We start from the raw sequence: 57320 nt of genomic DNA, 5'->3' as shown, positions 1-57320 counted from the left end.
CCCGAGTCGGTGACCGTCACGCTCGCCGACGGCCGGAACCTCGCGACACGGTACGTGGTGGGGTGCGACGGCGGTCACAGCTCGGTACGCAAGCTGCTCGGCATCCCGTTCGAGGGGAAGACGGCCGAGGAGCAGATGATGGTCTGCGGGGACGTGGAGGCGGACGGTCCCGACCGCGGCTACTGGCACCAGTGGTTCGACGAGGACGGTGCCGTGCTGCTGTGCCCGATCCCGGGTACGCGGTCGGGCTGGTGGTTCCAGGCCGGGCCGGAGCGGGACCGGGCGGGAGCCCCCGTACCGCCCTCGCTGGAGAGCTTCCGCCGGCTCTTCGCCCGGCACACCGGGCTGCCGGGCACCCAGCTGACGCGGGCCGACCTGCTGTCCACGTACCGGGTCAACGAGCGCATGGCGGACCGCTACCGGGTAGGCCGCGTCCTGCTGGCCGGGGACGCCGCGCATGTGCACTCCGTCGCGGGCGGACTGGGCATGAACACCGGGATCCAGGACGCGTTCAACCTGGGCTGGAAGCTCGCCCGGGTCGTCACCGGCCAGTCGGATCCGGGCCTGCTGGACACGTACGAGGAGGAGCGGCTGCCCGTGGCCTCCTGGACGCTGGACATCACCTCCGAGCGGCTGCGTGCCACCCTCGAAGCGATCAAGCAGCCGGGCGGCGGCCTGGACGCGGCGGGCACTGCCGAGACCACGGGCCTGACACGTGGCTACCGCTGGAGCTCGCTCTCCCCCACGGGCTCCACCCCCCGGCTGCGAGCGGGCGACCGCGCCCCGGACGCCCCCTGCCGCGACGCCGTAACGGGCACACCGACCCGCCTCTTCGAAGCGTTCGCCGGACCGCACTTCACCCTGCTGGGCTTCGGCCCGGGCACGGCGGACGCGCTCCGGGCGACGGAAGCGGCGTACGGCGACGCGGTGCGGGTGTACGGGGTGGGCGCGGGCGGCCCCGCCGACCTGGCCGACGAGGCGGGCCACGCCCGTACGGCGTACGGCATCGAGCCGGGCACCGACACCCTCGTCCTGATACGCCCGGACAACCACGTGGCACTGATCTCACCGGCGGCGGACAGCCAGACCATTGGCACCTACATGGACCGCCTGAGCGGTACGGCATTCAGGCGGCTCTGAGCGCGTCGCGCCGGGCAATCCCGCAACTGTCGCGCACTCATATTTTCCTGACATGCTATGAGCCGATTCACGCGCGCGTGCGGGAACTCCCGCGTGCTCCTGCGCACCGCCACCGCCGCCCTGTCCACGCTGTCGTTCCTGGTCTTCGGCGCCTCGCCCACGGGCCACGCGGACACCGGCGCGGACCGGGCCCGCCCGTCCGGCCCCAACTCCCTGCGACCCGTCCACGTCGTCGAGGCGTACCCGCAGCAGCGCTTCCCCTGCCCGTGGTCCACGGCCTCCTGACCGAGCCGGAGTTCCCGGCGTGACCGCCTGGGGCGAGCGATCCGACGGGTCGCTCGCCCTCTCCCCGCCTACCGTTCCGCCTTTGCCACGCATTCCACCCAGAGGAGCTTCCCACCCTGCCCCGGCAGCCCGCCACGCATGGGGTACGCCCCCCAGCACTCCGCGTAGAGAGTCACGAGATACAGCCCCCGCCCCCGCTCCGCCGGCTCCGCCGGGGCTTCGGCGTTCCATCGGAACGGGGCGGGGATGTGCGGGTTGGTGTCCCAGACGCTCAGCCCACCCGGCTGCGCCCGGCATCGCGCAGCCGCAGGGAGTACACCCCCGAGGAGTGCAGGTAGGCGTTGGTGACCAGTTCGCTCGCCAACAGCTCGGCGATCTCGGTGAGTTCGCGCATACCGTGCACGCGCAGGATGGTGCGAAGAGCCGTACGGGCCAGGCCTGGTGCGCGGGGATCCTGCGGGAGTTGAAGGGTGTACGTCCAGGGCAGCGATACCGTGGCACTGACCATGGAAGTCTCCGATCACGGAGGGAAGTTGGAAGATGCACTTCGGGTTGCCCGGTGACGAGACCGCTCCGTCGAGCGGGGTACTTCCGGGCGGGTGGCCTGAGCAAGAGATTAGGCTGCCGCAAGGATTACTTTCATCAGTTGACCGGAATCCTGGCATCAATCCACTCGTGTGAGTGACGGTCCAACTGGGCCGATTTCAGGGGAGACTTCGAGATGGCAGGCAGAGCCGCCCCCACCGCGCGCCGCATCCGACTCGGCGCCGAACTGCGCAGACTACGGGAACGTGCTGGAATGACCACCACTCAGGCAGCGGGCCTCCTGGGCACGAGTCCGGGCCAGCTGAGCAACATGGAGGTGGCACGTTTCGGCGTGAGCCCAGACCGGGTACGGCTGGCGGCCCGCGCGTACTCCTGCACCGATCAGGCACTGATCGATGCTCTGGCCGCCATGACAGGTGACCGCAATCGGGGCTGGTGGGCGGAGTACCGGGAAATCCTGCCGCCCGGACTGCTGGACCTGGCAGAGATCGAGCACCATGGCACCGGTCTGCACGCGGCACACAGCATCCATATCCCCGGCCTGCTCCAGACCATTGACCACGCCCGGGAGATCTACCGGCAGGCCGTTCCCGAGATGTCCCCACCGGAGATCGAGCACCGCGTCTCCTACCGCGTCAAGCGGCAGGAAGTGCTCTACCGGACGGACCCGGTTCCGTACGAGGCCGTCATCCACGAGGCCGCTCTGCGGATGAGGTTCGGCGGTCCGGACGTCGCCCGAGGCCAGCTCCGGCACTTGCTCAAGATGAGCGAACATGCCCACGCGACCATCCGCGTGATCCCCTTCGAGGTCACGCACTACCCGGGATCGGGGCAGTCGGTGTACTACGTGCGCGGCCCGGTGCCCGCCCTCGATACCGCGCAGCTCGACCAGTCGCACGGGCCCGTGTTCATCGACGCCGAGGCCCAGTTGGCGCAGTACCGTCTGCTACTCGCACGACTCGGCAATGCGGCACTGGGTATCGAAAAATCCCGAGAACTCATCCACGAGATCGCCAAGAGCCTGTGAAGGGAACCGAGATGTCCGCCTACGCCTGGCAGAAGTCGTCCTACTGCGCGCAGGGCGAAGCCTGCGTGCACGTAGCCGCCGCACGGACCGGAGCAATAGCGCTCACCGAATCCGGCGACCCCAACGGCGCGATACTTCACACCCGCACCGCCGCCCTGGTCGCGCTCCTCCACGCCGTCAAGAAGGACACTCTCCATGGCTGACATCCCCAGCGACCTCACCTGGGTCCGCGCCGCCCCCGAGGGTGAGGAGGGTCCCGGCCCCTGGATCGAGATCGCCTTCGGACCGGACGAACTCGTCTACCTCCGCGAGACCGGCGACCCCACCAACATCGTCACCACCACCCGCACCAAATGGGACGCCTTCACGCTGGGCGTCCAGGCCGGCGAGTTCGACCACTTCATCGAGAGCGCCGAGGGCACCCCACCCGCTCAGCACTGATCACCATCACGCCGGCCCGCAGAGCCAACCCCCGCGCAAAAACGTGACACACCACGGGTCGACTGTCACGTTCGCACAGGGGGTACCCCTTGCGCCCGGCGGAGCGGCCGCAGGGCAACCGAGACTTCCGGCCACCGAGCGCAACCCGCTTCCCCGCCGCCGTCGACCGCACGCCAGGGGCACCCGTCTCCGCGGGCAGCCCGGCGTCCGGACCGAGCGGCCGACAACCCAGCCCCCGCGCGAAAACGTGACACACCACGGGTCGACCGTCACGTTCGTACGCGGTGGGTGTGCCCCCGAGGGCCGGCCGAACGGGCACAGGACCTCATCAGGACCTCAAGACCTCAAGACCTCAGAGGGTTCCGGTCAGCCGACGGATCGGTCACGGCGTGCCGGGCCCGGTGGGCCCGTACCTTGTGGAGGTTTCCGCAGTGCTCCATCGCGCACCAACGGCGCCTGCCCGGCCGCGAGGTGTCGACGAAGAGCAACTTGCAGTTGTCGGAGCCGCATTCGCGGATGCGGTCGGCGTACGGGCCGGTGAACAGCTCCACCGCGTCGCGGGCGACGGTCGACAGAAGGGCGTTGCCGGTGGCGTCCGGGGCCCATGCGAGGCGGCCGGAGTCGGCGTCGACACGAGGGACGAGCGGGGGCTCGGCCGCCGTGGCGTTCACCGTGGTGAGGTCGGCCGCGGCGAGGGGGCGGCCGTGCGCGCGGGCGGCGGTCAGGTTCCAGAGGGCGGCGCGCAACTGGTGCGCCCGGCGCAGTTCCTCCGCGCTCACCGAAAGGGACAGGCCGTCCGGCAGCCGGCTCTCGCCTGCCCATCGCACCAGGTCGGCGGGGGTGTGCAGCACCTCGTACGCCGCATACCGCGCATACCCGCCGGTGGGCAGCAACTCCAGGCACAGGGCGCCGGGATCGAAGCGGTAGGGGCGGCCCTCCCGCGTACGAAGAGTCAGGCCCGGCGTGCCCATTGCGGACTCGGTCATGTAACCACTATAAACGGTTACCATGGTTCTGAACTGGAAAGCCGTCATCGACTCGACCGACCCGCACGCCCAGGCCGCCTTCTGGGCCGAGGCCCTCGGCTACCTGGTCGAGGACAACAGTCCCCTGATCGACCGACTGCTCGGCCTCGGTGCGGTCCCGGAGGCGGCAACCGTCATGGTCGACGGCCGCCGGGCCTGGCGCGACCTCGGGGCGGCCCGGCACCCGGACGATCCGTACGAGAAGGAGAGCGGAACGGGCCTCGGCCGACGGCTCCTGTTCCAGCGCGTGCCAGAGGCCAAGACCGTGAAGAACCGCCTCCACCTGGACGTGCACGCGGGACCGGGGCGACGCGACGTAGAGGTGACCCGGCTGGAAAGGCTGGGCGCGAAGGTGCTCCGCAGGGTCGAGGAACCAGGAGGCACATGGACTCTTCTCGTCGACCCCGAGGGCAACGAATTCTGCGTGCATTGACTTCCGCTCCCCGGGCTAGAGCCCGGGGATTCCTACCACGGTCGTCTGACCGTCTCGGTGGGTTCCTGCTTCACGGCGCTGCGCCGGGACGAGTCCCGGTCTTATCTGCGCTCCACAGGCTGACACCGCCAGTCCGGCGGCCCTGGCGATGTTGACCGCCGCGTTGATGTCCCGGTCCAGGACGGCCCCGCATGCCCCGCATTCCCACACGCGGACGTGGAGGGGCTTGGGACCGTCCTTGACGCCGCATACGCAGCAGACCTGGGAGGTCGGCTCGAACCGGCCGATGCGCACGAAGGTGCGCCCGTACCGGGCGGCCTTGTACTCCAGCATTGCCAGGAACGCCGACCATCCGGCGTCGTGGACGGACTTGGCCAGGCGCGTACGGGCGAGTCCCTTCACCGCCAGGTCCTCCACGGCAACCGCTTGGTTCTCACGGATGATCCGAGTGGAGAGCTGGTGGTGGAACTCGCGCCGCGCGTCGGCCACCTGCGCGTGAGCGCGGGCGACCCTGAGCCGGGCCTTCGCCCTGTTGTTGCTGCCCTTCACCTTGCGGGCCAGGCGCTGCTGTTCCCGCTTCAGCTTCTTCTCCGCCCGGCGCAGGAAGCGCGGGGATTCGATCTTCGTACCGTCCGAGAGGATCGCAAAGTGCGACAGGCCCAGGTCGATACCGACCTCGGACGCGGCCTCGGGCAGTGTCTCGCCGGGTTCGGTCCCGACCACGAACGACGCGAAGTACCTGCCTGCCGCGTCCTTGACCACGGTCACCGTGGACGGCATCGACGGCAGCGTGCGCGGCCACTTGACCCGTACGTCACCGATCTTCGGGAGGGACAGGTCACCGCCGGTCGTGATCTCCACCGGGCGTTGGCGGTGAACCGCACCGATTGCCGGTTGTCCTTCCTGGACTTGAACCGGGGCGCTCCCATCTTGGGACGTTTGCCCTTGAGGCCGTCGAAGAAGTTCCGGTACGCGGTGTCCAGGTCCCGCAAGGACTGCTGGAGTACCACGGCCGACACATCGCGGAGCCAGGCGCGCCCCTCGGTCTTCTTCGCCTCGGTGATCAGCAGCTTGGACAGGCTCCCGGTCTTCGGAAACGGGTCGCCTGCGGCACGAGCGGTCTCGCGAGCCCGCAGGGCGTCGTTGTAGACCACCCGCGCACACCCGAACGCCTGGGCCAGCGCGGTGCGCTGAGGACCGTTCGGGTACAGGCGGAAGCTGTACCTCAACTGCATATCAATCAGCGTACTGCAGTTGGTTTATGGCTGAATATCAGAACATTCGTACTGGTCGATACCGTGCTTTCGTCCTTCACGCCCACTTGGTTTTCGTGACGAAATACCGGCACAAGGTCTTCACCGACGCCCACCTCAAGCGGATGGAGGAGATCATGCGCGCCGTGTGCGCAGACTTCGAATGCGAGCTGGTCGAGTTCAACGGCGAGAACAACCACATCCACCCCCTCGTGAACTTCCCGCCCAAGATCGCCCCGTCCAAGCTGGTCAACTCCCTCAAGGGTGTCAGCTCTCGCAGGCTCCGCCAGGAATACCCGGAACTGGTCCGGCACTACTGGCGGGCGCAACGGCTATGGTCCGGCTCGTGCTTCGCCGGGTCGGTGGGCGGCGCTCCACTGTCGAGCGTCCGTCAGTACACCGAGCAGCAGAACCGTCCGCCCTAGCCTGCGGGTCGGAGCACTTCTCAGAATCGCTTCACCACCGGGCTGAAGCCCGGTGCACTGCGATAAATCCCGGTAGCCGCGGGCACGGCTGCCCTGCCGACCGGCCCGAGCCCGGAGATCAGCACGCCGGCGCGGCGGGTGGCTCAGGGCGCAGGAGCGGGGGCAGGGCGCGCGGTTGACGGACACCGGGTCCGGGCCGGAACCCTGCCGCACCCTCCGGTGCGATCGGCAGGGCTTCCGCCCCGGACCCGGGCCGTCCGGTTCACCCCTCCACCATGTCCTGCGGATACCAGCGCAGCTCCACGGTGTTGCCGTCCGGGTCCCGGACGTACACCGACTGCGCCTCGCCCCGGGCGCCGGAGCGGCTGACCGGGCCCTCCAGCACCGTGAAGGTGCCCGAGTCGATGACCTGTTGCCAGTCCAGCGGTTCGACGACCAGGCAGATGTGGTCGACGTTCGACGCGGAACGCGGCCGGCCCAGCAGATCGATGATCATGCTCGGGCTGACCCGTACCGACGGGAACGGGAACTCACCGGCTCGCCACTCGTCCACCTTGATCGGCTCCAGGCCGAGTGGGCCGCAGTAGAACTCCAGTGAGCGCTCAACATCCTGCACATTGAGCACCAGGTGATCGAAGTCCTTGACTCGTACTCGCACAGCACAACCTTTCAGCCATTCACATTCGGTTCGGTTCGGAACGGTTCAAGGAACCGCAGGAACCGCAGGAACCGCAGGAGCCGGAGGAGCAGGAGGCCAGGGGACCTCGGCCAGCAGGGGCAGGATCTGCTCCTCCTCATAATCCAGATGCGCGTTCAGCTCCATGGACATCCTGTCCAGCTCCGCGCGGTGCGGACGGCACGCCAACGCGGACGTGTGCTCGCCCGGGCCGACCGTAGGCTTGATCCATGCCCATCCCACCCGCATATGCCCTCGTCGCCACGGACCTGGACGGCACCCTGTTGCGCCGTGACGACAGCGTGAGTCCCCGCAGTCGTGCCGCGCTCGCCCTGGCCGCGCGGGCCGGGGCGAGGCATCTCGTGGTCACCGGGCGGCCGGTGCCCGGCATACGGGGGCTGCTCGCCACGCTGGGCTACCGGGGTCCGGCGGTCTGCGGACAGGGGACACAGCTGTACGACGCCGGGTCCGGGCGCATGGTGCGTGCGGTCACCCTGGACCGGGAGGCCGCCGACACCGCGCTCGGCAAGATCGAGGCCCAGGTGGGGCCGGTCCACGCGGCCGTCGACCAGGACGGGGCCGACGGCCGGACACTGATCGAGCCGGGATATCTGATGGCCCATCCCACACTCCCCGCCCAACGGACCCGCCATCGCCACGAGTTGTGGTCCGCGCCCGTCATCAAGGTGCTCATCCGGCACCCGGAGCTCACCGACGACGCGCTGGCCGAGGCCGCCCGTACGGCGGTCGGCGACCTCGCCTCCGTCACGCTCTCCGGCCCCGGCACCGTCGAACTGCAGCCGTACGGCGTCGACAAGGGAAGCGGGCTCGCGCTGGCCGCTGAATTCCTGGGCGTGGCCGCGGACACCACGATCGCCTTCGGGGACATGCCCAACGACCTGCCGATGTTCCGCGCGGCCGGGTACGGCGTCGCGATGGCCAACGGTCATCCGGACCTGCGGGCCGCGGCGGACGAGGTGACGTCGTCGAACGAGGACGACGGGGTCGCTGAGGTGCTGGAGCGGGTGTTCGGCTGAGCGGGCGTTCTCTCGCTGCGGCGCAGTGAACTCGGCGATGTGATCATTCGGTGAGCATAGGTGTATTTGGGCCAATCCTTGTTGACAGTCCGTCGCCAGGAGTCGAACAATACTGAGGCGGAACGGAACGTGCCGTGTCGCATCGTTCCTGCTGTTCGCACCGTTCGTGCCGTTCGTGCCGCGACGAGCCGATCGGGGGACGGCTCGCCCGGCCGACGGCACGAGGGCGGTGCGCCGTACGTCAGGCGGTGATGTCCTTCGCCGTGAACCGGGCCCACGCCGCCGAGCCGAACACCGCCGCGTACAAGCCCTGAAGCCCCAGGTTCTTGACCACGTCGTCCCAGTACACGGGGTCGCGCAGCAGGTCCGCGTACGACATCCAGTAGTGCGGGAAGAGATACGGGTGGATGCCGCTCAACTGCGGGATCGTGTCCACGATCTGCACGGTGATCAGCAGTCCGACGGTGGCGGCCATGGCCGCGATCCCGCTGCTGGTGAGGGTCGAGACGAACAGGCCGACCGCCGCGAATCCGATCAGCGAGGCGGCGACCACCACTGCGATCAGCCCGGCCCGCAGCAGCCCTTCGCCGAAGCCGATCCGGGTGCCCGAGATGGTGGTGACCTCGCCGACGGGGAACAGCAGCGCGCCGACGGCCAGCGCCGAGGCCGCCACGACCAGGGTCGCGACCAGGCAGAAGGTGAGGACGGAGGCGTACTTCGTCAGCAGCAGCCGGGTCCGGCCCGCCGGGGCGACCAGCAGATAGCGCAGGGTGCCGGCGTTGGCCTCGCCCGCGACGGAGTCGCCCGCCACGACCCCGACGGCCATCGGGAGGAAGACCGGGAGCGTCACGGCGAGGGCCGCGAAGACCAGGAAGAGGCCGTTGTTGGTGACCTGGGAGAGGAACGCGGGGCCGCCCCCGCCACCGGCCGGTCCGGGCGACGAGCCGTGGTTCGTCTCGATCCGCACCGCGATCCCGATCAGTACGGGAACGGCGGCCAGCACCCCGAGCAGCGCGAGCGTGCGCCAGCGGCGGAGCGTGGTGGTCAGTTCGGAGCCGAGGATTCCGAAGGTCCACAGCGCGCTGCGCACCCTGCCCGGCCCGCCCGGCCCGGCTGCTCCGCCCGACCCGGCTGCCTTGCCCGATCCGCCCGATCCGCCCGATCCGGCGCGTGCGGCTTCAGCCTGCGACATCGAAACCCTCTCCCGTGAGTGCGACGAAGGCGTCCTCCAACGAGGCCCGTTCGACGCCGAAGAACCGCAGGCGCACGCCCGCGTGCACCAGCGCCGCGCTGAGGTCCGCGAGTTCGACGTCGCCCACCGGGGCCTCGGCGCTCACCCGGTCGCCGTCGACCGTGATGCCGGTGACACCCAGTTCCTTGAGGATGCGGGCGGCGTCACCCGGGTCGGGGGTGCTGACAGCCAGTCGGCCGCGGGCACCTGCCGCCAGATCCGCTACCGGCCCCTGGGTGATCAGCCGCCCCCTGGCCATCACCGCGGCATGGGTGCAGACCTGCTCGATCTCGTCGAGAAGGTGGGAGGAGAGGAAGACCGTGGTGCCCTCCGCCGCCAGTTCCCGGACCAGGGTGCGGATCTCGCGCATGCCCTGCGGGTCCAGGCCGTTGGTCGGCTCGTCGAGGACGAGCAGGCGGCGCGGCTGGAGCAGGGCGGCGGCGAGACCGAGGCGCTGCTTCATGCCGAGCGAGTACGCCTTGGCCTTCTTGCCGGCGGCCGCGGCCAGCCCGACCCGGTCCAGAGCCTGTCCGACGCGGGCCCGGCGGGTGCGCGGATCGGCGGTCGGGTCGGCGGAGTCGTAGCGCAGCAGATTGTCCCGGCCGCTCAGGAAGCCGTACAGCGCGGGCCCCTCGATCAGCGCCCCGACCTGCGGGAGCACGGAGCGGGCCGCGCCCGGCATGGGGTGGCCGAGGACCCGCGCGGTACCGGACGTCGGATCGATCAGGCCCATCAGCATCCGGATCGTCGTGGTCTTCCCGGAGCCGTTGGGGCCGAGGAATCCGAAGACGCTGCCCGCGGGCACGCCGAGGTCGAGACCGTCGACGGCGAGCTGGCCGCCGCGGTACCGCTTGGTGAGGCCCCGTGTCTCGATCACGGTCGCCGTCCCCGGCTCGATCACGGTCCCGGGCTCTGTCATGCGTACTCCCCCTCATCGGTCTCATCGGTCGGGGATTGCGGACCGCCCCGCCGTACGGAGCGTACGGCGGGGCGGGTGGACGCTGTCGGGACGCGCGGCGCGCCCCGGCTCAGGAGGCGCCGTTGGCCGCCTTGACCAGTGCGTCCGGGGTGACCGCGCCGACGTACACCTTGCCGTCGTCCGTCACCAGCGCGTTGACCAGGCGGGTCTTGAAGACCGTGCCCGAGCCGAACGAACCGGAGACCTTGTCGCCCAGCGAGTCCAGGAACTGCTGCGCCTCGGCCGGTACGTCACCCGACGCCTTCGAGGGGAGTCCGGTGCCGCCCGGGGTCCGGATCTCGGCGATCGCGTTCCAGCCCTCGCCGATGACCTTCGTGTCCTTGGCGCCCGAGCCCTTTGCGCCCGAGCCCCCGGCGCCCAGTCCTTCGGCACCCGGGAACATGCCCAGGCCCTCGGCCCCGTCGGTCTTCCGCTGCGCCTTCGCGTCGTCGGCCTCGGTCACCTTGGCGCCCTTGGGCGGGGTGAACGTGAACGACGAGGCGGCGGGCTTCGCGAAGTCGACCTTGGTGAATCCGGCGTCGACGACGGCCTTGCCACCGCTGCTCGGAAGCAGCGTGAACTTCAGCGGCACACCGTTTCGCGCGTCGACCGCGACCGTGACCGAACCGATCGTGGAGCCGCTCTGCCTGGGCTTGATGAGCAGCTTGTACGCGTCTCGTCCGGCGACCTGCGCCGTACCGTCGACCGTCACCGAGGTGGTGGGGCCCGCGGACTTCAGGACCTGCTCGGCGAGCGCCTTCGGCGTGGTCGGCATGGACTCGGGGGCCGGGGTCGCGTGACCGGGCTTCTCGCCGGACTTCTGCCCGGCCCGGTGCTCGGTCCCCGCCCGGTTCTCGGTGGCGTGATAGGCCTCGTTGGACTTGCTGTCGTACGCCCAGACCTGATCGCCGTTGTGGATCAGGCTGTACTCCGCCGCGCTGTCCAGGATCGACACCCGCTGCTTGTCGGGGCCGTCGGCGGCCACCCGCAGGGTGTGCGTGCCGGACGCCAGCTCCGTCATCCGCGACTGCGGGTCGGCGCTCGAATCGCCCTTGCCGCCGCTGCCACCGCCCTGGGCGAAGGAGCCGGCCAGACCGCCGAGCGACGGAATGCCCAGGTCCGTACTGATCTTCACCGTGCCCGAGAGCTGCTGGATGTCCGAAGCGGCGATCTTCTCGATGAGCTGCTGCGCGGTGATCTTCGGCAGATCGGGGTCACCGGTACTCGCGAGCGCCGGGACGAGCCCGATCGTCGCGGCCGCCACTCCCGCCACCGCGACCGGGACGATGTAGCGCGCCGCCCTGCGGCGGCCGGCGGCGGTGCCCCTGGTCCCGCCGTTGCTCTCAACGCTGTCGTTCGGTGCCATATGTGCCCTACCTCCGTGGTCGGCGGCTTCCGTCCGGATGCACTCGTCCACTCCGTGCCGCCATTCTCACCGTTTTGCTCAGGAGTGGTTGTTCTCCATCTGACCAAAACCGCGGCGCGGAATCGTCAGCCCCGGGGAGCAACTCCGCCTACCTCTTCGGTATGACACCGCACGAGCGCATCTCCCACGTCCCGTAGGGGACGTACCCGACTCCAGGGCCCGCCACAACAGCCGGGGCCGGTCCGGGAAACCGCGTCGTACGCCTGCCGATCGGGTCACGGCGGGGCGGGAGAGGTGAATTTCGCGCCAACTCTTGACGATTTTCAGTCACGCGTCCACACTTTCAGGCATCTCCAGTCATTTTTCCACGAATCCAGTCAGCGAGGTTGCCGGGATGCTGCCAGCCGAACGTCACCGTCGAATCTCCACCGTCGTGGAGCGCAGCGGCACGATCAGCACCGAGAGTCTGGCCGAGCAGCTCGGCGTCTCGGCCGAGACCGTGCGCCGGGACCTGGCACAGATGGAGAAGCAGGGGCATCTCATGCGGGTGCGCGGCGGTGCGGCAGCGCTGTCCGTCGTCCGCGGTCTGAGTGGCGAAGAAGCATCCTTCACGGAACGGTCCGCCTCGCAGCAGCAGGCCAAGACGGCGATCGGGCGAGCCGCCGCGGATCTGGTCCGTTCCGGCATGACCGTCGTGATCGACGTCGGCACGACGGCCTTGCAGGTCGCCTGTGCCCTGGCGCCGGATTTCCGGGGGACGGTGGCGACCCCGTCCCTGCTCGTCGCAGCCGAGCTGTCCACCCGCCCCCATGTCGAGGTACTGGTCCCCGGCGGACGGATCCGGGGCGGCGACCTGGTCTGCTCCGGCCCTCTGACGGTGGACTTCTTCAACGGCCTCTACGCCGACATGGCGTTTCTCGGCTCCGGCGGCGTCGACAGCGCAGCCGGGATGACCGACTTCTACTTCGAGGAGAACGCGACCAAGCGCGCGATCCTCGCTCACAGCGCACTCAGCTACGTGCTGGCCGACGGGAGCAAACTCGGCCGGGTGGCTCCGCACCGCGTCTGCGGATTCGACGACTGCACCGGCCTGATCACCGACCAGGCCCCCGAACCGTCCCTGGCTTCGGCCATCGAGCAGTCGGGCGCAGTGGTGATCTCGGCCTGACGCTACCGAACGCTGCGGCGATCTCTTCCTGGCGATGTCTCCGCGTGAGACCCGCACCGTGCAACGAACGGCAGTTTCTGTAACGAGCAGCAGTTTCTGAAAGGACAGCACCGCCATGGTCACGACCAACACCGGCGTCGTACAGGGTGACGACCCGACCTCCACGCCGGGCTCCGGCTACAAGCAGGAAATGCGACGGGAGTTGAGCCGGTACGCCTCTTTCGCCATGGCCTTCGGCTTCGTCTCGATCGCCACGGGCATCTTCACGACGTACGGTTCCGTACTGAACAGCTCGGGCCCGCGCGGCATCTTCGCCTGGCCGATCAGCGTCATCGGCCAGCTGTCGGTCGCCCTCGTCTTCGGTGCTCTCGCCGCCCGTATCCCCATCAACGGATACGCCTACCAGTGGGTGTCCCGACTGGTGAACCCGGTCTGGGGCTGGGTCATGGGCTGGATCTCGTTCTCCTTCCTCGGAGTCGTGGTGGTCGCGGTGGACTACACCGTCGCAGCGACGATCCTGCCGGAGCTTCTCCGGTACCAGGGGACGACCCAGAACGCCTGGGCGATCACCGCCGTGGTCATCCTGCTCCAGGCGATTCTCGTGGCCGCCTCGACGCAACTGACGCACAAGGTCAACAAGGTCGCCGTGACCGTGCAGCTCATCGGCATGATCTCGTTGACCGTGCTGCTCTTCGTCGTCGGAGCGTTCACGGGCAAGCTCGACTTCTCCACGCTGTTCAGCGCCGCACCGGCCACGGCCGACGGCTACTACAGCCTGGGCACCGCCACCGAGGCCGGGCCGTTCGCCCTCGCGTTCCTCCTGGGCGCCTTCACCATCGTCGGGTTCGAGTCCGCGGCCAACCTTGCCGAGGAGACCAAGGACCCGGCACGGGTGATCCCCAAGGCCATGGCCCAGGCCGTGCTCTCCCTCGGCGTCCTCGGATTCCTCTTTCTCGTAGCGATCACCGCCCTCATCGACGACCCCGCGAAACTCGCCCAGTCCGCCACCCCCGTGGCCACCGTGATCACCGCCGTACTCGGATCGACGGTCGGCAAGGCGCTCCTGGTCCTCGTCGTGGTCTCGATCTTCTCCTGCGGTCTGGTCATCACCATGAGCGGGACCCGGCTGGTGTGGGCGATGTCCCGCGACGAGCGCTTCCCCGGCTGGCAGGCGCTGCGCAAGGTCAACCCCTCCCGTGGCACCCCGCTCAATGCCACGCTGTTCATCTTCGTCATCGCGCAGCTGATCCTCGCCAGCTTCTCCGTCTCGACCGACGCTCTGTTCTCGCTCTTCTCCGCCGCCACCCTGCTGCCCGCCATCATCTACGCCGGCACGGTGCTCATGTACATCGTCAAGCGGAAGTCGCTGCCGCCCACGCAGGGCTTCTCCCTCGGACGTTGGGAGATACCGGTCATCGTGGTCGCCTCCGTGTGGCTGGGATACGAACTCCTCATCTTCCGTGACCAGTCGTTCCGCGACCCCTGGCTCTACGTCCTCGTCCTCTTCGCCCTCGGGGCCGCCTACCTCGCCTATCTGCTGGTCCGGCGCGGCGTGTCCGGCATGTCGATGCCCGACATGATCAACATCGACGAAACCCTCGACGTCACTGGCCCCGCCACCCCGGGAACGGTGCACACGACCGTCAAGGAAAGCAAGCGATGAGCACCATTCTGGCCATCGACCAGGGCACCTCCGGCACGAAGGCAATCGTGGTCGACGAGCGGGGCGAGACCATCGCCATCGCCGAGGAGGAACTGCGGCCGGCCTACCTCAGCGGCGGTGGCGTCGAGCAGGACCCGCAAGAACTGCTCGACTCGGTCCTCACCGCCGGACGGCGTGCCATCGCCGCCGCAGGCAGGCCCGTCGACGCGGTCGCCCTCGCCAACCAGGGCGAAACCGTACTGGCCTGGGACCCGCACACCGGCACCCCGCTGTCCCGGGCGATCGTCTGGCAGGACCGCAGGGCGGAGTCGGTCTGCACCGCTCTGGCCGAGCATGCCCCGTGGGTGGCTCAGCGCAGCGGGCTCGTACTCGACTCCTACTTCTCGGCGCCGAAGATGGCCTGGCTGCGACGACACGTCACCACCGAAGGAGTGGTGACGACCACTGACACCTGGCTGGTGCACCAACTGACCGGCGAGTTCGTCACCGATGCCTCGACCGCGAGCCGATCGCTGCTGATGGACCTCGACAAGGTCTCCTGGGACCCGGAGCTGGTGGATCTGTTCGGTCTCGGCTCCGAGAAGCTGCCGCGAATCGTGGGGTGCGACGAGGTCATCGGCACGACCAGTGCATTCGGACGCGAGGTCCCCGTCGCCGGCCTGGTCGTCGACCAGCAGGCAGCCCTGCTCGCCGAGGGCTGCCTGGAGCGGGGAACCGCGAAGTGTACCTACGGCACAGGCGCGTTCCTGCTGGCCAACACCGGTGACACCGCCCTGCGTTCACGGGCCGGGCTCACGTCCTCGGTGGCCTGGCGGACCGCGGAGCAGACGCCGTACTGCGTGGACGGCCAGGTGTACACCGCGGCGTCGGCCGTCCGCTGGATCCGTGACCTGGGATTCATCGGGTCCGCGAGCGAACTGGATGCCGTAGCGGCGAAGGAGTCCGACGGCACTCTGTGCGTACCGGCCCTGGCGGGCCTCGCGGCACCGTGGTGGCGTCCCGACGCAACAGCCACGTTCACCGGAATGACCCTGTCCACCGGCAAGGAGCACCTGGTCCTCGCCGTGCTGCAGGGCATCGCCGCCCAGGTCGCCGCCCTGTGCGGCCTGGTCGAGTCCGACCTCGGTGCGCCGCTCAGCCGGCTGCGCGCGGACGGCGGGCTGACCCGCAGCCGTACCCTGATGCAGGCCCAGGCCGATCTGGCTCAGGTACCGGTCGACATCTACCCGTCCTCGCACGCCACCCCGCTCGGCGCGGCCGCGCTGGCCAAGCTGGCCCTCACCCCGGGCCTGAGCCTGGAGGAAGCCGTCGGTGACTGGAAACCGGTCACCGTCTACGAACCGGTCTGGTCGACCGACCGGGCCGCGCACTACCGCAGTACATGGGCGGCGGCCGCCGAGGCCACCGCCCGCAAGGGAGAACTCGGATGACCGACACCACACCGCACGAGCCGGACCATGTCTACGACGTCGTCGTCATCGGCGCGGGCATCGTCGGCTCGGCGATCGCCCGCGAGCTGTCCGGCCACCAGCTGTCGGTCGCGCTCGTCGAGGCACGCGACGACGTCGGCGACGGAACCAGCAAGGCGAACACCGCGATCCTGCACACCGGATTCGACGCCAAGCCGGGCACCCTGGAGTCCAGGCTCGTCAAGCGCGGATATCACCTGCTGTCGGAGTACGCCCGCTCGACCGGAATCCCGGTCGAACACACGGGCGCGATCCTCGTCGCGTGGAATGCCGAGGAGCTGGCCGCCCTGCCCGGCCTCAAGGAGAAGGCCGAACAGAACGGTTACGACCGGTGCCAAATCGTCGGCGCGGACGAGGTCTACGAGCTGATCCCGGCCCTCGGCGACGGCGCGCTCGGCGGGCTCACGGTCCCCGACGAGTCGATCATCTGCACCTGGACCACGAACCTGGCCCTGGCCACCGACGCGAGGCAGCGCGGCGCCGAGGTGCTGCTCAACCACGCCGTGACCGCCGTGTCGGTGGGCACCGAGGTCACCACGCTGACCACCGCGAGCGGCTCAGTGCAGGCCCGTTGGGTGGTCAACGCGGCGGGCCTCGGCGCCGACCGCATCGACCGGCTCTTCGGCCATGAGCGGTTCACCGTCACCCCGCGCCGCGGTGAGCTGTTCGTCTTCGACAAGCTCGCCCGCCCGCTGGTCGACAAGATCGTCCTGCCGGTGCCCACGTCCCGGGGCAAGGGGGTGCTCATCTCTCCCACCATCTACGGCAACGTCATGCTGGGGCCCACCTCGGAGGACCTCACCGACCGCACCGCGACCGGGACGTCCGAGGACGGATTCGCCTTCCTGCTGGACAAGGGCGAGCGACTCATGCCCCGGCTGCTCACCGAGGAGGTGACCGCTTCCTACGCGGGGCTGCGGGCCGCCATCGACCACGGGGACTACCTCATCGAGCCCTCCCCGTCGCAGCGGTACCTCCTCGTCGGCGGAATCCGCTCGACCGGGCTGACCTCCGGCATGGCCATCGCCGAGCACGTCCACGAGGTGCTCGAAAAGGCCGGACTCGTACTCACCGCACGCACCGAACTGCCCGGCCCTCCGCGGATGGCCAACATCGGCGAGGCGACCGTACGTCCCTACCAGGACGCCGACCGAATCGCCGCCGATCCCGAGTACGGCAAGGTCGTCTGCTTCTGCGAGCGCGTCACCGCCGGAGAGATCCGCGACGCCTTCCAATCGCCCCTGCCGGCCCGCAACCTGGAGGGCCTGCGCCGCCGGACCCGGGCCATGAACGGCCGCTGCCAGGGCTTCTTCTGCGGCTCGGCTGTCAACCGACTCCTGAACGAAAACGGTTGCGGCGGCACTGCCACCGCGCCGGCGCGGCCCGAGGTGAACTCCTGATGACCAGCACCACACTCACACCGGACGTCCTGATCATCGGGGGCGGTCCGGCCGGGCTCACGGCTGCCGCCGCCCTCGCACCCCGCGTCCGCGGCGAGGTCCTGGTGCTCGACCGGGAGAGGGACGCCGGAGGCATCCCCCGCCACAGCGACCACACGGGATACGGCCTGCGGGACCTGCGCCGGGTCATGACCGGCCCGAAGTACGCCCGCCACCTCGTCGAGCAGGCCATTTCGGCCGGGGCCACCATCCGCACCGAGACCATGGTCACCCACTGGGCGGGCGACCGGGCCGTGGAGGTCACCGGTCCGCAGGGGCGGCTGCGCGTGGAGGCCAAGGCCGTCGTACTCGCCACCGGCGCACGCGAACGGCCCCGCGCGGCCCGGCGCATCCCGGGCGACCGGCCGCAGGGCGTCTACACCACCGGGCAGTTGCAGAACGCCGTTCACCTCCACCACAGCCCGGTCGGCAGCCGGGCCGTCATCGTCGGAGGGGAACTCGTCAGCTGGTCCGCCGCCGTCACCCTCCGCGAAGCCGGCTGTGCCACTGAGCTGATGGTCAGCCAGTACCCCAGGACGGAGTCGTACGCCGCTTTCAACGTCGCCGGCCGCGCGCTGCTGCGCGTGCCCGTCGCCAATCGCAGCCGGGTCACCCGCATCATCGGCAAGGGCCGGGTCGAGGCCGTCGAGATCGAGAATCTCGACACCCTCGCCCGGCGCACCGTCGCCTGCGACACCGTGGTCTTCACCGGGGACTGGATCCCCGACCACGAACTCGTCCGCAGCGCAGGACTCGACCTCGACCCGGGAACCCTCGGCCCGCTGACCGACACCGCCCTGCGGACCAGCCGCCCCGGCGTCTTCGCCGCGGGCAACCTCCTGCACCCGGTCGACACCGCCGACGTCGCAGCCCTCGACGGCCTGCACGTCGCGGACCAGGTCGAGGCATGGCTGACTGGGACCGGCGAGCCTGCCCCGGGCCTGCGCATCCTCGCCGAGGCGCCGCTGCGCTGGGTGGCACCGGGGCTGCTGCGCCCGGGTGACCCGGCTCCCCCGCGTGGGCGCCTGCTGCTGTGGACGGACCGGTCCATCCGGTTCCCGCACGTCGTCGTCCGTCAGAACGGGCGGGTCGTCTCGGAACGGACCCTGCCGTGGCCCGCCGCACCCGGCCGTGTCTTCCGCGTGCCGTGGTCCGTGATGAAGGGCCTCAGCCCCCAGGGCGGCCCGGTCACCATCGGCCTGCGCTGACGAGCGGCCCGCACCCGGAGTACGAACGTGTCCCGGGTGCGGGCCGGTCGCAGTGCCGCCCCGGCATCTGCGGGTGATCGGCGGCCAGGGCCGCATACGTCCTTCACGCGCCCGGAACGGTGACCCTCGCAGTCTCCGGTGCGTGTGCCATGCCTCGGTCGACGGCAGGAAGTCCCGCCGGGCCGAGGCACGGCCATGCCCGGGATACGGCGCCAGGGGCGCCCGCTTTCCGCACGGTCACATCGGCGGCGCCTGCCAGGCGCCGGCGCCGAGCCGGGTGAAGCGCCACTTCCCGGACCCAGCAGGGGCCAGAAGCACATCCGGACCGCGCCCCGGGCCGGTCGGGCCGCTGTCGCCCCCCGCCCGGTGAGCAGGCGTTCGGCGTCGGCGCTCGCCCGATCACCGCGAGGTCGCCCGACAGCCTCTCAGCCCGCGCGGTGCACCACCGCGTCGCACAGCTCCTCCAGCGCGGACTTCGCGTAGCCCTCGGGCAGCGGCGCCAGCGTCGTGCGCGCCTCCTGCGCGTACCGGATGGTGTCCCGTCGGGCGTGCTCCAGCGCCGGGTGGGCGCGCAGCCTGCGCAGCACCTCGGCGTGCCGGGCGTCGTCGCTCAGGTCGCCGTCGAGCAGCTCGACGAGCTCCAGGTCGTCCGGCTTGCCGTCGGCCGCCGCCTGGGCCCGCAGGTGGAGCACGGGGAGCGTCGAGATGCCTTCGCGCAGGTCGGTGCCGGGGGTCTTGCCGGACTCGTGGGAGTCGGAGGCGATGTCGAGTACGTCGTCGGCGAGCTGGAAGGCGACGCCGAGCCGCTCCCCGTACTGGGTGAGGATGTCGACGGCCGACTCGTCCGCACCGGCCATCATCGCGCCGAACCGGCAGGCCACGGCGATCAGCGAGCCGGTCTTGCCGCGCATCACGTCGAGGTAGTGCTCGACCGGGTCGCGCCCGTCGACGGGGCCCGCGGTCTCCAGGATCTGGCCGGTGACCAGCCGCTCGAACGCCTCCGCCTGGATGCGTACGGCCTCCGGACCGAGGTCGGCCAGTATGTGCGAGGCGCGGGCGAACAGGAAGTCGCCGGTCAGGACGGCCACCGAGTTGCCCCAGCGGGTGTTGGCGCTGTCGACGCCGCGGCGTACATCCGCCTCGTCCATCACGTCGTCGTGGTAGAGCGTCGCGAGATGTGTCAGCTCGACGACGACGGCCGCGGGCACGACACCCGGTGCGTCGGGGTCGCCGAACTGGGCGGCCAGCATGGCCAGCAGCGGCCTGAACCGCTTACCCCCGGCGTGCACGAGATGCTGCGCGGCCTCTGTGATGAAGGACACGCCGCTCTTGGTGGCTTCGAGCAGACCCGACTCGACAGCAGCCAAACCGGCCTGGACATCGGCCTCAAGAGCGTGGTCCCGCACGCCCAGTCCGAACGGCCCGACGACGGTCACAAGGGGATCTCCTGTCTGCTGACGATCACACGGGGTGTCGATGTGTCGCTGTCATCACTCAAGTCAGCGTATCCGGTCCCCTTTGGATCACCGTGGGCGCCTTCCCGCCACCGCCGGTATGTTCGGGATCAGCTCATACGATCAGGAGTTCTCCCTTTGTCCCACACGGCTACCGACACCGAACCGACCCAGCCGCAGCCCGGCGACGACCATGCCTTTTTCGGCCAGCCACGGGGCCTGATGACCCTCTCCGGCCTGGAGGTCTGGGAACGGTTCTCGTTCCTCGGCATGCAAGCGATCCTGGTCCTCTACTTCGCCGATACCGTCGCCCGCGGCGGCATGGGCATGGAGGCGGGCACCGCGGCGTCCGTCTCCGCCGCCTACGGCACCCTCGTCTACCTGGTCTCCGTGGCCGGCGGCTGGCTGGCCGACCGGATCCTCGGCTCGTACCGCGCCGTCCTGTACGGCGGCATCCTCATCGCCTGCGGGCATTACGCCATGGCGGTGCCCACCGACGCCATGACGTGGACCGGCCTCGGTCTGATCAGCGCCGGAACCGGTCTGCTCAAGCCCAATGTGGCGACCATGGTCGGCAAGCTGTACCGCACCGACGACCAGCGCCGCGACGCCGGCTTCGCGCTGTATTACATGGGCATCAACATCGGGGCGTTCCTCGGCCCGCTGGTCACCGGCTGGCTCGGGGACCACGCGAGCTGGCACTGGGGCTTCTCGGCCGCCGCCTTCGGCATGACGATCGGTCTGATCCAGTACGTACTGGGCCGGCGTCACCTGGCCGGCCGAAAGCACAGCGCCGAATTCGCGCTGGAACCGGCACCGATGCGCCGCGCCGTAGGGCTGATCGTGATCGGCGCCGTCGTGGTCGCCGCCGGCGCCACCGCACTGGCTCTGGCCGGCTGGCTCACCATGAGCCGGTTCGTCGACGTGCTCACCCTCGTCTCGGTGATCGCACCGGTCGTCTACTTCGTGGTGATGTTCCGCAGCCCGCGGGTCACCGCCGAGGAGCGTGGCAGGCTGCGCCCGTACGTGGTGCTGTTCCTGGCCTCGGTCGTCTTCAACTTCATCCTCTTCCAGGCGTACTCGACGATGATGCTGCTCGCGTCGACCAACGCCCGTACCGAGATCTTCGGCTTCCACTTCCCGGCGAGCTGGTACGCCTCCGCGCTCGGCGCCTTCGAGGTCGCGCTCGCCCCGGTGGTCGCCGCCGTCTGGGCCCGGATGGGCCCGCGTCAGCCGCACGCCTCCAACAAGATCGCGATCGGGGTGATCCTCGGCGGGCTGTCGTTCCTGCTGATGGTGCTGCCGACGTCCGGGCACTCCGGCGACACCTACAAGATGGCCGCCTGGTGGATCGTCGGCTCGTACCTGCTGCTGGGTCTCGGCGACATCCTGCTGGAGACCTCCGGCATGTCCGCGACCACCAAGCTCGCGCCCAAGGCGTTCGCCAGCCAGACGATGGCGCTCTGGTTCCTCTCGCTGGCCCTCGCCAACGGCATCCAGGCCCAAGTCGTGAAGCTGTACGGCGAGGTCTCCAACCCCGCCTACTTCGGTGTCAATGGCGCGATCGCGGTGGTGGCCGGTGTGGCCGTCATCGCCGCCGCACCCTGGCTCAAGCGCACCATGCACCCCGTCCACTGAGGTACCACCATGCACATCCGCAGCACGTTTCCGTACGACACCACCCATGAGGACGTCCGCATCCCGCTGCCGGACGGCACCCGGCTGTACGCCCGGATCTGGCGTCCGGTCACCGACGAACCCGTCCCCGCGCTCCTGGAATACCTGCCCTACCGGCTGAGCGACTGGACGGCGCCGCGCGACTGGCAGCGCCACCCCTGGTACGCGGGACACGGCTACGCCTCCGTCCGGGTGGACGTACGCGGGCACGGCAACAGCGAGGGCCTGCCGGGTGACGAGTACGACGCGACCGAACTGGCCGACGGGGTCGCCGTCATCCACTGGCTGGCCCAGCAGGAGTGGTGCTCCGGCCGCGTCGGCATGTTCGGCATCTCCTGGGGCGGCTTCAACTCGCTCCAGATCGCGGCGCTCGCCCCCGAGCCGCTGAAGGCGATCGTCACCGTCTGCTCGACGGACGACCGTTACGACAACGACGTCCACTACATGGGCGGCTCGGTCCTCGCCGTCGACATGCACGCCTGGGCGGCCACCATGCTGGCCTTCGTCTCCCGCCCGCCGGACCCGGCGCAGGTCGGTGAGGGCTGGAAGGACATGTGGCTGAAGCGGCTGGAGGCCGTCGAACCGTATCTCCACAGCTGGCTGGCGCACCAGACCCGCGACGACTACTGGAAGCACGGCAGCGTCTGCGAGGACTACTCCGCGATCCGGGCCAACGTCCTCGCGGTGGGCGGCTGGCACGACCCGTACCGCGACACCGTCCTGCGGCTCGTCGAGCACCTCGATCCGGACAAGGTCCGCGGGCTGATCGGGCCCTGGTCGCACCAGTACCCCGACCGCGGTCTGCCGCCGGGCCCGGCGATCGGCTTCCTCCAGGAGACGCTGCGCTGGTGGGACCAGCACCTGAAGGACAAGGACACCGGCGTCATGGCCGAGCCGCTGCTGCGGTCCTGGATCAGCGAGTCGCACCGGCCCGCCACGGCGTACGAGACGCTGCCCGGCCGCTGGGTCGGCGACACCAGCTGGCCGTCGGAGAACATCTCGCCGGTCGCATACGCCCTCCAGGGCGGTCCGCAGATCGTCGACTCGCCGCAGCAGACGGGGCTGGACGCCGGGCGCTTCTTCCCGTTCGGCAACGCCGCCGACCTGCCGCCCGACCAGCGCGACGAGGACGCCAAATCGGTCTCCTTCGAGTTCCCGGTCGAGTCCGCCCCGATCGAGATCCTGGGCCGCCCCCGGGTGAAGCTGCGCATCCGGATGGACGGGCCCCGCGGCCAGGCGATCGCCCGGCTCTGCGACGTCGCACCGGACGGCTCCTCCACTCTGGTCACCCGCGGCGCGCTCAACCTCTCCGCCCGGCACGGCCGCGACCGCGCGGACGACTGGCCGGTGGGCGAGTACGAGGAGGTGACGTTCGACCTCAACGGCATCGGGCACACCTTCCCGCCCGGCCACCGGATCAGGCTCGCGATCTCGTCCTCGTACTGGCCGTGGATCTGGCCGCAGGCCGGGTCGGTGGGCTTCACCCTGGACGCCGACGGCAGCTTCGTCGAACTGCCGGTGCGCCGGCACACCGAGGATCCCGCGATCCGGTTCGAGGAACCGGAACAGTCGGAGCCGCTCGGCGTCGTCCACCCCGTGACGCTCGACGAACAGCGCCCCGAGCGGCTGGTGGTCCGCGACGTCGCCAAGGGCGAATGGCGGCTGGAGGTCGACCCGCGCTACGGCGGCACCCGCGTCTACCCGGACGGCCTCGAATTCACCGAGGACGCCCTGGAGACGTACACGATCCAGGAGGACGACCCGCTCTCCGCCCGTACCCGCTCCGACTGGGCGATCCGGCTGCACCGGCCGGAGCTGGCGTGGGACGTACGGATCGAGACCCGCTCCGAAATCAGTGCGGACGACACCGACTTCATCACGTCCAACGAGGTGGTCTGCAAGGACGGCGACGAGGTCGTCTTCCATCGCACCTGGCAGAAGCGGATCCCGCGCACGGCAGGCTGAGAGGGCCCGGCAGCAGGCAGCCCCGCGACGCCGCGACGCCGCGACGCCTACTGCCGGGTCCTCTGAATCACCGCCGTGCCCCCGCAACCCGGGGGCACGGCGGAACTTTCCGGGCATCAGGAGCAGTTGGGACACTCCCGCGGGGTAGCAACACCGACGTAACGTGTCCCCCAAGCGACCTGGAAAGCGAGGCAGCAACACATGCCCGAGCAGAGCAGCCCGCTCGATCTGGCCGAGGGCGACCCCTTCGGCCCGCACAACCTTCCGTACGGTGTGTTCTCCACCCCCGACCACCCCGAGGACCGCCGGGTCGGCGTCCGCATCGGCAACCACGTACTGGACGCCGGAGCCGCGGCACACGCGCTCGGCTCGCCCTACGCGCAGCTCCTCGCCCAGCCGGACCTGACCGCGCTGCTGTCGGCGGGCCGCACCGCCTGGCGGGACGTCCGGCGGGCCCTGACGGCCTGGGTGACGGTCCCGGCACACCGCGCGGACATCGAACCGCTGCTGCACCCGGTCGAGTCGGTGACGCTCCATCTGCCGTACAAGGTCGCGGACTACGTCGACTTCTACGCGAGCGAACACCACGCCACCAACGTCGGGAAGATCTTCCGGCCGGACGGTGACGCGCTGACCCCGAACTGGAAGCACCTCCCGATCGGTTACCACGGCAGGTCCGGCACCGTCGTCGTCTCCGGTACGGACGTGGTGCGCCCCTCCGGCCAGCGCAAGGCGCCCACCGACCCGGCGCCCGTCTTCGGTCCGTCCGTCAAGCTCGACATCGAGGCCGAGGTCGGCTTCGTCGTCGGAGTCGGCTCCGCGCAGGGCCGCCCGGTCCCGCTCGGCGACTTCCGCGACCACGTCTTCGGGCTGTCGCTGCTCAACGACTGGTCGGCGCGGGACATCCAGGCCTGGGAGTACGTCCCGCTCGGCCCGTTCCTCGGCAAGTCCTTCGCCACGTCCGTATCGGCATGGGTGACCCCGCTGGAAGCCCTGGAGGCGGCCCGGATCGCGCCCCCGGCCCGCGACTTCCCGCTGCTCCCCTACCTGGAGGACGCGGGCGAGGAGGAGGCCGGCGGGCTCGACCTGCGGATCTTGGTCGCGATCAACGGACAGCCGGTCGCCGAGCCGCCGTTCGCCACCATGTACTGGACGGCGGCCCAGATGCTGGCCCAGATGACGGTCAACGGCGCCTCGCTGCGCACCGGCGATCTGTACGGCTCCGGCACGGTCAGCGGCGCCGAACCCGGACAGCGCGGCTCGCTGCTGGAGCTGACCTGGAACGGCCGCGACCCACTGGACCTCCCGGACGGCAAGCGGACGTTCCTGGAGGACGGCGACACCGTGACGATGACGGCCTGGGCACCGGGCCCGGACGGCACGAGGGTCGGCCTCGGCGAGGTCACGGGACGGATCGTGCCCGCGTCATGAACCCGGTCGCCCCGGAGCTCACGCTCCCGAGGAACTGCTGCTGCTCGCGCTGGACCCGCAGCGCGGCAAGCCGTACTGCCGCAACCGCTTCCTGGAGTACGGGGTGGCGGGCGCGGTCCTCGCGGAGCTGGAGTTCCGGGGCCGGATCAGCGAACAACTCGCCGGGTACGGGTGATCAGTCCGCCGGCTTCCGAGGTCCCGCTCCTCGCCCGGGTTCTGGGCATTCTGCCTCCCCCGGACAAGGGCCGGCTCATGGGCGGAGTCAGCGCGAAGCGGTGGATCCGGCGGGGCGAGGCGAGGCGGAGGCTGTCAGCAGTGCGCGGGGCGTTCACACGTTCGGGGGAGCCCTGTCCCGTTCCCGGCGGATACGCTGGAAAGCCCCGCGAGACTCCTTCCTGTGGGAGCACTGATGAGCATCGAACCCGAGGCCCCCGAGCCGCGGTGGGCGGTTCCGCCCGTGGGCGGCTGGACCGCCGATGACCTGGACACACTCCCGAATCTGCCTCCGCACACGGAGCTGATCGACGGGAGTCTTGTTTTCGTGAGTCCGCAGACCGTGTTCCACGAGCGCGCGATCGACTATCTCAAGTGGCAGTTGCAATCGCTCGCGCCGCTCGACTTCGAAGTCTTTCGCGAATTCACCATCGATGTCGACTGGCAGAACCGGCCCGAACCCGATGTGGTCGTCGTGCGGGCGGACGCGGTCGAGGGTCTGCGGCAAACACGGTTCCCCGCCGAGGCGGTGCTGCTGGCGGTCGAGGTCGTGTCCGACGAGTCCCTGACACGGGACCGTGAGACCAAGCCCGTGAAGTACGCGCGGGCACGGATCCCCCACTACTGGCGGGTGGAGAACCAAGACGGCCGAGTGGTGGTCTACGTCTTCGAGCTGGAACCGGCCACCGGCGCCTACACGTCCACCGGGATCTTCCACGAGCGAATGAAGGTCTCCATTCCCTTCCCGGTCGATCTCGACCTCACCGCCATCACCGCGCGCCGCCGGGCAGCAGCCCCGGAGTAGCTCCGGCGCCGGCGCCGCCACCGCCCGGCCCCGATACTCACTCGTACTCGGGAGGTTCCTCGTCCCAGCCCCACTCCGGGTCGGCGTCGGGGACCGTCACGGATGCGGCCGGGCGCGGGGCCGTGGGCGGCTCCACGATCGGGGTGGCCTCGCCGGCGGTCTCCGGCTGTTCGGCCGCCGACGCCTCCGGGGCCGGAGCTGCCGAAGCCGCCGGGGCCGGTTCGGCGGGGACTACCGCAGGACCGGGCTCCGGCACCGCCGCGACATCCCCGAACGACGCGAGCACCTCCAGCACCCCCTCCCCGTACGTCGCCAGCTTCTTCTCGCCCAGGCCGCTGATCCCGCCCAGCGCGGACACCGAGTCCGGCCGCACCGTGGCGATCTCGCGCAGTGTCGCGTCGTGGAAGATGACGTACGCCGGGACGCCCTGCTCCTTCGCCTGAGCACCGCGCCAGGCCCGAAGCGCTTCGAAGACCGGGACGGCCTCGGGGGCCAGCTCGGCGGCGGCCGCCTGGGACTTCGTCTTACGGTCGCCCTTCGTGGAGCGCGACGCGGGCTTCGGCGCCTCCTTGCGCAGAAGCACCTCGCGCTCCCGGCCGAGCACCGAGCCGCTCTCCTGCGTCAGCACCAGCGTGCCGTACTCGCCCTCGACGGCGAGCAGCCCCTGGGCGAGCAACTGCCGTACGACTCCGCGCCATTCGGCCTCGGCCAGCTCCTCGCCGATGCCGAAGACCGAGAGCTGGTCATGGTCGAACTGGATGACCTTCGCCGTCTTGCGGCCCAGCAGGATGTCGATGATCTGGCCCGCCCCGAACTTCTGCCCGCGCTCCCGCTTCAGCCGTACCACGGTCGACAGCAGCTTCTGCGCGACCACCGTGCCGTCCCAGGTCAGGGGCGGGGTCAGGCAGGTGTCGCAGTTACCGCAGGCCGCCGCCACCGGCTCCTGGCCGAAGTACGTCAGGAGCTGGGCGCGGCGGCACTGGACCGTCTCGCACAGGGCCAGCATCGAATCGAGGTGGGCGGCCGCGCGGCGGCGGAAGGCTTCGTCGCCCTCGCCGCCCTGGATGAGCTTGCGCTGCTGGACGACGTCCTGGAGTCCGTACGCCATCCAGGCCGTGGACGGCTGCCCGTCACGCCCGGCGCGGCCGGTCTCCTGGTAGTAGCCCTCGACCGATTTCGGCAGGTCGAGGTGGGCGACGAAGCGGACGTCCGGCTTGTCGATGCCCATACCGAAGGCGATGGTCGCGACGACGACCAGGCCCTCCTCGCGCAGGAAGCGGGACTGGTGGACGGCGCGCGTGCCCGCGTCCAGACCGGCGTGGTACGGGATGGCCTCGATGCCGTTGCGGCAGAGGTATTCGGCGGTCTTCTCGGTCGAGTTGCGCGACAGGCAGTAGACGATGCCCGCGTCCCCGGCGTGCTCCTCCTTGAGGAAGGAGAGCAGCTGCTTCTTCGGGTCGGCCTTCGGCACGATCCGGTACTGGATGTTCGGCCGGTCGAAACTGGCGACGAAGTGCTTCGCGTCGGGCATGCCCAGGCGCTGGGTGATCTCCTGGTGCGTCGCACCGGTCGCGGTCGCGGTCAGGGCGATGCGCGGCACGTCGGGCCAGCGCTCGCCGAGGACGGAGAGGGCCAGATAGTCCGGGCGGAAGTCGTGGCCCCACTGGGCCACGCAGTGCGCCTCGTCGATCGCGAAGACGGAGATCTCGCCGCGGGAGAGCAGGCCGAGGGTGGCGTCCAGGCGGAGCCGCTCCGGGGCCAGGTAGAGCAGGTCGAGCTCACCGGCGAGGAACTGGGCCTCCATCGAGCGGCGCTCGTCGAAATCTTGCGTGGAGTTGATGAAACCGGCCCTGACACCGAGCGCCCGCAACGCGTCCACCTGATCCTGCATCAGCGCGATCAGGGGCGAGATGACGATGCCTGTACCGGCTCTGACCAGGGACGGGATCTGGTAGCAGAGGGACTTTCCGCCACCGGTCGGCATGAGCACGACGGCGTCGCCGCCCGCCACCACGTGGTCGACGACCGCTTCCTGCTCCCCGCGGAACGCCTCGTACCCGAACACCCGGTGCAGCGTCTGCCGCGCGTCGCTCTCGGTCACATCCATGGTCCCGCCCGTCGTGCTCATCGCTCTGTCCCCCCGGTCCATCCCGCGCCCTACGCGTTGCCGCCGTCCTCTGCCACGATAGGCGCCGCCTACGACAACGCCGGACGGGCTTGACTTCTCAAGCCCGTCCGGCGTTGTCGTGGCTGTGTACCGGCTGTGCGCGTGTGCGCTACCTCACAAAGACTCCCGCCTGGCCTGCCAGGTCCAGGAAGTACTGCGGAGCGAGGCCCAGCACCAGCGTGACCGCGACACCGACCGCGATCGTCGTCATCGTCAGCGGGGACGGGACAGCGACCGTCGGGCCGTCGGCCTTCGGCTCGCTGAAGAACATCAGCACGATGACCCGGATGTAGAAGAACGCGGCGATCGCCGACGAGATCACACCGACCACGACCAGCCCGACCGCTCCCCCGTCCGCCGCCGCCTTGAAGACGGCGAACTTCCCGGAGAACCCGGAGGTGAGCGGGATACCGGCGAAGGCCAGCAGGAACACCGCGAAGACCGCGGCGACCAGCGGCGAGCGCCGGCCGAGCCCCGCCCACTTCGACAGATGCGTCGCCTCGCCGCCCGCGTCGCGCACCAGGGTCACGACGGCGAACGCGCCGACCGTCACGAAGGAGTACGCGCCGAGGTAGAAGAGGACCGACGAGATGCCTTCCGGGGTGGCCGCGATGACACCGGCGAGGATGAAGCCGGCGTGCGCGATCGAGGAGTAGGCGAGCAGCCGCTTGATGTCCGTCTGGGTGATGGCGACGACCGCGCCGCCGAGCATCGTGATGATCGCGACGGCCCACATGACCGGGCGCCAGTCCCAGGCGAGGCCCGGCAGGACCACGTACAGCAGGCGCAGCAGCGCACCGAACGCGGCGACCTTGGTGGCCGCGGCCATGAAGCCGGTGACCGGGGTCGGGGCGCCCTGGTAGACGTCCGGGGTCCACATGTGGAACGGGACGGCACCGACCTTGAACAGCAGACCGGTCAGGATCATCGCCCCGCCGATCAGCAGCAGCGCGTCGTTGCCCATGGTGTCGGCGAGCGCCGGGTCGATCTGGGTGACGGAGCCGTCGACCACGTTCGCGATGGTGGCGTACGAGACGGAGCCCGCGTACCCGTACAGCAGGGCGATCCCGAAGAGCAGGAACGCCGACGAGAAGGCGCCGAGCAGGAAATACTTCACCGCGGCCTCCTGCGACATCAGCCGCTTGCGGCGGGCAACGGCGCACAGGAGGTAGAGCGGGAGGGAGAAGACCTCCAGGGCCACGAAGAGGGTCAGCAGGTCGTTGGCCGCCGGGAAGACCAGCATGCCGGCGACCGAGAAGAGCACCAGCGGGAAGACCTCGGTGGTGGTGAAACCGGCCCTGACCGCGGCCTTCTCGCTGTCGCTGCCGGGGACCGACGCGGCCTGGGCGGCGAAGGAGTCGACGCGGTTTCCGTGCGCGGCGGGGTCGAGCCGGCGTTCGGCGAAGGTGAAGACGGCGACCAGCGAGGTCAGCAGGATGGTGCCCTGCAGGAACAGCGTCGGGCCGTCGATCGCGAGGGCGCCCATCGCGGCGATGTGCGCCTTTGTCGTACCGTATCCCCCGGCCGCCAGGCCGACGACCGCGGCGAACGCGGCGGCGAGGGCGACGACCGTCAGGAAGACCTGCGTGTAGTAGCGGGACCGGCGCGGCACGAAGGCCTCGACGAGCACGCCCACCACGGCGACACCGATCACGATGAGGACCGGGGTCAGCTGGGCGTACTCGATGACCGGTGCCTTGAACTTCTCGACCGGGGCCGCCGATGTCACCCCGCCCGCCATTGTCCACAGGCTGTGGACAGCTGTTGCGCTCACTTGGCGGCCTCCACCTCAGGCTGGGGGTCCTTCTTCTGGACGTCCGACATGGTGTGCTGCACCGCCGGGTTGACGATCTCCGTCAGCGGCTTCGGGTAGACACCCAGGAAGAGCAGGAGCGCGATCAGCGGCAGCACCACCACCAGCTCCCGGACCTTGAGGTCCGCCATGCCCTGGACCTCGGCCTTCACCGGGCCCGTCATCGTCCGCTGGTAGAGGACGAGGACGTACAGCGCGGCGAGCACGATGCCGGTCGTGGCGATGACGCCCGCCGCCGGATACGCGCTGAACGCACCGACCAGGACCAGGAATTCGCTGACGAACGGGGCGAGTCCGGGCAGCGACAGGGTGGCCAGACCGCCGATCAGGAACGTGCCGGCCAGGATGGGTGCCACCTTCTGCACCCCGCCGTAGTCGGCGATGAGCCGCGACCCGCGCCGGGTGATCAGGAAGCCCGCCACCAGCATCAGCGCGGCGGTCGAGATCCCGTGGTTGACCATGTAGAGCGTGGCGCCCGACTGGCCCTGGCTCGTCATCGCGAAGATGCCGAGGATGATGAAGCCGAAGTGCGAGATCGACGCGTACGCGATCAGCCGCTTGATGTCGCGCTGGCCGACGGCGAGCAGCGCCCCGTACACGATGCTGATCAGTGCCAGGACGATGATCACCGGCGTCGCCCACTTGCTGGCCTCCGGGAAGAGCTGGAGGCAGAAGCGGAGCATCGCGAACGTGCCGACCTTGTCGACGACCGCGGTGATCAGGACGGCGACCGGGCTGGTCGCCTCACCCATGGCGTTGGGCAGCCAGGTGTGCAGCGGCCACAGCGGGGCCTTAACCGCGAAGGCGAAGAAGAACCCGAGGAACAGCCAGCGCTCCGTGCTGGTCGCCATGGAGAGCGAGCCGTTGGCGCGGGCCTCGGCGATCTCGGAGAGCGAGAAGGTGCCCGCGACCACGTACAGCCCGATCACGGCGGCCAGCATGATGAGGCCGCCGACCAGGTTGTAGAGGAGGAACTTCACCGCGGCGTACGAGCGTTGCGCCGCCGCGTTCTCGTCGCTGCCCGTGTGTGCCCGGTCCCCGAAGCCGCCGATGAGGAAGTACATCGGGATGAGCATGGCTTCGAAGAGGATGTAGAAGAGGAAGACGTCGGTGGCCTCGAAGGAGAGGATCACCATCGCTTCGACCATCAGGATCAGGGCGAAGAAGCCCTGAGTCGGCCGCCATCGCGAGGACTTGGTCTCCAGGGGGTCGGCGTCGTGCCAGCCGGCCAGGATGACGAAGGGGATCAGCAGGGCGGTGAGCGCCATGAGCGCCACCCCGATGCCGTCCACGCCCAGTTCGTACCGGACGCCGAAGTCCTTGATCCAGGCGTGCGATTCGGTGAGCTGGTAGCGGGCGCCGCCGGGTTCGAAGCGGGCGAGCGCGATGCCCGCCAGGACGAGCGTGGCCAGCGAGAACAGCAGCGCCAGCCATTTGGCCGTGGTGCGTCGCGCGGCGGGGACGGCGGCGGTGGCGACCGCGCCGATCGCCGGGAGCGCCGCCGTCGCTGTCAGGAGAGGAAAGGACATGTGATCAGACCGCCCTCATCAGCAGGGTCGCGGCGATGACAATCGCTGTACCGCCGAACATCGAGACCGCGTAGGAGCGGGCGTAGCCGTTCTGCAGCTTGCGCAGCCGGCCGGAGAGCCCGCCCATCGACGCGGCCGTGCCGTTGACGACGCCGTCGACCAGGGTGTGGTCGACGTACACCAGGGAGCGGGTGAGGTGCTCGCCGCCGCGGACCAGGACCACGTGGTTGAAGTCGTCCTGGAGGAGATCGCGGCGGGCGGCCCGGGTGAGCAGCGAGCCGCGCGGGGCGACGACCGGAACCGGCTTGCGCCCGTACATCGCCCAGGCGATCGCGACACCGATGACGAGCACGACCATGGTGGCGGCCGTGACGGTCGTGGCGCTGACCGGGGCATGTCCGTGGCTGTGTCCGGTGACCGGCTCCAGCCAGTTCAGGAAGCGGTCGCCGATGGAGAAGAGGCCACCGGCGAAGACGGAGCCGAACGCCAGGATGATCATGGGGATGGTCATCGACTTCGGGGACTCGTGCGGATGCGGCTCGTGGCCTTCCGCGTCTGGCTGCCAGCGCTTCTCGCCGAAGAACGTCAGCAGCATCACGCGCGTCATGTAGAACGCGGTGATCGCGGCGCCGAGCAGGGCCACCGAGCCGAGGATCCAGCCCTCGGTGCCGCCCTTGGCGAAGGCCGCCTCGATGATCTTGTCCTTGGAGAAGAAGCCGGACAGACCCGGGAAGCCGATGATCGCAAGATAGCCGAGGCCGAAGGTGATGAAGGTGACCGGCATGTACTTCCGCAGGCCGCCGAACTTCCGCATGTCGACCTCGTCGTTCATGCCATGCATGACCGAACCGGCACCGAGGAAGAGCCCGGCCTTGAAGAAGCCGTGCGTCACCAGGTGCATGATCGCGAAGACGTAGCCGATCGGGCCGAGCCCGGCGGCCAGGATCATGTACCCGATCTGCGACATCGTCGACCCGGCGAGGGCCTTCTTGATGTCGTCCTTCGCGCAACCGACGATCGCACCGAAGAGCAGCGTGACCGCGCCGACGACCACGACGGCCAACTGCGCGTCCGGCGCGGCGTTGAAGATCGCACCGGAGCGGACGATGAGGTACACACCCGCGGTCACCATCGTCGCGGCGTGGATGAGGGCGGAGACCGGGGTCGGGCCCTCCATCGCGTCACCGAGCCAGGACTGCAGCGGCACCTGAGCCGACTTGCCGCAGGCCGCGAGCAGCAGCAGCAGGCCGATCGCCGTCAGCTTCCCCTCGCTCGTCTCCCCGGTCGCCCCCAGGACAGGGCCGAAGGCGAACGTGCCGAACGTGGTGAACATCAGCATGATCGCGATCGACAGGCCCATGTCGCCGACCCGGTTGACCAGGAATGCCTTCTTGGCGGCCGTGGCCGCGCTGGGCTTGTGCTGCCAGAAGCCGATGAGCAGGTACGACGCCAGACCGACGCCCTCCCACCCGGCGTACAGCAGCAGGTAGTTGTCCGCGATGACCAGGATCAGCATCGCCGCGAGGAAGAGGTTCAGATATCCGAAGAAGCGGCGCCGGCGCTCGTCGTGCTCCATGTAGCCGATCGAGTAGATGTGGATCAGGGTGCCCACACCGGTGATCAGCAGCACGAACGTCATCGACAACTGGTCGAGCTGGAAGGCCACATCGGCCTGGAAGCCCTCGACCGGAATCCAGCTGAACAGCTTCTGGTGCAGCGCCCGGTCCTGTGCGCCCTTCCCCAGCATGTCGAGGAAGAGCACGACACCGATGACGAACGACACGGCAGCGAGCAGGGTGCCGAGCCAATGTCCGGACCGGTCCAGCCGCCGGCCGCCGCAGAGCAGGACCGCGGCTCCGAGCAGAGGCGCCGCGACGAGCAGCGCAATCAGGTTCTCCACGATTCAACGTCCCCTTACAGCTTCATCAGGCTGGCGTCGTCGACCGAGGCCGAGTGGCGGGAACGGAACACCGACACGATGATCGCGAGTCCGACCACGACCTCGGCGGCGGCGACGACCATCGTGAAGAAGGCGATGATCTGCCCGTCGAGATTGCCGTGCATCCGGGAGAAGGTCACGAACGCGAGGTTGCAGGCGTTGAGCATCAGCTCCACGCACATGAACACCACGATCGCGTTCCGCCGGATCAGCACCCCGGCCGCACCGATGGTGAACAACAGAGCGGCGAGATAGAGGTAGTTGACCGGGTTCACTTGGCGGCCTCCTCATCTTCGTTGTCACGGCCGAGGCGCTCCTCGGAGCGCTGCTCCAGCGCCTTGAGCTGGTCCAGCGACTCGTGCGACACATCGCGGATCTGGCCCCGGTTGCGCAGCGTCTGCATGACGGTGAGCTCGGACGGTGTGCCGTCGGGAAGCAGACCCGGGATGTCCACGGCGTTGTGCCGGGCGTAGACACCGGGGGCGGGCAGCGGCGGCAGCTGCTTGCCGCGTACGCGCGCCTCGGACATCTCCCGCTGGGTCCTTGCCCGTTCGGTGCGCTCCCGGTGGGTGAGCACCATCGCGCCGACCGTCGCCGTGATCAGCAGGGCGCCGGTGATCTCGAAGGCGAAGACGTACTTGGTGAAGATGAGGCTGGCGAGCCCCTCGATGTTCCCGCCGTGCTCGGCGTTGGCGGTGCCGAGCCCGTTGAAGCTGTTCAGCGAGGCGTTGCCGATGCCCGCGATGAGCAGGATGCCGAAGCCGATCCCGCAGCCCGCGGCCAGCCAGCGCTGGCCCTTGAGGGTCTCCTTGAGGGAGTCGGCCGCCGTGACGCCGACGAGCATGACCACGAAGAGGAACAGCATCATGATCGCGCCGGTGTAGACGACGATCTGGACGACGCCCAGGAAATAGGCGCCGTTGGCCAGATAGAACACCGCCAGGACGATCATGGTCCCGGCGAGGCTCAGCGCGCTGTGCACGGCTTTTTTCATCAGTACGGTGGACAGCGCGCCGAGCACGGCGACGATGCCCAGCACCCAGAACTGGACGGCCTCGCCGGTCGAGGTCTGGGAGGCCGCCGCGGCCAGGCCGGTCATGCGTCCACCTCCCGCGCCGAGCCGCTGTTCTCGTCGGCACCGTCCGTCGGCTTCTCGCCCTTGGAGACCGCGATCTGACGCTCCGTACCGGGCGCGGCCTCGGTGACGAGACCCTGGTAGTAGTCCTGCTCGTCCATCCCCGGGTAGATCGCGTGCGGGGTGTCGACCATGCCCTCCTCCAGGCCCGCGAGCAGCTCGTCCTTGGTGTAGATGAGGCTCTCGCGGGTGGTGTTGGCGAGCTCGAACTCGTTGGTCATCGTCAGTGCCCGGGTCGGGCACGCCTCGATGCACAGACCGCAGAGAATGCAGCGCGCGTAGTTGATCTGGTAGACGCGGCCGTAGCGTTCGCCCGGGGAGTAGCGCTCCTCGTCGGTGTTGTCCGCGCCCTCCACGTAGATCGCGTCCGCCGGACAGGCCCAGGCGCACAGCTCACAGCCGATGCACTTCTCCAGACCGTCCGGGTGGCGGTTGAGCTGATGCCGGCCGTGGAAGCGCGGCGCCGTCACCTTCTGCGTTTCCGGATACTGCTCGGTCAGCCGCTTCTTGAACATGGCCTTGAAGGTCACGCCGAAGCCGGCGACAGGGTTCTGGAACTTCTCGCCCGAGGGCTCTGATGACTCAGACACCGTCAGCCTCCTTTCCGTCACTCGAATTTCCGTCACTCTGAGTATCCGACCCACCACTGACAACGAGCTCCCGCTCGCCCCGCGGCCTGCGGCGCGGCACCGGCGGCAGGGTCTGTCCGGGCAGCGGCGGCACCGGGAATCCGCCCGCCATCGGGTCGAACTCCGGCTCCGGTCCGGCCTCCGCCTGAGCGGCCCGGCCCTTCTTGTCGCGGAAGATGTCGGCGACGAAGGAGATCAGCAGGATCGCGATCACGGCCCCGGCCACGTACAGCACGATCTTCGAGAAGTCGTACCCCTCGTTGCGCAGCGCCCGCACCGTCGCGACCAGCATCAGCCAGACCACGGAGACCGGGATCAGGACCTTCCAGCCGAGCTTCATCAGCTGGTCGTAACGGACCCGGGGCAGCGTGCCGCGCAGCCAGATGAAGAAGAACAGCAGCAGCTGGACCTTGATGACGAACCAGAGCAACGGCCACCAGCCGTGGTTCGCGCCCTCCCAGAAGGTGCTGATCGGCCACGGGGCCCGCCAGCCGCCCAGGAACAGGGTCGTGGAGACCGCGGAGACGGTGACCATGTTGACGTACTCGGCGAGCATGAACATCGCGAACTTGATCGACGAGTACTCGGTGTTGAAGCCGCCGACCAGGTCGCCCTCGGACTCCGGCATGTCGAACGGGGCCCGGTTGGTCTCGCCGACCATCGTGACGATGTAGATGATGAAGGAGACCGGCAGCAGCAGGATGAACCAGCGGTCCTGCTGCGCCTCCACGATCTTCGAGGTCGACATCGACCCGGAGTAGAGGAAGACCGAGGCGAACGCGGCGCCCATCGCGATCTCGTAGCTGATCATCTGGGCGCAGGAACGCAGGCCGCCGAGGAGCGGATACGTCGATCCGGACGACCAGCCCGCCAGCACGATGCCGTAGATCCCGACCGAGGCGACCGCGAGGATGTAGAGCATCGCGATCGGCAGGTCGGTGAGCTGCATCGCCGTACGGTGCCCGAAGACCGAGACCTCGTCGGACGGGCCGAACGGGATCACCGCGATCGCCATGAACGCCGGGATCGCGGCGACGATCGGCGCGAGCACGTACACGACCTTGTCGGCGCGCTTGACGACGACGTCTTCCTTCAGCATCAGCTTGATGCCGTCTGCGAGCGACTGGAGCATGCCCCAGGGGCCGTGCCGGTTGGGGCCGATGCGCAGCTGCATCCAGGCGACGACCTTGCGCTCCCACACGATGGAGAAGAGCACGGTCACCATCAGGAACGCGAAGCAGAACACCGCCTTGATGACGACGAGCCACCACGGGTCGGTGCCGAACATCGACAGATCCTCGGCGGCGAGTACGACACCGTGCGGTGCCGCGGCCAGTTGAGCGAAGGCAGTCACGCCCCCACCTCCGGTGTGACGTCGGGAGTGCCCGGTGCGGCGGGGCCGATCCGGACCAGGCCGCCGGGGCGGGCGCCGGTGTCGGCCGGGACGCCCCGTCCGACGGAGTTCAGCGGCACCCAGACCACCCGGTCCGGCATGTCGGTGACCTTCAACGGGAGTTCGACGCTGCCCGCCGGGCCGGTGACGGCCAGCAGATCGCCGTCCTTCACGCCCGTCTCGGCGGCGGTGGCGGCGGAGAGCCGGGCGACCGAGGCGTGCCGGGTGCCGGCCAGCGCGTCGTCGCCCTCCTGGAGCCGGCCCAGGTCGAGCAGCATCCGGTGGCCCGCCAGGACCGCCTCGCCGTCGCCGGGCCGGGGCAGCGGCCGGGCCGGCTCGTTCGGGTCGGTGGCGTGCGCACCGGCCCAGCCGCCCAGCCGGTCCAGCTCGCGGCGTACGGACTTCAGGTCCGGCAGCGCGAAGTGACCGGCCCGGTCGGCGCCTCCGGCGTGGGCCAGCGCGTCGGCCAGCATGTGCAGCACCCGCGCGTCGGTCGGCGCGAGCGCCCGCGTCATCTGCTCGGGCTTCAGCGCGGCCTCGAACATCCGCGCCCTGCCCTCCCAGTTGAGGAAGGTGCCGGCCTTCTCGGCGACCGCGGCGACCGGGAAGACCACATCGGCCCGCTCGGTCACCTCGCTGGGCCGCAGCTCCAGCGAGACCAGGAAGCCGACCCGGTCCAGGGCCTCCAGGGCCCGTGCCGGGTCCGGCAGGTCCACCGGCTCGACCCCGGCGACGAGCAGCGCGCCCAGTTCGCCGGTGGCCGCGGCCTCCACGATCTGGCCGGTGTCGCGGCCGAAGCGGGACGGGAGTTCGGCGACGCCCCAGACGGCCGCCACCTCGTCCCTGGCCCGCGGGTCGGTCGCCGGACGGCCGCCGGGCAGCAGCGACGGAAGCGCGCCCGCCTCCACCGCACCGCGCTCGCCGGCCCGCCGCGGCATCCACACCAGCGCCGCCCCGGTCGCGGTGGCGGCCCGCACCGCGGCGGTCAGCCCGCCCGGCACGGCCGCCAGCCGCTCACCGGCCACGATCACGGCGCCCTCGCCGCGCAGCGCCTCGGCCGCCGTGGCTCCGTCGCCGTCGAGTCCGACGCCGCCCGCGATCGCGTCCAGCCACTCGGTCTCCGTACCGGGGGCGGCGGGGAGCAGCGTGCCGCCCGCCTTCTCCAGTCCGCGCGTGGCGTGCGAGGCGACGGAGAACGTGCGCTGTCCGTGCTTGCGGTTCGCCTTGCGCAGCCGCAGGAAGACGCCGGGCGCCTCTTCCTCCGACTCGAACCCGACCAGCAGCACCGTCGGGGCCTTCTCCAGCGAGGTGTACGTGACCCCCGCCCCGTCCAGGTCCCGGCCGCGCCCGGCCACGCGGGCGGCCAGGAAGTCGGCCTCCTCGCTGCTGTGCACCCGGGCCCGGAAGTCGACGTCGTTGGTGTCCAGCGCGACCCGGGCGAACTTGCTGTACGCGTACGCGTCCTCGACGGTCAGCCGGCCGCCCGTGAGGACACCCGCCCGGCCGCGTGCGGCCAGCAGACCGGCGGCCGCGGCGGCCAGGGCCTCGGGCCAGCTCGCCGGTTCCAGGACGCCGTCCGCGTTGCGCACCAGCGGAGTGGTGAGCCGGCCTGGCTGCTGCGCGTAGCGGAAGCCGAAGCGGCCCTTGTCGCAGACCCACTCCTCGTTGACCTCGGGGTCGTTGGCGGCGAGCCGCCGCATGACCTTGCCGCGCCGGTGGTCGGTACGGGTGGCGCAGCCGCCCGCGCAGTGCTCGCACACCGAGGGCGACGACACCAGGTCGAAGGGCCGGGCGCGGAACCGGTACGCCGCCGAGGTCAGCGCCCCGACCGGGCAGATCTGGATGGTGTTCCCGGAGAAGTACGACTCGAACGGGTCGCCCTCGCCCGTGCCGACCTGCTGGAGCGCGCCGCGTTCCAGCAGCTCGATCATCGGGTCACCGGCCACCTGGTTGGAGAACCGGGTGCAGCGCGCGCAGAGCACGCACCGCTCACGGTCCAGGAGCACCTGGGTGGAGAGCGGGACGGGCTTCTCGAACGTGCGCTTCTTGCCGTCGAAGCGGGAGTCGGCGCCGCCGTGCGACATCGCCTGGTTCTGCAGCGGGCACTCGCCGCCCTTGTCGCAGACCGGGCAGTCCAGCGGGTGGTTGATGAGCAGCAGCTCCATCACACCCTTCTGCGCCTTCTCGGCGACCGGCGAGGTGAGCTGCGAGCGCACCACCATGCCGTCGGTGCAGGTGATGGTGCAGGACGCCATCGGCTTGCGCTGGCCCTCGACCTCGACGATGCACTGGCGGCAGGCGCCGACCGGGTCGAGGAGCGGGTGGTCGCAGAAGCGCGGGATCTCGATGCCGAGGAGTTCGGCGGCGCGGATGACCAGGGTGCCCTTGGGCACGCTGATCTCGATGCCGTCGATCGTCAGCGTGACGAGGTCCTCGGGCGGGACGGCCGCCTCGCCGCCCCCGGAGGGCGCACTCGTGGTGACTGTCATGCGTTCACCCCCTGGTGAGCGTTCTTGTCGTCGGCCCAGGCGGTCGACCTGGCGGGATCGAAGGGGCAGCCCCTGCCCGTGATGTGCTGCTCGTACTCCTCGCGGAAGTACTTCAGCGAGGAGAAGATCGGCGAGGCGGCGCCGTCGCCGAGGGCGCAGAAGGACTTGCCGTTGATGTTGTCGGCGATGTCGTTCAGCTTGTCGAGGTCGGCCATCTGTCCCTTGCCGGCCTCGATGTCGCGGAGCAACTGGACGAGCCAGTAGGTGCCTTCGCGGCACGGTGTGCACTTGCCGCAGGACTCGTGGGCGTAGAACTCGGTCCAGCGGGTGACGGCCCGCACGACGCAGGTCGTCTCGTCGAAGCACTGGAGCGCCTTGGTGCCGAGCATGGATCCGGCGGCGCCGACGCCTTCGTAGTCGAGCGGTACGTCGAGGTGCTCGTCGGTGAACATCGGGGTCGAGGAGCCGCCCGGGGTCCAGAACTTCAGCCGGTGGCCGGGGCGCATCCCGCCGCTCATGTCGAGCAGTTGGCGCAGCGTGATGCCGAGCGGGGCCTCGTACTGGCCGGGGCTCGCGACATGCCCGCTGAGCGAATACAGCGTGAAGCCGGGAGACTTCTCGCTGCCCATCGACTTGAACCACTCCTTGCCCCGGTTCAGGATCGCGGGAACCGAGGCGATGGACTCGACGTTGTTCACCACAGTGGGGCAGGCGTACAGACCGGCGACCGCGGGGAAGGGGGGGCGCAGCCGGGGCTGGCCGCGTCGCCCTTCGAGCGAGTCGAGCAGCGCGGTCTCCTCACCACAGATGTACGCGCCCGCGCCCGCGTGCACGGTGAGTTCGAGGTCGAGCCCCGAGCCCAGGATGTTCGTCCCGAGGAAGCCCGCCTCGTACGCCTCGCGCACGGCCTCGTGCAACCGCCGCAGTACGGGGACGACTTCACCCCGCAGATAGATGAACGCATGCGAGGAACGGATCGCGTAGCAGGCGATCACGATGCCCTCGATGAGGGAGTGCGGGTTGGCGAAGAGGAGCGGGATGTCCTTGCAGGTCCCGGGCTCCGACTCGTCGGCGTTGACGACCAGGTAGTGCGGTTTGCCGTCGCCCTGCGGGATGAACTGCCACTTCATCCCGGTGGGGAAGCCCGCGCCGCCGCGGCCGCGCAGACCGGAGTCCTTGACGTACGCGATGAGGTCGTCGGGCGACATGGCGAGGGCCTTGCGCAGTCCCTGGTATCCGTCGTGGCGCCGGTAGGTCTCCAGGGTCCAGGATTCCGGCTCGTCCCAGAAGGCGGAGAGGACGGGGGCGAGCAGCTTCTCGGGGCTGTCCCCGCTGCCGTTCCCGTTGTCGTTGATTTCGGTTGCCAACGTCATCACTCTCCCTCCCCGGCTGTCGGGCCGGCCGCGTGGTCCGGGTCCTGCGGGGCATCGGCAGGTCCGGACTCGCGCGTGCTCCCGGCGCGGGGGGCGACGACGCGCGGGTGCGGTTCCTCGCCCCGGGCGAGGCGGAGGCCGATCAGTGAGGCGGGGCCCGCGCCGCCGGACGCCTCGACGGCGCCGGGGCGCTCGTCGGGGAAGCCGGCCAGGATCCGGGACGTCTCCTTGTACGAGCACAGGGGGGCGCCGCGGGTGGGTTCGACGGTGCGTCCGGCGATGAGGTCGTCGACCAGGCGCGTCGCGCTCTCGGGCGTCTGGTTGTCGAAGAACTCCCAGTTGACCATCACCACGGGAGCGAAGTCGCAGGCCGCGTTGCACTCGATGTGTTCGAGGGTGACCTTGCCGTCCGCAGTTGTCATATCGAGCCCGTCGTCGCCGACGCCGAGGTGCTCCTTGAGCCGGTCGAAGATGGCGTCGCCGCCCATCACCGCGCACAGGGTGTTGGTGCAGACGCCGACCTGGTAGTCACCGCTGGGCCTGCGCCGGTACATCGTGTAGAAGGTGGCGACCGCGGTGACCTCGGCGGTGGTGAGGCCGAGCAGCTCGGCGCAGAACGCCATGCCCGTACGGGAGACGTAGCCCTCCTCGGACTGCACCAGGTGCAGCAGCGGCAGCAGCGCGGAGCGGCTGTCGGGGTAGCGGGCGATCACCTCCTTCGCATCCGCTTCGAGCCTGGCGCGCACCTCGGCCGGGTAGGCGGGGGCGGGGAGCTGCGGCATCCCCAGACTGACTTCCTGACGTGCTTCGGTCACCGGTCGACGCCTCCCATCACGGGGTCGATGGACGCGACGGCGACGATGACGTCGGCGACCTGGCCGCCCTCGCACATCGCCGCCATGGCCTGCAGATTGGTGAAGGACGGGTCGCGGAAGTGGACCCGGTAGGGGCGGGTGCCGCCGTCCGAGACGACGTGGACGCCGAGCTCGCCCTTGGGCGACTCGACCGCGGTGTACGTCTGTCCGGCCGGGACCCGGAACCCCTCGGTCACCAGCTTGAAGTGGTGGATCAGAGCCTCCATGGAGGTGCCCATGATCTTCTTGATGTGGTCGAGCGAGTTGCCGAGCCCGTCCGGACCGAGCGCGAGCTGCGCCGGCCAGGCGATCTTCTTGTCGGCGACCATCACCGGTCCGGGGGCGAGCCGGTCGATGCACTGCTCGATGATCCGCAGCGACTGGCGCATCTCCTCCAGCCGGATGAGGAAGCGGCCGTAGGCGTCGCAGCTGTCGGCGGTGGGGACGTCGAACTCGTAGTCCTCGTATCCGCAGTACGGGTCCGTCTTGCGCAGGTCGTGCGGGAGTCCGGCGGAGCGCAGGATCGGGCCGGTGGCGCCGAGTGCCATGCAGCCGGTCAGATCGAGATAGCCGACGTCCTGCATGCGGGCCTTGAAGATCGGGTTGCCGGTGGCGAGCTTGTCGTACTCCGGCAGGTTCTTCTTCATGGTCTTCAGGAACTCGCGGAGCTGGTCGATCGCGCCGGGCGGCAGGTCCTGGGCGAGTCCGCCGGGCCGGATGAACGCGTGGTTCATCCGCAGGCCGGTGATCAGCTCGAAGAGGTCGAGAACGAGTTCACGATCACGGAAGCCGTAGATCATGATCGTGGTGGCGCCGAGCTCCATGCCGCCGGTGGCGATGCACACCAGGTGCGAGGAGATCCGGTTGAGCTCCATCAGGAGCACGCGCAGGACGGTGGCCCGGTCGGGGATCTGGTCCTCGATGCCGAGCAGCTTCTCGACGCCGAGGCAGTACGCCGCCTCGTTGAAGAACGGCGTCAGGTAGTCCATGCGCGTCACGAAGGTGGTGCCCTGGGTCCAGTTCCGGAATTCGAGGTTCTTCTCGATGCCGGTGTGGAGGTAGCCGATGCCGCAGCGGGCCTCGGTGACGGTCTCGCCGTCGATCTCCAGGATCAGCCGCAGCACCCCGTGCGTGGACGGGTGCTGGGGGCCCATGTTGACGATGATGCGCTCGTCATCGGACTTGACCGCCGACTCGACGACCTCGTCCCAGTCGCCGCCGGTGACTGTATATACAGTCCCCTCGGTCGTGGCCCTGGCATCCGAAAGGGGCGTCCCGGAGGGATCCACTGAGGGGTGGTGGCCGGGTGACGGGTGGGCGTGGGGAGTAGTCATCAGGAGTACGACCTCCGCTGGTCCGGAGCCGGGATCTGGGCGCCCTTGTACTCGACGGCGATGCCGCCGAGCGGATAGTCCTTGCGCTGCGGGAAGCCCTGCCAGTCGTCCGGCATCATGATCCGGGTGAGGGCGGGGTGCCCGTCGAAGACGAGCCCGAAGAAGTCGTAGGTCTCGCGCTCGTGCCAGTCGTTGGTCGGGTAGACCTCGACGAGCGACGGGATGTGCGGATCGCTGTCCGGGGCCGACACCTCCAGGCGGATCAGCCGGCCGTGCGTGATCGAGCGCAGGTGGTAGACGGCGTGCAGCTCGCGGCCCTTGTCGCCGAGGAAGTGGACGCCGCTCACGCCCGTGCAGAGCTCGAAGCGCAGCGCCGGGTCGTCGCGCAGGGTGCGGGCGACCCGGACGAGGTGCTCGCGGGCGATGTGGAAGGTGAGCTCGCCGCGGTCGACGACGGTCTTCTCGATGGCGTTCCCGGGAACCAGGTCCTGTTCCTCCAGGGCCCCTTCGAGTTCGTCCGCGACTTCATCGAACCAGCCGCCGTACGGGCGGGACGTGGCGCCCGGCAGGGTCACTGTGCGGACGAGGCCGCCGTAGCCGGTGGTGTCGCCGCCGTTGTTGGCGCCGAACATGCCCTTGCGTACGCCGATGACCTCGCCGGTCTCGTCGCGCGGCGCGGGCACGCCGTTGTTGTTCCGCTCGGGGTTCTCGCTCATCGCAGCAGCCCCTTCATCTCGATCAGGGGCAGTGCCTTGAGCGCCGCGTCCTCCGCCTCGCGGGCGGCCTCCTCGGCGTTGACGCCGAGCTTGGAGCTCTGGATCTTCTGGTGGAGCTTGAGGATCGCGTCCATCAGCATCTCGGGCCGCGGCGGGCAGCCCGGCAAATAAATATCAACCGGGACAATGTGATCAACACCCTGAACAATGGCGTAATTATTGAACATTCCGCCTGATGATGCGCAAACCCCCATGGAGATCACCCACTTGGGGTTGGGCATCTGGTCGTAGACCTGCCGCAGGACGGGCGCCATCTTCTGGCTGACCCGTCCCGCCACGATCATCAGGTCCGCCTGGCGCGGCGATCCGCGGAAGACCTCCATGCCGAAACGGGCCAGGTCGTAGCGCCCGGCCCCGGTCGTCATCATTTCGATGGCGCAGCAGGCGAGGCCGAAGGTGGCCGGGAAGACGGAGGACTTCCGTACCCAGCCAGCGGCCTGCTCGACAGTGGTCAGCACGAAGCCGCTGGGCAGCTTCTCTTCGAGTCCCATGGTGTGCCCCTCAGCCCCTCAGTCCCATTCCAGGCCGCCGCGACGCCATACATACGCGTAGGCGACGAAGACGGTGAGCACGAAGAGCAGCATCTCCACGAGCCCGAAGATCCCCAGGGCGTCGAAGGTGACCGCCCAGGGATAGAGGAAGACGATCTCGATGTCGAAGACGATGAAGAGCATCGCCGTCAGGTAGTACTTGATGGGGAAGCGGCCGCCTCCGGCTGGAGTGGGGGTGGGTTCGATACCGCACTCGTACGCTTCGAGCTTTGCCCGGTTGTACCGCTTAGGGCCGATAAGCGTGGCCATGACCACGGAGAAGATCGCAAACCCTGCCCCGAGGGCGCCGAGCACGAGGATGGGCGCGTAGGCATTCACGCTCCTCGCTCCTTCCAGTCGTCCTTGACCGTTGGACCGCATCGGGCGATTCGGCTCGCCACCCCACCAAGATCGTGCACATGTGAGGCAGTTCACAAGCCCGACTGCCCCGCATCCTATGCCCGCCGTCCTGTGATCTGCGACACGGGGTACGACAACGAGTTTGTGATCTCCACCACCAGGCGAAGGACCACGAAGTCACCTGAGCAGTGATCTTCGTACGCAAAGCGGCCGAGTGATCACGAGACGTGACATCCGATGGCGTCTTCGCTGGTCAAGAAGGTTTTCCTCTAACAATCAGATACCCGGGGAAGCAAATTGGCAATGGGTGGCCGGAGCGTGATAAGAGAATCGGCCCGCTCCGGACTCACCCCGACGAGGGGCCCCCGGGGAGCGAAGTGGACGGGTGCGCGCATTCACGATCTTCGGGGCGAACGGGAGGGGCGGCGGCGCGGGCCCGACGGGCGGCCCGGCCGGCGCCCGACGGCACTCCGGACGCCGGGCGCACCCACACCCCCCACAACGCGGTCGCACCTTGATCACGCTGTGACCTGCGTCACTCTGCGCGAGCTTCGGCAAAAGCGGGCTTGGCCATCGGTGTGAACGGATGGTAAGTGGCGGGCAATTCGGGCGTATTGCCGAAAGTCCGTGATCACAGCACTGATCGAGCCTGCCCGGTTTGCCCGTTACGGCGTCAATAAGGGCCACCAGAAAGCGGATTCACAGATTCCGTACGTAACTGTGTCGCAACACACGTTTCTTGATGGGAGCCCCGGAGCCCTGATAGCGCTAGTACTCATGTCCCACACCGCTCACATACCCAGCCACCGGAAGCCCCGCCGAAACGCGCCGAAGACGGCGCTGCGGGCCGGAGTTGCCGGTGGCGTCCTCAGCACCATCGCGGTCGCAGGCGCTGCCGGTCCGGCCCAGGCCGAGCCGGTGACCCAGACCATCGAGATGCCCACCATCACCTCCGGGCTCTCCACCGCCGTCGCCGCGTCCGCCCAGGCCACGCAGCAGGTCGCCCAGGACCTGCAGACGCAGGCCCAGGAGGACGCCGCAGCCGCCACCGCGGCCAAGGCCGCCAAGACGGCCAAGGCCGAGGCGGTCCGCAAGGCAGAGGCCAAGAAGAAGGCGGAGGCCGCCGCCAAGGCCAAGGCCGCTGCCAAGGCCAAGGCGGAGGCCGCCGAGCGCGCCTCCCGCACTGCCGCCCGTACAACGCTCAGCGCGACCTCCGGCTCCACCGCCACGGCCTCGTCGTACACGTCGAGCGCGACCGGCTCCGCCGCGTCCGTCATCGCCTTCGCGAAGGCCCAGGTCGGCGACGCGTACGTCTCCGGCGGCACCGGCCCCAACTCGTGGGACTGCTCCGGCCTCGTCCAGGCCGCGTTCCGCTCGGTCGGCGTCGACCTGCCGCGCGTCTCGCAGAACCAGTCCACCGCGGGCACCCAGGTCTCCCTGAGCAACCTCCAGCCGGGCGACATCCTGTACTGGGGCGGCGCGGGCAGCGCGTACCACGTCGGGATCTACGTGGGCGGCGGCGAATTCGTCGGCGCGCAGAACTCCAGCACCGGTGTGGTGCAGCGTCCGCTGTCCTACGACCCGCCGTCGGGCGCGGTCCGCGTTCTCTGAGTCCCGGAGTTCGCCGAGTTCTCGGATTCACAAGCGCCTTCCCGGCGCACGGCACAGGGCCGCCGCTCCCCCGCTCGGGAGCGACGGCCCTGTGCCGTTTCCGGCGGAAACGGAAGATCATATCGGCGCCGGACTGGCCGGGCGACTGGTCCGCTCGGCGGCGCGACCGCGGCGCTCACGGTGATCGCGGTGCTCCTGGCCGGGGCACGGTCCGGGCAGGCCCTGGGCGGCCGGGCCGCTCCTGCTCCCCGCCGTACCGGAGAATCCGCATGGGTTAGGCTCGCCGGGGCGCAGTGAGGGGCCTCGACCGGGGTCCGGCCTTCAAGTACCGCCGCGCCGGACCCGCCACCGGCCCCGTCCAACCCTGAGCAGCGGCGCCGGAGGAACCGGAAGAAACTGTTCAGGTATCGGCCTGCTGCTGGGCCGGGATGTGAGGGCCGCCCGTGCGGGACTACTTGCTCATGCTGTTCATCACGGCAGCGGTGACCCATCTTCTGACCGGTCCTGTGCGGAAGTTCGCGATCTCGATCGGAGCGATGCCGGAAATCCGGGCCCGCGACGTCCATCGTGAACCGACTCCGCGCCTGGGCGGCATTGCCATGTTCGGCGGGCTGCTCGCCGGATACCTCGTGGCCTCCCACATGCCGCACCTGAAAGAGATCTTCACGCAGAGCTCGACACCCGGGGCGCTGCTGTCCGGTGCCGCACTGATCTGGCTGCTGGGGGTGCTCGACGACAAGTGGGAGCTGGATTCGCTGGTCAAGCTCGGCGGTCAGGTGCTCGCCGCCGGTGTGATGGCGTTCCAGGGGCTGACGATCCTCTGGCTCCCGGTGCCGGGCACCGACGGGATCTACCTCGCCGACTGGCAGGGCACCCTGCTGACCGTGGGACTGATCGTCTTCACCATCAACGCGGTCAACTTCGTCGACGGGCTCGACGGGCTGGCCGCCGGGACGGTGGGCATCGCGGCGACGGCGTTCTTCCTGTACGCCTACCGGCTCTGGTACGGCTACGGGATCGAGTCCGCCGCGGCCACCACGCTGATCTCCGCGATCCTGGTGGGCATGTGCCTCGGCTTCCTGGTCCACAACACGCACCCGGCCCGGATCTTCATGGGAGACTCCGGGTCCATGCTGCTCGGGCTGCTCATCGCCGGGTGCGCCATCTCCGTCACGGGCGAGGTCGACCCGAGCCTCCTCAAGCAGACCGTCGACGGTACGTCCGGGTCGGCCGCGATGGTGCCGGTCTACATTCCGCTGCTGCTGCCCCTGTCCGTGATCGCGCTGCCGGTCGCGGACCTCGTGCTCGCCGTCGTCAGGCGTACGTGGAACGGACGGTCTCCCTTCTCCGCCGACAAGGGGCATCTCCACCACCGGCTGCTCCAGCTCGGACACTCACAACGCCGGGCCGTGCTTCTCATGTACTTCTGGTCGGCGCTGTTCTCGTTCGGGATCGTGGCCTACTCGGCGCGGGGCGCCAAGTCCTGGATGCTGTTCGCCGTCGCGTTCATCTGCGGACTGGGCCTGCTTCTGCTGCTCCAGCCCCGTTACGAAGCCGGCCTCGCCCGCCTCCTGGGCCGGGTACGGCCGTGCGGGTCCGGCGGCCGCGTGGTCGCCGTCGGCGGGCGGCGCACCGAGGAGGAAGCGGACGTCCGCCGTGCGAGCGCGGGCGCGGGGCGGCGGTCGTAGCCCACGCCGAGGTTCCGGTGGTAGCCCACGCGGCGACTCCGGTCGTGACGGGGCCGCGGCCAGACCCCGGGGCAAACCCCCACATGACGTCGGCGCATCCCGCGTACGGAAAGGTCATCGTCCGCCGACTGCTCGACCACACCAGCAAATTCCCGCAGCCTGCCAGGACTCCGAGCCCCGACGAAGGTACTGGCTGGTGACTGCGGTCTGTGACTCCGACCGGGCTGCTGAGCGGTCGTTCGCCTCAGCCGCGGACCGCTCGGAGACACTACCGGTCCCGGGCTCCGTGCAGCAGTACAACGGGTTCAACGCGTTCGCCCTCGGGCTGATCGTCGAGACCCTGTGGGTTCCGGGCAGAACAAGTACAGCCCGTACTACAGGTGCGTACAGGCACGTGAAAGCCAATACCCTGCAAAGTCACGTAGAAGAAACCGGACTCTTCACGGACCAGAAATCCGACCTGACGTCAGGAACGGGGGTCTCCTTTCCGGCATAATTCGGGCCGACTGTCTCCGCCTTCGGTGGAGACACCTTGGAAGCGTTCACACAAGGCGTCGCAACTTCAAAAAAGGCTTGCCCAGCACCACCGATAAGCACGCGCACATTGAATCCGTCGGGCGTCCTGTAGTACATGGCTGGCATATCTGAGTTGTTCACTGAGAGTTGCTTGTATCCCTGACTCTCCCAGTAGCGCTCGATCATCCCCAGGAAGCTCCCCCGCCGTTCCTCCGAGATGACCGTCATGACCGCTCGGCTCCTTTGTACGTCACATCCCCCTTCAATCGACTGCTCGTGCGTCCAGTGCACCGGTGGCTTGATGGCGGCGAATGTCCCGTCGAGGACTTCGTCCGCTCGCACCGCTGCCTCCTGCATGTTCATCTTTACCTCCCGCCCAGTCGAGTCGCCCGATACGTCGCATCCGGTCAGGAGCAGCGCACCAGCCATCAGCACCACGGCTCTCAAAATCCTCATCGAGGCGTCTCCAAGCTGATCTTTTCAGACTTCCCAACCACAATCTTGGCAATATTGTCGGCCGAGGCCTGATCTTTCGCCGGATTGAAGTAATTCGAATGCGCCGACAGCTTTCCACGATCTTCGATGATGGTTGCTCCGTCGTCCACCATGAACCGCGTGGCTCCGAAATCCTTACTTGCCGGGTCGGTACCGAACCAATGCTCATTGGGGTCGGTCTGTGCGTCTTGGGCCATATAGCCGCCGATGCCTCCGACGATGGCACCGGCACCGCCACCGATAACCGCTCCCGGCGGGCCGGCCATACCGGCTCCCAGGACAAATCCGGCCGACCCTCCGCCGACCGCGCCAGTAGCCATTCCGGAGGCTTCCGCATGGTTCGGGAGCTTGGTGACAATGTCATTGTCGGCTGCGCCTACGAATACGTGACCCTTACCCACGTTGAGGTCCTGGGCGTTGTCCGCGCCCGTGCCGGGACTTCCGACCAGGATGATGTCATCGGCGCCAGGAATCCCGCCTTTCTCCTGAGCTGCGAGCCCGACCGTGAGAGAGCCGTAGGAATGTCCGATGGCAGTGACGTGCGCGGCGCCGCCCTCGTGCGTTGCGGAGATCCCCTCCATGAACGCGTTGTAGTCAGGGGCTCCCGCCTTGGCATCGTCCGTGAACATCACGCTTTTACCGCTGGCCAGATCACTCGGCGTCGTCTGCGGCGCGTCGTATCCGAGCCACACGATCGACGAGGTTCTGCTGAACTGATCAATATGATGCGCGCCGCGGGCTGTATGCAGCGCTCGGTTGACCGTTCCGTCGGCGAACTCCGAATCCAACTTGGTTCCGAGTCCCGGGACATAAGCCGAGACGCTGTCGGCGGTGTCGGGGTTGCCATAGGCGATGATCGCGCGACCGTTGCCCTCATCACCGATGCCCAGCAGGTACATCGGGAACTCGCTGCCTTTCTCCAGCTTCTCCTGGATCTTCTTCAGACCACCCAGCATGTCTCGGGAAGCGCCATCGTGCTTCCCGTCGAGTTTCCCGATGAGCATCTGAAGATTTTCGCGGTTTGCCTCATCGCGTACCAGCGCCGGAATCCCGTCCAAGTTCCCGATCAGCTCCGGAAATGCGGAGATGTACTCTTCACGCTGCTCCTTGCCTAGGTGGTCCCACCACTCCTTGCGTTCCGCGGGCGACTTGTCGAGCGGAAGATGCTTCTCCAAGTAGTTGTGGGCGGCTTGGCTCACAGCATCGACATCGGACGCGACGTCCGCCCACGTTCCGGTGTTGACGGTGAGGCCGGGCGCGGCCTTGAGCTTGTTGAGTGCCGAGCTGTACCGCTCATCGATCTCGCGTGCTTCGCGCAGGGCATGGGCGAGGCGGTCGGCGACGTCCTGGGCCTTGGCACGGTGCGGGTTGGGACTCTTCAGCGCGGGAGCGCCCGGGCCCAGAGCAGGGTCCAACATGCCGTTGGCATCGCGGTACAACCCCGGGTTTCCGGCACCGATGAGGCCGTTGTTGCCCATCACGGAGCCGCCGGGGATCGTGTCGCCGGTCAGCTCGTTCTTGCCACCGGCCGGGTAGTCGATGCTGCCGTCGCCGTTGACGGTGTATCCGAGAGAAGCGGCGTCGCCGAGGGCATCGCGCAGCCGACGCTGTGGGGTGCCGAGTTCACTGGCGAGCCCGTCGAGGGTGCCTCGGATGAGGCCGGTCTCGGTGCGGACGTAGTGGTAGTTCTCGCTCAGTCGCTTCAATCGCTTGACGGCTGCTCGGGCGGACTCGCTGTCCTGGGTCTTGGCGAGCTTGCCGCTCATGTCGCCGTCGACGCGTTCGCGAGCAGCATCTGCGAACGAGGAAGCGGCGCGCCAGCCATCGGCGGCATCGGTCAGTTCCGACAGTTCGAGGTCGCGGAGCCGCCGCCATGTCAGCCCGGATGCTGTGGCCATGGTCTACTCGCCCCTCCTCGTGCCCGGCACCGTGACCGCCTTCGCTTTGTCCCCCACCTCGGCATCCACTGCGGCGAGGTCCACGGCCACCTGCCGCAGCTTCGGCTCCAGAGAACTGCACTCCTCACGGACACGACCGAGGCGTTCGTCCCACGAGGTGAGCACAGACTTGAGTGCTCCGAGGCTGGACAGTCCGGCCAGACCGCCGACAGTGCCGTCGTGAGCTCTGCGCAGGTCAGCCTTTGCGGTGATCGTGCTGGTCTGGAGATCATCCGCCGTGCCGGCCGCCTGCGTCCACGGGCCGCCCTTGTGCTTGAGCGTGCCAGTACCGCCCCCGCTACCGAGCGGCTTGGCGTAGCCACCGTCGACCGAGGCGCTGTTGATCTGCATATCGGTGGTGTGCCGCTCGACGGCCTGCGCCTTGAGCTGTTCCCACTCGTCCCACGCCATGCGCGTGTCCTCCCCGTGACCCGGGCGTCGCCCGGGTAAGCGTCCCAGCTATGCCTGTTGTGCTCGCTGAGGTTGCCGACACAGACGTTACGCACCGGGTGCGCTGCGTGATGTCCGCACGATCACTCAAACCGGCCCTGAGTATCCGCACCTACGCGCACCGTCACCGAGACCGGCTCGTCGGCCGCTCGGGCACGTGACTCAAAGCCGTCACGGTGCGCAGTGCGCGTAGGTGCCGTGCGGGCCGGCAGGTCCTTGCGGCACCTGCGGGATGAACGCGGCTTTGATGTACGGAAGTTGGGCGGATGCCAGTGGTGTGGTTTGCGGATGGGCGCTGCGTCGGTGCCGAATCACCACGGCGACCGTCGGCGCCCACGGAGCAACAACTGCCCCTCCGTGGGCATACGTACATAAAGAGGACCGGCCACGGCCGCGCTCACCGACTGAGCACGGCCGTGGCCGGTCCGGGGGGGCAGATCAGGCCTTCGGGGCCACCTTCGACAGACCGTTGATGATCCGGTCCATCGCGTCGCCGCCCGTAGGGTCGGTCAGGTTGGCGAGCATCTTCAGCGTGAACTTCATCAGCAGCGGATGCGTCAGCCCACGCTGGGTGGCGACCTTCATGACCTTCGGGTTGCCGATCAGCTTCACGAAGGCGCGGCCCATCGTGTAGTAGCCGCCGTAGGTCTCCTTGAGCACCTTCGGGTAGTTGGTGAGCGCCAGTTCGCGCTGGGCCGGGGTCGCGCGGGCGTGGGCCTGGACGATGACGTCCGCGGCGATCTGGCCCGACTCCATGGCGTACGCGATGCCTTCGCCGTTGAACGGGTTGACCATGCCGCCCGCGTCACCGACGAGCAACAGGCCCTTGGTGTAGTGCGGCTGGCGGTTGAACGCCATCGGGAGGGCGGCGCCGCGGATCGGCGTCGTCATGTTCTGAGGGGTGTAGCCCCAGTCCTGGGGCATGGACGCGCACCACGCCTTGAGAACCTCGCGCCAGTCCAACTCCCTGAAGGCGGACGAGGAGTTGAGGATGCCGAGACCGACGTTGGACGTGCCGTCGCCCATGCCGAAGATCCAGCCGTAGCCGGGCAGCAGCCGGTCCTGGGGGCCACGGCGGTCCCACAGCTCCAGCCAGGACTCCAGGTAGTCGTCGTCGTGGCGGGGCGAGGTGAAGTACGTACGCACGGCCACGCCCATCGGACGGTCCTCGCGGCGGTGCAGGCCCATCGCGAGCGACAGCCGGGTGGAGTTGCCGTCGGCGGCGACGACGAGCGGGGCGTGGAAGGTGACCGGGGTCTTCTCCTCGCCGAGCTTCGCGTTGACGCCGGTGATGCGGCCGGTGCGGTCGTCGACGATCGGGGCGCCGACGTTGCAGCGCTCGTACAGCCGCGCGCCCGCCTTCTGCGCCTGGCGGGCCAGCTGCTCGTCGAAGTCGTCGCGCTTGCGGACCAGTCCGTAGTCCGGGTACGAGGCGAGATCCGGCCAGTCCAGCTGGAGGCGGACGCCGCCGCCGATGATGCGCAGGCCCTTGTTGCGCAGCCAGCCTGCCTCTTCGGAGATGTCGATGCCCATGGAGACGAGCTGCTTGGTGGCGCGCGGGGTGAGGCCGTCGCCGCAGACCTTCTCCCGGGGAAAGGCCGTCTTCTCCAGGAGCAGGACGTCCAGTCCGGCCTTGGCGAGGTAGTACGCGGTCGTGGAACCGGCCGGGCCAGCCCCGACGACGATCACGTCCGCGCTGTGTCCGGAGAGGGGCTCGGTCACGGTCGGATCTCCCGAGGACTCGAAATCGCGTGCCGCGCGGCACCTGTCCCATGCAGTCTATGGGTGCCCGCCGGGCAGCCTTCCGAAGGGCTCCCCGACGTCGGCCGGGCCCTGCGCGCAGGTGCGGGCGGGAGCGCGGGACCGGCCGGCCCCGCCTCCCGGGTTCCCGTCAACGGGCGGCACCGGCACGTTGTTTCAGGACCGTACGCCCCGGTGCAGCGCCACCACACCGCCGGTGAGATTGCGCCAGGCGACCTGCGCCCAGCCGGCCTGCTGGAGCTTCGCGGCGAGCCCGGCCTGGTCGGGCCAGGCCCGGATGGACTCGGCGAGATAGACGTACGCGTCCGGATTGGACGACACCGCGCGCGCGACCGGCGGCAGCGCCCGCATCAGGTACTCGGTGTACACCGTGCGGAACGGCGCCCACGTCGGCTGCGAGAACTCGCAGATCACCACCCGGCCGCCCGGCTTGGTCACCCGGTACAGCTCGCGCAGCGCCGCGTCCGTGTCCTGGACGTTGCGCAGGCCGAAGGAGATCGTCACCGCGTCGAAGGTCTCGTCACGGAACGGCAGCCTGGTGGCGTCGCCCGCGGTGAAGGGCAGCCAGGAGTTGCGCTTCTTGCCCTCCTGCAGCATGCCGAGGGAGAAATCGCAGGGCACGACGTACGCGCCCGTCGCGGCGAACGGCAGCGACGACGTCGCCGTGCCCGCCGCCAGGTCGAGGACCTTCTCGGCGGGCCGGGCGTGCACCGCCTTCGCGACCTCCTTGCGCCACAGCCGGGCCTGGCCGAGCGACAGCACGTCGTTGGTGAGGTCGTAGTTCGCCGCCACGCCGTCGAACATCGTGGCGACTTCGTGCGGCTGCTTGTCCAGGGAGGCTCGGGTCACCCACCCATTCAAGCAGCCCGGTCCGCGGTGCTTCGCGCCGGTCGTGACCCGGGCCCGGGTGGACTGAACCAATTCGGTCCGTCGGCAGTCAATACACAGGGGACCACCGAGTCACCAGGAGCCAGGGGGCCCAGATGTCCGCACAAGGTGCGCGCCGCCGCAGCCGGCTGATCTTCCCCACCATCGCGGCGGCGCTGATCTGCGCCGCCGCGGTGGTGGGGACGCGGTGGAGCAGCGGTGGCGACGGGAAGGCGGCCGCGTCGTCCGCGTCCGGGAGCTCGTCGCACACCGGGAGGTTCACCGTCGCCCGCGCGGGCGCCTCGGACGCCTCGGACTCCCGCAGGGGCAAGGCCTACCGGGTCGAGGTGGAGGACGGTTCGGGCGTCGACCCCGACCGGGCCGCCGCCGAGATCGCCCGCGTCCTGGCCTCACCACGGGGCTGGTCGCACCACGGCGAGCGCACCTTCCGTCAGGTCGCCGACGGCCCGGCGGGACTGGTCATCCGGATCGCCACGCCGGGGACCACCGACGCCGTCTGCGAGCGGAGCGGCCTCGACACCCACGGCGTGGTCAACTGCCGGGTCGGCACCGACGTCATGGTCAACCTCAAGCGCTGGCAGCAGGGATCGCCCGAATTCCACGGCCCGCTCGCCGACTACCGGGCCCTCATCATCAACCACGAGGTCGGGCACTGGCTGGGCCACGGCCACGAGACCTGCCCGGGCAGGGGCCGGCCCGCCCCCGCGATGATGCAGCAGATCTACGGTCTGAAGGGCTGCGTCTCCAACGCCTGGCCGTACGACGCCGAGGGCCACTACCTGGGCGGCCCTTCCGTGCCGTGACGTCCCTAGGGCCTCTCGTTTGGATCAAGCCGGGCTCGCGTGCCCCGGCCCCGCACCTCGCCGCGTTGTCGTCAATCGCCATGACTCCTTCCCCAAGCTCTCGGCTCCGCTCGAGCAGGGGAGACCCCATCTGCCTCCCTCCTCCTCCGCCTTGCGATGCACGGCACCGGACCCCGCTCCCTGATCCGGCCTGATCCAAACGAAAGACCCTAGCTGCGCCGGAAGACCAGCCGTCCGCCGAGCACCGTCGCCGCGCAGCTCCCGGCGCCCGCGGTGCGCAGCGCAGCCGCGTCCCGTACGGCGAACACCGCCAGATCCGCGGGCCCGCCGACGGCCAGGTCCGCGGCGAACGCGTCGGCCGGCTCCCGTACGGACGACAACGGGTCGAGCGACACGTGTTCCGGCGCCGGGCCCGGAGCGTGCACGCGCAGCCCCGAGCGGGCGACCGCCGTGCGTACGGCGGGGCGGGTGAAGGGGCCGCGTACGGCGGTCGTGCCGTGCCGCAGCATGCGTTGCAGTCCGCGCCGGGCACTCGCGCCCCAGCGGGCGTCGTCCATGCCGAGGGCGGTGAGCGCGTCACCGGTGAGCGGGTCGCTGCCGAGCGCGTCCGCCTCGCGCGGGTCCGGGTGGTAGGCGGCCTCCAGCAGCGCCGGCGCGCCCGCGTTCAGCAGTCCCGGGGTGATCAGGCCGGACCACCGCCGGATCCGGGCCTGCGGACGGGCGGCGGTCAGCTCCCCGTACGCGCCGATGGCGACGACCACGCCGCCGTCCACGGCCACGGAGTCCGCCCCTTCCGGGGCACTGTGCACCGCGTCGGCGGCGTGGATCGTCAGCACGGGCAGGCTAGTTGGCGTTGAGGAGCTTCAGCTCCGGGTGTGCCGTGCCGCCCTCGATCGCCGTGGACGAGATGTGCGAGACCACCCGCTCGTCGACCGGGTCGTTCGCCGGGTCGTCGTGCACGACGAGGTGCTCGTAAGTCGTGGCGCGCTGGGCCGGCACGCGGCCCGCCTTGCGGATGAGGTCGATGATTTCGAGCCGGTTGGAGCGGTGCTTGGCACCGGCCGAGGAGACGACGTTCTCCTCCAGCATGATCGAACCGAGGTCGTCGGCGCCGTAGTGCAACGACAGCTGGCCGACCTCCTTGCCGGTGGTCAGCCAGGAGCCCTGGATGTGCGCGACATTGTCCAGGAAGATCCGGGCGATGGCGATCATCCGCAGGTACTCGAAGAGCGTCGCCTGCGTCCGGCCCTTCAGGTGGTTGTTCTCCGGCTGGTACGTGTACGGGATGAACGCGCGGAAGCCGCCGGTCCGGTCCTGTACGTCGCGGATCATCCGCAGGTGCTCGATGCGCTCGGCATTGGTCTCGCCGGTGCCCATCAGCATGGTGGAGGTGGATTCGACGCCGAGGCGGTGCGCGGCCTCCATGATCTCCAGCCAGCGCTCGCCGGACTCCTTGAGCGGGGCGATCGCCTTGCGCGGCCGGGCCGGCAGCAGCTCGGCGCCCGCGCCCGCGAAGGAGTCGAGTCCGGCTGCGTGGATGCGCTCGATGGCCTCCTCCACGGAGACCTTGGAGATCCGGGCCATGTGCTCGACCTCGGAGGCGCCCAGCGAGTGGATGACCAGCTGCGGGAACGCCTTCTTGATGGCGGAGAAGTGCTCCTCGTAGTACTCGACGCCGTAGTCCGGGTGGTGTCCGCCCTGGAACATGATCTGCGTACCGCCGAGTTCGACGGTCTCCGCGCAGCGGCGCAGGATGTCGTCGAGATCGCGGGACCAGCCCTTGGCGGTGTCCTTGGGCGCGGCGTAGAAGGCGCAGAACTTGCAGGCCGTGACGCACACGTTCGTGTAGTTGATGTTGCGCTCGATGATGTACGTCGCGATGTGCTCCGTACCGGCGTAACGGCGGCGGCGTACGGCGTCGGCGGCCGCGCCCAGTGCGTGCAGCGGCGCCGAACGGTAGAGGTCGAGCGCCTCCTCCGGAGTGATCCGACCGCCTTCGGCGGCTCGGTCGAGGATGGGCTGGAGATCGGCCTTCTCGGTCACCGGGCTGTCACCTTTCGGCGGTTTTTCAACGGATCTACGGACCGGTTCACCCTACGCCAGCCCCTGTCGGCGTCAGCTGCCGGACCGGCTGAGCGTGCCGTACGGGAGCCCCGCGCCCCTCTCCTCGGACCGGAAGCGGAGGGTCCCGTCGACGGCGCGCGTGAAGTGGACGTCGGTGGAGGTGGACGTGCAGAAGGTCGGGTCGCCGGGGCGTTCGGGATCGGCGCGTTCGCGGAGGGTCAGTTCCTTCTCCGTGCCCGAGGAGAGGCGGGCGACGCTGTTGCAGCGGATGGCCAGTCCGAGAGCGGAGACCTCCGTGGTCATGCGGACCACGTCCGTGCCCTTCTTCCCGGCGGTGAACACGGCGGTGAGCGTGCCGTGCGACTGCCCGGTGGTCTTCTCGGTGAGCGGGCCCTTCCACGTACCGACGAACTCCTCCGGGAGCTCGGCGACCTGGCCCGGGCCACCCGTG

At 69.4% G+C, this 57320-nt stretch carries 50 protein-coding genes and 3 pseudogenes (2 of these 53 only partly in view); 21 read left to right on the top strand and 32 right to left on the bottom strand.

Going from position 1 to position 57320, the window contains the following annotated elements:
* Positions 1-1140, top strand: partial view of an FAD-dependent monooxygenase gene (locus OH735_RS21865; protein WP_406386678.1) — the 3' portion only. 414 nt of this gene lie to the left of the window's left edge; only the last 1140 of its 1554 coding nucleotides appear in the window; the start codon falls outside the window, past its left edge; its stop codon occupies positions 1138-1140.
* 57 nt (positions 1141-1197) lie between these two features.
* Positions 1198-1425 carry a hypothetical protein gene (locus tag OH735_RS21860; RefSeq protein ID WP_406383225.1) on the top strand — a complete coding sequence of 76 codons (228 nt, stop codon included), beginning with the start codon at positions 1198-1200 and terminating at the stop codon, positions 1423-1425.
* 68 nt (positions 1426-1493) lie between these two features.
* Here the strand turns inward: OH735_RS21860 and OH735_RS21855 are convergent.
* Positions 1494-1933: pseudogene (locus OH735_RS21855) on the bottom strand (ATP-binding protein).
* Between the two features lie 213 nt (positions 1934-2146).
* Here OH735_RS21855 and OH735_RS21850 point away from each other — a divergent pair.
* Genes OH735_RS21850 through OH735_RS21840 form a run of 3 tightly spaced genes read left to right on the top strand, consistent with a single transcriptional unit; the run spans position 2147 to position 3439 of the window.
* Positions 2147-2998 carry a helix-turn-helix domain-containing protein gene (locus OH735_RS21850; RefSeq protein ID WP_406383224.1) on the top strand — a complete coding sequence of 284 codons (852 nt, stop codon included), beginning with the start codon at positions 2147-2149 and terminating at the stop codon, positions 2996-2998.
* A gap of 11 nt (positions 2999-3009) precedes the next feature.
* Entirely contained in the window at positions 3010-3201 is a 192-nt protein-coding gene (locus tag OH735_RS21845; protein ID WP_406383223.1) for a DUF397 domain-containing protein, read from the top strand.
* Positions 3194-3439 (top strand): DUF397 domain-containing protein, encoded by a 246-nt coding sequence (locus OH735_RS21840; RefSeq protein ID WP_406383222.1) that lies wholly within the window; start codon positions 3194-3196, stop codon positions 3437-3439. Before OH735_RS21845 ends, OH735_RS21840 begins: the two co-directional genes overlap by 8 nt.
* A 344-nt stretch (positions 3440-3783) precedes the next feature.
* Here the strand turns inward: OH735_RS21840 and OH735_RS21835 are convergent, their stop codons facing one another.
* Positions 3784-4425, bottom strand: coding sequence for a CGNR zinc finger domain-containing protein (locus tag OH735_RS21835; protein ID WP_406383221.1), 642 nt, complete (start codon positions 4423-4425; stop codon positions 3784-3786).
* A gap of 22 nt (positions 4426-4447) precedes the next feature.
* On the opposite strand from OH735_RS21835, the gene OH735_RS21830 reads away from it, so the two are divergent.
* A complete protein-coding gene (locus OH735_RS21830) occupies positions 4448-4897 on the top strand; it encodes a VOC family protein (RefSeq protein WP_406383220.1) in 450 nt (149 codons plus the stop codon).
* Between the two features lie 15 nt (positions 4898-4912).
* Here OH735_RS21830 and OH735_RS21825 read toward each other — a convergent pair.
* Positions 4913-6132 (bottom strand): annotated as a pseudogene (locus OH735_RS21825) (RNA-guided endonuclease InsQ/TnpB family protein).
* Between the two features lie 26 nt (positions 6133-6158).
* Here OH735_RS21825 and tnpA point away from each other — a divergent pair.
* On the top strand, positions 6159-6575 hold the full coding sequence (tnpA, locus tag OH735_RS21820) for an IS200/IS605 family transposase (RefSeq protein ID WP_406383219.1): 417 nt from the start codon (positions 6159-6161) through the stop codon (positions 6573-6575).
* Between the two features lie 262 nt (positions 6576-6837).
* On the opposite strand, the gene OH735_RS21815 is transcribed toward tnpA, so the two are convergent.
* Together OH735_RS21815 and OH735_RS21810 are read right to left on the bottom strand one after the other, a co-directional pair.
* Positions 6838-7233, bottom strand: a complete 396-nt coding sequence (locus OH735_RS21815) for a VOC family protein (protein ID WP_406383218.1) — start codon at positions 7231-7233, stop codon at positions 6838-6840.
* Positions 7234-7278: 45 nt separating this feature from the next.
* Positions 7279-7422 (bottom strand): annotated as a pseudogene (locus OH735_RS21810) (nitroreductase family deazaflavin-dependent oxidoreductase); the annotation flags it as partial.
* Between the two features lie 59 nt (positions 7423-7481).
* Here OH735_RS21810 and OH735_RS21805 point away from each other — a divergent pair.
* Entirely contained in the window at positions 7482-8288 is an 807-nt protein-coding gene (locus OH735_RS21805; protein WP_406383217.1) for an HAD family hydrolase, read from the top strand.
* A 241-nt stretch (positions 8289-8529) separates the two neighbouring features.
* Here the strand turns inward: OH735_RS21805 and OH735_RS21800 are convergent, their stop codons facing one another.
* The 3 genes from OH735_RS21800 to OH735_RS21790 all read right to left on the bottom strand — a co-directional run bounded on the left by OH735_RS21800 (position 8530) and on the right by OH735_RS21790 (position 11843).
* Entirely contained in the window at positions 8530-9480 is a 951-nt protein-coding gene (locus tag OH735_RS21800; protein ID WP_406383216.1) for an ABC transporter permease, read from the bottom strand.
* On the bottom strand, positions 9467-10438 hold the full coding sequence (locus OH735_RS21795; protein WP_406383215.1) for an ABC transporter ATP-binding protein: 972 nt from the start codon (positions 10436-10438) through the stop codon (positions 9467-9469). The genes OH735_RS21800 and OH735_RS21795 overlap by 14 nt, the downstream gene beginning before the upstream one ends.
* Before the next feature lie 109 nt (positions 10439-10547).
* Positions 10548-11843 carry a LolA family protein gene (locus OH735_RS21790; protein WP_406383214.1) on the bottom strand — a complete coding sequence of 432 codons (1296 nt, stop codon included), beginning with the start codon at positions 11841-11843 and terminating at the stop codon, positions 10548-10550.
* Positions 11844-12237: 394 nt separating this feature from the next.
* Between OH735_RS21790 and OH735_RS21785 the strand changes: the two genes are divergently transcribed.
* The 5 genes from OH735_RS21785 (at position 12238) to OH735_RS21765 (ending at position 18790) form a co-directional block, all read left to right on the top strand.
* Positions 12238-13011 carry a DeoR/GlpR family DNA-binding transcription regulator gene (locus tag OH735_RS21785; RefSeq protein WP_406383213.1) on the top strand — a complete coding sequence of 258 codons (774 nt, stop codon included), beginning with the start codon at positions 12238-12240 and terminating at the stop codon, positions 13009-13011.
* A gap of 115 nt (positions 13012-13126) precedes the next feature.
* Positions 13127-14674 carry an APC family permease gene (locus tag OH735_RS21780; protein ID WP_406383212.1) on the top strand — a complete coding sequence of 516 codons (1548 nt, stop codon included), beginning with the start codon at positions 13127-13129 and terminating at the stop codon, positions 14672-14674.
* Entirely contained in the window at positions 14671-16104 is a 1434-nt protein-coding gene (locus tag OH735_RS21775; protein WP_406383211.1) for an FGGY family carbohydrate kinase, read from the top strand. Before OH735_RS21780 ends, OH735_RS21775 begins: the two co-directional genes overlap by 4 nt.
* Positions 16101-17543 carry an NAD(P)/FAD-dependent oxidoreductase gene (locus OH735_RS21770; protein WP_406383210.1) on the top strand — a complete coding sequence of 481 codons (1443 nt, stop codon included), beginning with the start codon at positions 16101-16103 and terminating at the stop codon, positions 17541-17543. The genes OH735_RS21775 and OH735_RS21770 overlap by 4 nt, the downstream gene beginning before the upstream one ends.
* Positions 17543-18790, top strand: coding sequence for an NAD(P)/FAD-dependent oxidoreductase (locus OH735_RS21765; protein WP_406383209.1), 1248 nt, complete (start codon positions 17543-17545; stop codon positions 18788-18790). The genes OH735_RS21770 and OH735_RS21765 overlap by 1 nt, the downstream gene beginning before the upstream one ends.
* 425 nt (positions 18791-19215) lie before the next feature.
* Here the strand turns inward: OH735_RS21765 and OH735_RS21760 are convergent, their stop codons facing one another.
* Positions 19216-20226: a polyprenyl synthetase family protein gene (locus OH735_RS21760; RefSeq protein WP_406383208.1), complete on the bottom strand. Its 1011-nt coding sequence runs from the start codon at positions 20224-20226 to the stop codon at positions 19216-19218.
* Between the two features lie 156 nt (positions 20227-20382).
* On the opposite strand from OH735_RS21760, the gene OH735_RS21755 reads away from it, so the two are divergent.
* The 5 genes from OH735_RS21755 to OH735_RS21735 all read left to right on the top strand — a co-directional run bounded on the left by OH735_RS21755 (position 20383) and on the right by OH735_RS21735 (position 26335).
* Positions 20383-21882, top strand: a complete 1500-nt coding sequence (locus OH735_RS21755) for a peptide MFS transporter (RefSeq protein WP_406383207.1) — start codon at positions 20383-20385, stop codon at positions 21880-21882.
* Between the two features lie 9 nt (positions 21883-21891).
* On the top strand, positions 21892-23886 hold the full coding sequence (locus OH735_RS21750) for a CocE/NonD family hydrolase (protein ID WP_406383206.1): 1995 nt from the start codon (positions 21892-21894) through the stop codon (positions 23884-23886).
* A gap of 201 nt (positions 23887-24087) precedes the next feature.
* A complete protein-coding gene (gene fahA, locus OH735_RS21745; RefSeq protein ID WP_406383205.1) occupies positions 24088-25317 on the top strand; it encodes a fumarylacetoacetase in 1230 nt (409 codons plus the stop codon).
* A gap of 34 nt (positions 25318-25351) precedes the next feature.
* Complete coding sequence (locus OH735_RS21740) at positions 25352-25492, top strand: GPP34 family phosphoprotein (RefSeq protein WP_406386676.1); 141 nt, start codon at positions 25352-25354, stop codon at positions 25490-25492.
* A gap of 234 nt (positions 25493-25726) precedes the next feature.
* Positions 25727-26335: a Uma2 family endonuclease gene (locus tag OH735_RS21735; protein WP_406383204.1), complete on the top strand. Its 609-nt coding sequence runs from the start codon at positions 25727-25729 to the stop codon at positions 26333-26335.
* A 37-nt stretch (positions 26336-26372) separates the two neighbouring features.
* On the opposite strand, the gene recQ is transcribed toward OH735_RS21735, so the two are convergent.
* The 15 genes from recQ to OH735_RS21660 all read right to left on the bottom strand — a co-directional run bounded on the left by recQ (position 26373) and on the right by OH735_RS21660 (position 44635).
* Positions 26373-28463, bottom strand: a complete 2091-nt coding sequence (gene recQ, locus OH735_RS21730; protein WP_406383202.1) for a DNA helicase RecQ — start codon at positions 28461-28463, stop codon at positions 26373-26375.
* Positions 28464-28611: 148 nt separating this feature from the next.
* Positions 28612-30276 carry an NADH-quinone oxidoreductase subunit NuoN gene (nuoN, locus tag OH735_RS21725; RefSeq protein WP_406383201.1) on the bottom strand — a complete coding sequence of 555 codons (1665 nt, stop codon included), beginning with the start codon at positions 30274-30276 and terminating at the stop codon, positions 28612-28614.
* Positions 30273-31844, bottom strand: coding sequence for an NADH-quinone oxidoreductase subunit M (locus OH735_RS21720; RefSeq protein WP_406383200.1), 1572 nt, complete (start codon positions 31842-31844; stop codon positions 30273-30275). The genes nuoN and OH735_RS21720 overlap by 4 nt, the downstream gene beginning before the upstream one ends.
* Before the next feature lie 4 nt (positions 31845-31848).
* Complete coding sequence (gene nuoL, locus OH735_RS21715; protein ID WP_406383199.1) at positions 31849-33744, bottom strand: NADH-quinone oxidoreductase subunit L; 1896 nt, start codon at positions 33742-33744, stop codon at positions 31849-31851.
* Between the two features lie 14 nt (positions 33745-33758).
* A complete protein-coding gene (gene nuoK / locus OH735_RS21710) occupies positions 33759-34058 on the bottom strand; it encodes an NADH-quinone oxidoreductase subunit NuoK (protein ID WP_093543641.1) in 300 nt (99 codons plus the stop codon).
* Positions 34055-34882: an NADH-quinone oxidoreductase subunit J gene (locus OH735_RS21705; RefSeq protein ID WP_406383198.1), complete on the bottom strand. Its 828-nt coding sequence runs from the start codon at positions 34880-34882 to the stop codon at positions 34055-34057. The genes nuoK and OH735_RS21705 overlap by 4 nt, the downstream gene beginning before the upstream one ends.
* Entirely contained in the window at positions 34879-35508 is a 630-nt protein-coding gene (gene nuoI, locus OH735_RS21700; protein ID WP_406383197.1) for an NADH-quinone oxidoreductase subunit NuoI, read from the bottom strand. Before nuoI ends, OH735_RS21705 begins: the two co-directional genes overlap by 4 nt.
* The gene (gene nuoH, locus OH735_RS21695; RefSeq protein ID WP_406383196.1) at positions 35501-36901 is read right to left on the bottom strand and encodes an NADH-quinone oxidoreductase subunit NuoH; all 1401 of its coding nucleotides are present in this window, start codon (positions 36899-36901) and stop codon (positions 35501-35503) included. Before nuoH ends, nuoI begins: the two co-directional genes overlap by 8 nt.
* Positions 36898-39429: an NADH-quinone oxidoreductase subunit G gene (locus OH735_RS21690; protein ID WP_406383195.1), complete on the bottom strand. Its 2532-nt coding sequence runs from the start codon at positions 39427-39429 to the stop codon at positions 36898-36900. The genes nuoH and OH735_RS21690 overlap by 4 nt, the downstream gene beginning before the upstream one ends.
* Positions 39426-40802, bottom strand: coding sequence for an NADH-quinone oxidoreductase subunit NuoF (nuoF, locus tag OH735_RS21685; RefSeq protein ID WP_406383194.1), 1377 nt, complete (start codon positions 40800-40802; stop codon positions 39426-39428). Before nuoF ends, OH735_RS21690 begins: the two co-directional genes overlap by 4 nt.
* Positions 40802-41584, bottom strand: coding sequence for an NADH-quinone oxidoreductase subunit NuoE (nuoE, locus tag OH735_RS21680; protein ID WP_406386675.1), 783 nt, complete (start codon positions 41582-41584; stop codon positions 40802-40804). Before nuoE ends, nuoF begins: the two co-directional genes overlap by 1 nt.
* 29 nt (positions 41585-41613) lie before the next feature.
* Complete coding sequence (locus OH735_RS21675) at positions 41614-42990, bottom strand: NADH-quinone oxidoreductase subunit D (protein ID WP_406383193.1); 1377 nt, start codon at positions 42988-42990, stop codon at positions 41614-41616.
* Positions 42990-43706: an NADH-quinone oxidoreductase subunit C gene (locus tag OH735_RS21670; protein WP_406383192.1), complete on the bottom strand. Its 717-nt coding sequence runs from the start codon at positions 43704-43706 to the stop codon at positions 42990-42992. Before OH735_RS21670 ends, OH735_RS21675 begins: the two co-directional genes overlap by 1 nt.
* The gene (locus OH735_RS21665; protein WP_030975705.1) at positions 43703-44257 is read right to left on the bottom strand and encodes an NADH-quinone oxidoreductase subunit B family protein; all 555 of its coding nucleotides are present in this window, start codon (positions 44255-44257) and stop codon (positions 43703-43705) included. Before OH735_RS21665 ends, OH735_RS21670 begins: the two co-directional genes overlap by 4 nt.
* A gap of 18 nt (positions 44258-44275) precedes the next feature.
* Positions 44276-44635: an NADH-quinone oxidoreductase subunit A gene (locus OH735_RS21660; protein ID WP_003992243.1), complete on the bottom strand. Its 360-nt coding sequence runs from the start codon at positions 44633-44635 to the stop codon at positions 44276-44278.
* A gap of 798 nt (positions 44636-45433) precedes the next feature.
* Here OH735_RS21660 and OH735_RS21655 point away from each other — a divergent pair.
* Together OH735_RS21655 and OH735_RS21650 are read left to right on the top strand one after the other, a co-directional pair.
* Positions 45434-46267, top strand: coding sequence for a C40 family peptidase (locus OH735_RS21655; protein WP_406383191.1), 834 nt, complete (start codon positions 45434-45436; stop codon positions 46265-46267).
* A 443-nt stretch (positions 46268-46710) separates the two neighbouring features.
* Positions 46711-47955 (top strand): MraY family glycosyltransferase, encoded by a 1245-nt coding sequence (locus OH735_RS21650; RefSeq protein ID WP_406383190.1) that lies wholly within the window; start codon positions 46711-46713, stop codon positions 47953-47955.
* Positions 47956-48372: 417 nt separating this feature from the next.
* On the opposite strand, the gene OH735_RS21645 is transcribed toward OH735_RS21650, so the two are convergent.
* The 5 genes from OH735_RS21645 to OH735_RS21625 all read right to left on the bottom strand — a co-directional run bounded on the left by OH735_RS21645 (position 48373) and on the right by OH735_RS21625 (position 53963).
* Positions 48373-48927 carry a hypothetical protein gene (locus OH735_RS21645; protein WP_406383189.1) on the bottom strand — a complete coding sequence of 185 codons (555 nt, stop codon included), beginning with the start codon at positions 48925-48927 and terminating at the stop codon, positions 48373-48375.
* Positions 48924-50864, bottom strand: a complete 1941-nt coding sequence (locus OH735_RS21640) for an alpha/beta hydrolase (protein WP_406383188.1) — start codon at positions 50862-50864, stop codon at positions 48924-48926. The genes OH735_RS21645 and OH735_RS21640 overlap by 4 nt, the downstream gene beginning before the upstream one ends.
* Positions 50865-50867: 3 nt before the next feature.
* Positions 50868-51314, bottom strand: coding sequence for an amino acid ABC transporter permease (locus OH735_RS21635; protein ID WP_406383187.1), 447 nt, complete (start codon positions 51312-51314; stop codon positions 50868-50870).
* Between the two features lie 477 nt (positions 51315-51791).
* Positions 51792-53075: a geranylgeranyl reductase family protein gene (locus OH735_RS21630; RefSeq protein WP_406383186.1), complete on the bottom strand. Its 1284-nt coding sequence runs from the start codon at positions 53073-53075 to the stop codon at positions 51792-51794.
* A gap of 195 nt (positions 53076-53270) precedes the next feature.
* A complete protein-coding gene (locus OH735_RS21625) occupies positions 53271-53963 on the bottom strand; it encodes a demethylmenaquinone methyltransferase (RefSeq protein ID WP_389993976.1) in 693 nt (230 codons plus the stop codon).
* Positions 53964-54097: 134 nt separating this feature from the next.
* Between OH735_RS21625 and OH735_RS21620 the strand changes: the two genes are divergently transcribed.
* Positions 54098-54805, top strand: a complete 708-nt coding sequence (locus OH735_RS21620) for a DUF3152 domain-containing protein (RefSeq protein ID WP_406383185.1) — start codon at positions 54098-54100, stop codon at positions 54803-54805.
* 209 nt (positions 54806-55014) lie between these two features.
* Here OH735_RS21620 and OH735_RS21615 read toward each other — a convergent pair whose 3' ends face one another.
* From OH735_RS21615 to OH735_RS21605, 3 genes are all read right to left on the bottom strand, one after another.
* Positions 55015-55641: a hypothetical protein gene (locus OH735_RS21615; protein WP_406383184.1), complete on the bottom strand. Its 627-nt coding sequence runs from the start codon at positions 55639-55641 to the stop codon at positions 55015-55017.
* Between the two features lie 7 nt (positions 55642-55648).
* The gene (gene mqnC / locus OH735_RS21610; protein ID WP_406383182.1) at positions 55649-56848 is read right to left on the bottom strand and encodes a cyclic dehypoxanthinyl futalosine synthase; all 1200 of its coding nucleotides are present in this window, start codon (positions 56846-56848) and stop codon (positions 55649-55651) included.
* Between the two features lie 72 nt (positions 56849-56920).
* Positions 56921-57320: the 3' end of a protein kinase domain-containing protein gene (locus OH735_RS21605; RefSeq protein ID WP_406383180.1), read on the bottom strand. It continues 1523 nt past the right edge of the window; the window shows 400 of its 1923 coding nt (coding positions 1524-1923); the start codon falls outside the window, past its right edge — the gene reads right to left on this strand; its stop codon occupies positions 56921-56923.

The organism is Streptomyces sp. NBC_01618, assembly GCF_045209435.1.
In the GTDB taxonomy this organism is placed as follows: Bacteria; Actinomycetota; Actinomycetes; order Streptomycetales; family Streptomycetaceae; genus Streptomyces.
Note: the sequence above shows the minus strand (reverse complement) of the source record. Positions and strands in the feature narration are given on the sequence as shown.

What these genes read in the sequence shown, in the direction of transcription:
- OH735_RS21860 (WP_406383225.1), top strand. Translation starts at nt 1,198, where the DNA reads ATGAGCCGATTCACGCGCGCGTGCGGGAACTCCCGCGTGCTCCTGCGC.
- OH735_RS21850 (WP_406383224.1), top strand. Translation starts at nt 2,147, where the DNA reads ATGGCAGGCAGAGCCGCCCCCACCGCGCGCCGCATCCGACTCGGCGCC.
- OH735_RS21845 (WP_406383223.1), top strand. Translation starts at nt 3,010, where the DNA reads ATGTCCGCCTACGCCTGGCAGAAGTCGTCCTACTGCGCGCAGGGCGAA.
- OH735_RS21840 (WP_406383222.1), top strand. Translation starts at nt 3,194, where the DNA reads ATGGCTGACATCCCCAGCGACCTCACCTGGGTCCGCGCCGCCCCCGAG.
- OH735_RS21835 (WP_406383221.1), bottom strand. Translation starts at nt 4,425, where the DNA reads ATGACCGAGTCCGCAATGGGCACGCCGGGCCTGACTCTTCGTACGCGG.
- OH735_RS21830 (WP_406383220.1), top strand. Translation starts at nt 4,448, where the DNA reads ATGGTTCTGAACTGGAAAGCCGTCATCGACTCGACCGACCCGCACGCC.
- tnpA (WP_406383219.1), top strand. Translation starts at nt 6,159, where the DNA reads ATGGCTGAATATCAGAACATTCGTACTGGTCGATACCGTGCTTTCGTC.
- OH735_RS21805 (WP_406383217.1), top strand. Translation starts at nt 7,482, where the DNA reads ATGCCCATCCCACCCGCATATGCCCTCGTCGCCACGGACCTGGACGGC.
- OH735_RS21800 (WP_406383216.1), bottom strand. Translation starts at nt 9,480, where the DNA reads ATGTCGCAGGCTGAAGCCGCACGCGCCGGATCGGGCGGATCGGGCGGA.
- OH735_RS21795 (WP_406383215.1), bottom strand. Translation starts at nt 10,438, where the DNA reads ATGACAGAGCCCGGGACCGTGATCGAGCCGGGGACGGCGACCGTGATC.
- OH735_RS21790 (WP_406383214.1), bottom strand. Translation starts at nt 11,843, where the DNA reads ATGGCACCGAACGACAGCGTTGAGAGCAACGGCGGGACCAGGGGCACC.
- OH735_RS21785 (WP_406383213.1), top strand. Translation starts at nt 12,238, where the DNA reads ATGCTGCCAGCCGAACGTCACCGTCGAATCTCCACCGTCGTGGAGCGC.
- OH735_RS21780 (WP_406383212.1), top strand. Translation starts at nt 13,127, where the DNA reads ATGGTCACGACCAACACCGGCGTCGTACAGGGTGACGACCCGACCTCC.
- OH735_RS21775 (WP_406383211.1), top strand. Translation starts at nt 14,671, where the DNA reads ATGAGCACCATTCTGGCCATCGACCAGGGCACCTCCGGCACGAAGGCA.
- OH735_RS21770 (WP_406383210.1), top strand. Translation starts at nt 16,101, where the DNA reads ATGACCGACACCACACCGCACGAGCCGGACCATGTCTACGACGTCGTC.
- OH735_RS21765 (WP_406383209.1), top strand. Translation starts at nt 17,543, where the DNA reads ATGACCAGCACCACACTCACACCGGACGTCCTGATCATCGGGGGCGGT.
- OH735_RS21750 (WP_406383206.1), top strand. Translation starts at nt 21,892, where the DNA reads ATGCACATCCGCAGCACGTTTCCGTACGACACCACCCATGAGGACGTC.
- fahA (WP_406383205.1), top strand. Translation starts at nt 24,088, where the DNA reads ATGCCCGAGCAGAGCAGCCCGCTCGATCTGGCCGAGGGCGACCCCTTC.
- OH735_RS21735 (WP_406383204.1), top strand. Translation starts at nt 25,727, where the DNA reads ATGAGCATCGAACCCGAGGCCCCCGAGCCGCGGTGGGCGGTTCCGCCC.
- recQ (WP_406383202.1), bottom strand. Translation starts at nt 28,463, where the DNA reads ATGAGCACGACGGGCGGGACCATGGATGTGACCGAGAGCGACGCGCGG.
- OH735_RS21720 (WP_406383200.1), bottom strand. Translation starts at nt 31,844, where the DNA reads ATGTCCTTTCCTCTCCTGACAGCGACGGCGGCGCTCCCGGCGATCGGC.
- OH735_RS21705 (WP_406383198.1), bottom strand. Translation starts at nt 34,882, where the DNA reads ATGACCGGCCTGGCCGCGGCGGCCTCCCAGACCTCGACCGGCGAGGCC.
- OH735_RS21690 (WP_406383195.1), bottom strand. Translation starts at nt 39,429, where the DNA reads ATGACAGTCACCACGAGTGCGCCCTCCGGGGGCGGCGAGGCGGCCGTC.
- nuoF (WP_406383194.1), bottom strand. Translation starts at nt 40,802, where the DNA reads ATGACGTTGGCAACCGAAATCAACGACAACGGGAACGGCAGCGGGGAC.
- nuoE (WP_406386675.1), bottom strand. Translation starts at nt 41,584, where the DNA reads ATGCCGCAGCTCCCCGCCCCCGCCTACCCGGCCGAGGTGCGCGCCAGG.
- OH735_RS21675 (WP_406383193.1), bottom strand. Translation starts at nt 42,990, where the DNA reads ATGACTACTCCCCACGCCCACCCGTCACCCGGCCACCACCCCTCAGTG.
- OH735_RS21670 (WP_406383192.1), bottom strand. Translation starts at nt 43,706, where the DNA reads ATGAGCGAGAACCCCGAGCGGAACAACAACGGCGTGCCCGCGCCGCGC.
- OH735_RS21665 (WP_030975705.1), bottom strand. Translation starts at nt 44,257, where the DNA reads ATGGGACTCGAAGAGAAGCTGCCCAGCGGCTTCGTGCTGACCACTGTC.
- OH735_RS21655 (WP_406383191.1), top strand. Translation starts at nt 45,434, where the DNA reads ATGTCCCACACCGCTCACATACCCAGCCACCGGAAGCCCCGCCGAAAC.
- OH735_RS21645 (WP_406383189.1), bottom strand. Translation starts at nt 48,927, where the DNA reads ATGAGGATTTTGAGAGCCGTGGTGCTGATGGCTGGTGCGCTGCTCCTG.
- OH735_RS21640 (WP_406383188.1), bottom strand. Translation starts at nt 50,864, where the DNA reads ATGGCCACAGCATCCGGGCTGACATGGCGGCGGCTCCGCGACCTCGAA.
- OH735_RS21635 (WP_406383187.1), bottom strand. Translation starts at nt 51,314, where the DNA reads ATGGCGTGGGACGAGTGGGAACAGCTCAAGGCGCAGGCCGTCGAGCGG.
- OH735_RS21620 (WP_406383185.1), top strand. Translation starts at nt 54,098, where the DNA reads ATGTCCGCACAAGGTGCGCGCCGCCGCAGCCGGCTGATCTTCCCCACC.